Source organism: Rhizobium glycinendophyticum, from assembly GCF_006443685.1.
Classification (GTDB): domain Bacteria; phylum Pseudomonadota; class Alphaproteobacteria; order Rhizobiales; family Rhizobiaceae; genus Allorhizobium; species Allorhizobium glycinendophyticum.
On the sequence record NZ_VFYP01000004.1, the window covers coordinates 115,344 to 170,072 of the forward strand.

The 54,729-nt window shown below is 60.8% G+C and carries 56 protein-coding genes and 1 pseudogene (1 of these 57 cut by a window edge); 22 read left to right on the forward strand and 35 right to left on the reverse strand.

Annotated features, from left to right (window positions below; translation table 11 throughout):
* Window positions 1-122: 122 nt before the first annotated feature.
* On the reverse strand, window positions 123-1,022 hold the full coding sequence (locus FJQ55_RS19635; protein WP_140831166.1) for an NmrA family NAD(P)-binding protein: 900 nt from the start codon (window positions 1,020-1,022) through the stop codon (window positions 123-125).
* Between the two features lie 214 nt (window positions 1,023-1,236).
* Between FJQ55_RS19635 and FJQ55_RS19640 the strand changes: the two genes are divergently transcribed.
* Window positions 1,237-1,626, forward strand: coding sequence for a winged helix-turn-helix transcriptional regulator (locus FJQ55_RS19640; RefSeq protein ID WP_425467564.1), 390 nt, complete (start codon window positions 1,237-1,239; stop codon window positions 1,624-1,626).
* Window positions 1,627-1,735: 109 nt separating this feature from the next.
* A complete protein-coding gene (locus tag FJQ55_RS19645; RefSeq protein ID WP_208758234.1) occupies window positions 1,736-3,028 on the forward strand; it encodes a TadE/TadG family type IV pilus assembly protein in 1,293 nt (430 codons plus the stop codon).
* 37 nt (window positions 3,029-3,065) lie between these two features.
* On the opposite strand, the gene FJQ55_RS19650 is transcribed toward FJQ55_RS19645, so the two are convergent.
* Window positions 3,066-4,181 carry a PAS domain-containing protein gene (locus FJQ55_RS19650; protein ID WP_140831170.1) on the reverse strand — a complete coding sequence of 372 codons (1,116 nt, stop codon included), beginning with the start codon at window positions 4,179-4,181 and terminating at the stop codon, window positions 3,066-3,068.
* A 269-nt stretch (window positions 4,182-4,450) separates the two neighbouring features.
* Here FJQ55_RS19650 and FJQ55_RS23455 point away from each other — a divergent pair, with 269 nt between their 5' ends.
* On the forward strand, window positions 4,451-4,606 hold the full coding sequence (locus FJQ55_RS23455; RefSeq protein WP_167507765.1) for a hypothetical protein: 156 nt from the start codon (window positions 4,451-4,453) through the stop codon (window positions 4,604-4,606).
* A gap of 12 nt (window positions 4,607-4,618) precedes the next feature.
* On the opposite strand, the gene FJQ55_RS19655 is transcribed toward FJQ55_RS23455, so the two are convergent.
* The 5 genes and pseudogenes from FJQ55_RS19655 to FJQ55_RS19675 all read right to left on the reverse strand — a co-directional run bounded on the left by FJQ55_RS19655 (window position 4,619) and on the right by FJQ55_RS19675 (window position 8,913).
* Window positions 4,619-5,539: a sugar kinase gene (locus FJQ55_RS19655; RefSeq protein ID WP_140831172.1), complete on the reverse strand. Its 921-nt coding sequence runs from the start codon at window positions 5,537-5,539 to the stop codon at window positions 4,619-4,621.
* Between the two features lie 182 nt (window positions 5,540-5,721).
* On the reverse strand, window positions 5,722-7,254 hold the full coding sequence (locus FJQ55_RS19660) for an aromatic amino acid ammonia-lyase (RefSeq protein WP_140831173.1): 1,533 nt from the start codon (window positions 7,252-7,254) through the stop codon (window positions 5,722-5,724).
* Window positions 7,255-7,385: 131 nt separating this feature from the next.
* Entirely contained in the window at window positions 7,386-7,790 is a 405-nt protein-coding gene (locus FJQ55_RS19665; protein WP_140831175.1) for a type II toxin-antitoxin system VapC family toxin, read from the reverse strand.
* Window positions 7,787-8,024 (reverse strand): annotated as a pseudogene (locus FJQ55_RS19670) (AbrB/MazE/SpoVT family DNA-binding domain-containing protein). The gene FJQ55_RS19665 and the pseudogene FJQ55_RS19670 overlap by 4 nt, the downstream one beginning before the upstream one ends.
* 85 nt (window positions 8,025-8,109) lie before the next feature.
* On the reverse strand, window positions 8,110-8,913 hold the full coding sequence (locus FJQ55_RS19675; RefSeq protein ID WP_140831177.1) for a class I SAM-dependent methyltransferase: 804 nt from the start codon (window positions 8,911-8,913) through the stop codon (window positions 8,110-8,112).
* Window positions 8,914-9,038: 125 nt separating this feature from the next.
* On the opposite strand from FJQ55_RS19675, the gene FJQ55_RS19680 reads away from it, so the two are divergent.
* The 4 genes from FJQ55_RS19680 to FJQ55_RS19695 all read left to right on the forward strand — a co-directional run bounded on the left by FJQ55_RS19680 (window position 9,039) and on the right by FJQ55_RS19695 (window position 13,190).
* Window positions 9,039-10,169 carry an ABC transporter substrate-binding protein gene (locus tag FJQ55_RS19680; RefSeq protein WP_140831396.1) on the forward strand — a complete coding sequence of 377 codons (1,131 nt, stop codon included), beginning with the start codon at window positions 9,039-9,041 and terminating at the stop codon, window positions 10,167-10,169.
* Between the two features lie 71 nt (window positions 10,170-10,240).
* Window positions 10,241-11,305, forward strand: coding sequence for a FecCD family ABC transporter permease (locus tag FJQ55_RS19685; protein WP_140831179.1), 1,065 nt, complete (start codon window positions 10,241-10,243; stop codon window positions 11,303-11,305).
* Entirely contained in the window at window positions 11,299-12,051 is a 753-nt protein-coding gene (locus FJQ55_RS19690) for an ABC transporter ATP-binding protein (protein WP_140831181.1), read from the forward strand. The genes FJQ55_RS19685 and FJQ55_RS19690 overlap by 7 nt, the downstream gene beginning before the upstream one ends.
* Window positions 12,052-12,215: 164 nt before the next feature.
* On the forward strand, window positions 12,216-13,190 hold the full coding sequence (locus tag FJQ55_RS19695; protein WP_140831183.1) for an OmpA family protein: 975 nt from the start codon (window positions 12,216-12,218) through the stop codon (window positions 13,188-13,190).
* Window positions 13,191-13,198: 8 nt separating this feature from the next.
* Here FJQ55_RS19695 and FJQ55_RS19700 read toward each other — a convergent pair whose 3' ends face one another.
* Both FJQ55_RS19700 and FJQ55_RS19705 read right to left on the reverse strand, forming a co-directional pair.
* Window positions 13,199-13,828 (reverse strand): YitT family protein, encoded by a 630-nt coding sequence (locus FJQ55_RS19700; protein WP_140831185.1) that lies wholly within the window; start codon window positions 13,826-13,828, stop codon window positions 13,199-13,201.
* A gap of 4 nt (window positions 13,829-13,832) precedes the next feature.
* Window positions 13,833-15,005 carry an amino acid aminotransferase gene (locus tag FJQ55_RS19705; protein WP_140831187.1) on the reverse strand — a complete coding sequence of 391 codons (1,173 nt, stop codon included), beginning with the start codon at window positions 15,003-15,005 and terminating at the stop codon, window positions 13,833-13,835.
* Window positions 15,006-15,164: 159 nt separating this feature from the next.
* Between FJQ55_RS19705 and FJQ55_RS19710 the strand changes: the two genes are divergently transcribed.
* Window positions 15,165-15,638 (forward strand): Lrp/AsnC family transcriptional regulator, encoded by a 474-nt coding sequence (locus tag FJQ55_RS19710; protein ID WP_140831189.1) that lies wholly within the window; start codon window positions 15,165-15,167, stop codon window positions 15,636-15,638.
* 54 nt (window positions 15,639-15,692) lie between these two features.
* On the opposite strand, the gene FJQ55_RS19715 is transcribed toward FJQ55_RS19710, so the two are convergent.
* The 6 genes from FJQ55_RS19715 to FJQ55_RS19740 form a co-directional block, all read right to left on the reverse strand.
* Window positions 15,693-16,550, reverse strand: a complete 858-nt coding sequence (locus tag FJQ55_RS19715; RefSeq protein WP_140831192.1) for a dipeptide ABC transporter ATP-binding protein — start codon at window positions 16,548-16,550, stop codon at window positions 15,693-15,695.
* Window positions 16,547-17,395, reverse strand: coding sequence for an ABC transporter ATP-binding protein (locus FJQ55_RS19720; RefSeq protein ID WP_140831194.1), 849 nt, complete (start codon window positions 17,393-17,395; stop codon window positions 16,547-16,549). The genes FJQ55_RS19715 and FJQ55_RS19720 overlap by 4 nt, the downstream gene beginning before the upstream one ends.
* A 1-nt stretch (window position 17,396) precedes the next feature.
* A complete protein-coding gene (locus FJQ55_RS19725; protein WP_140831196.1) occupies window positions 17,397-18,305 on the reverse strand; it encodes an ABC transporter permease subunit in 909 nt (302 codons plus the stop codon).
* 14 nt (window positions 18,306-18,319) lie between these two features.
* Window positions 18,320-19,324: an ABC transporter permease subunit gene (locus tag FJQ55_RS19730; protein ID WP_140831199.1), complete on the reverse strand. Its 1,005-nt coding sequence runs from the start codon at window positions 19,322-19,324 to the stop codon at window positions 18,320-18,322.
* 173 nt (window positions 19,325-19,497) lie between these two features.
* The gene (locus FJQ55_RS19735; RefSeq protein ID WP_140831201.1) at window positions 19,498-21,096 is read right to left on the reverse strand and encodes an ABC transporter substrate-binding protein; all 1,599 of its coding nucleotides are present in this window, start codon (window positions 21,094-21,096) and stop codon (window positions 19,498-19,500) included.
* A 92-nt stretch (window positions 21,097-21,188) separates the two neighbouring features.
* Window positions 21,189-21,377, reverse strand: a complete 189-nt coding sequence (locus FJQ55_RS19740) for a hypothetical protein (RefSeq protein WP_140831203.1) — start codon at window positions 21,375-21,377, stop codon at window positions 21,189-21,191.
* Window positions 21,378-21,720: 343 nt separating this feature from the next.
* Between FJQ55_RS19740 and FJQ55_RS19745 the strand changes: the two genes are divergently transcribed.
* A complete protein-coding gene (locus tag FJQ55_RS19745) occupies window positions 21,721-21,909 on the forward strand; it encodes a hypothetical protein (protein WP_140831206.1) in 189 nt (62 codons plus the stop codon).
* A 71-nt stretch (window positions 21,910-21,980) separates the two neighbouring features.
* Here the strand turns inward: FJQ55_RS19745 and FJQ55_RS19750 are convergent, their stop codons facing one another.
* Entirely contained in the window at window positions 21,981-22,736 is a 756-nt protein-coding gene (locus FJQ55_RS19750) for a DeoR/GlpR family DNA-binding transcription regulator (RefSeq protein WP_140831208.1), read from the reverse strand.
* Between the two features lie 442 nt (window positions 22,737-23,178).
* On the opposite strand from FJQ55_RS19750, the gene FJQ55_RS19755 reads away from it, so the two are divergent.
* Both FJQ55_RS19755 and FJQ55_RS19760 read left to right on the forward strand, forming a co-directional pair.
* Window positions 23,179-24,087: a choline kinase family protein gene (locus FJQ55_RS19755; RefSeq protein WP_140831210.1), complete on the forward strand. Its 909-nt coding sequence runs from the start codon at window positions 23,179-23,181 to the stop codon at window positions 24,085-24,087.
* Complete coding sequence (locus FJQ55_RS19760) at window positions 24,084-26,525, forward strand: GcvT family protein (RefSeq protein WP_140831212.1); 2,442 nt, start codon at window positions 24,084-24,086, stop codon at window positions 26,523-26,525. The genes FJQ55_RS19755 and FJQ55_RS19760 overlap by 4 nt, the downstream gene beginning before the upstream one ends.
* A gap of 431 nt (window positions 26,526-26,956) precedes the next feature.
* Here the strand turns inward: FJQ55_RS19760 and FJQ55_RS19765 are convergent, their stop codons facing one another.
* Window positions 26,957-27,217: a WGR domain-containing protein gene (locus tag FJQ55_RS19765; protein WP_140831214.1), complete on the reverse strand. Its 261-nt coding sequence runs from the start codon at window positions 27,215-27,217 to the stop codon at window positions 26,957-26,959.
* Between the two features lie 267 nt (window positions 27,218-27,484).
* Between FJQ55_RS19765 and FJQ55_RS19770 the strand changes: the two genes are divergently transcribed.
* Together FJQ55_RS19770 and FJQ55_RS19775 are read left to right on the forward strand one after the other, a co-directional pair.
* Complete coding sequence (locus FJQ55_RS19770; RefSeq protein ID WP_140831216.1) at window positions 27,485-28,300, forward strand: SDR family oxidoreductase; 816 nt, start codon at window positions 27,485-27,487, stop codon at window positions 28,298-28,300.
* Between the two features lie 464 nt (window positions 28,301-28,764).
* Window positions 28,765-29,898: an RHE_PE00001 family protein gene (locus FJQ55_RS19775; RefSeq protein WP_140831218.1), complete on the forward strand. Its 1,134-nt coding sequence runs from the start codon at window positions 28,765-28,767 to the stop codon at window positions 29,896-29,898.
* A 42-nt stretch (window positions 29,899-29,940) separates the two neighbouring features.
* Here FJQ55_RS19775 and FJQ55_RS19780 read toward each other — a convergent pair whose 3' ends face one another.
* Together FJQ55_RS19780 and FJQ55_RS19785 are read right to left on the reverse strand one after the other, a co-directional pair.
* On the reverse strand, window positions 29,941-30,444 hold the full coding sequence (locus FJQ55_RS19780; RefSeq protein WP_425467561.1) for an RES family NAD+ phosphorylase: 504 nt from the start codon (window positions 30,442-30,444) through the stop codon (window positions 29,941-29,943).
* Between the two features lies 1 nt (window position 30,445).
* Complete coding sequence (locus FJQ55_RS19785) at window positions 30,446-30,796, reverse strand: antitoxin Xre/MbcA/ParS toxin-binding domain-containing protein (protein WP_140831221.1); 351 nt, start codon at window positions 30,794-30,796, stop codon at window positions 30,446-30,448.
* A 317-nt stretch (window positions 30,797-31,113) separates the two neighbouring features.
* Here FJQ55_RS19785 and FJQ55_RS19790 point away from each other — a divergent pair, with 317 nt between their 5' ends.
* The 3 genes from FJQ55_RS19790 (at window position 31,114) to sdhD (ending at window position 32,815) form a co-directional block, all read left to right on the forward strand.
* Window positions 31,114-31,938, forward strand: coding sequence for a manganese catalase family protein (locus FJQ55_RS19790; RefSeq protein ID WP_140831222.1), 825 nt, complete (start codon window positions 31,114-31,116; stop codon window positions 31,936-31,938).
* 9 nt (window positions 31,939-31,947) lie between these two features.
* Complete coding sequence (locus FJQ55_RS19795) at window positions 31,948-32,346, forward strand: HIRAN domain-containing protein (protein WP_140831223.1); 399 nt, start codon at window positions 31,948-31,950, stop codon at window positions 32,344-32,346.
* Between the two features lie 85 nt (window positions 32,347-32,431).
* The gene (gene sdhD, locus FJQ55_RS19800; RefSeq protein ID WP_161597006.1) at window positions 32,432-32,815 is read left to right on the forward strand and encodes a succinate dehydrogenase, hydrophobic membrane anchor protein; all 384 of its coding nucleotides are present in this window, start codon (window positions 32,432-32,434) and stop codon (window positions 32,813-32,815) included.
* Window positions 32,816-32,820: 5 nt separating this feature from the next.
* On the opposite strand, the gene FJQ55_RS19805 is transcribed toward sdhD, so the two are convergent.
* Window positions 32,821-34,002 (reverse strand): LysR family transcriptional regulator, encoded by a 1,182-nt coding sequence (locus FJQ55_RS19805; protein WP_140831225.1) that lies wholly within the window; start codon window positions 34,000-34,002, stop codon window positions 32,821-32,823.
* 130 nt (window positions 34,003-34,132) lie between these two features.
* Here FJQ55_RS19805 and FJQ55_RS19810 point away from each other — a divergent pair, with 130 nt between their 5' ends.
* The 5 genes from FJQ55_RS19810 (at window position 34,133) to FJQ55_RS19830 (ending at window position 40,828) form a co-directional block, all read left to right on the forward strand.
* A complete protein-coding gene (locus tag FJQ55_RS19810; protein ID WP_140831226.1) occupies window positions 34,133-35,515 on the forward strand; it encodes a dihydroorotase in 1,383 nt (460 codons plus the stop codon).
* Window positions 35,512-36,795: a Zn-dependent hydrolase gene (locus tag FJQ55_RS19815; protein ID WP_140831227.1), complete on the forward strand. Its 1,284-nt coding sequence runs from the start codon at window positions 35,512-35,514 to the stop codon at window positions 36,793-36,795. Before FJQ55_RS19810 ends, FJQ55_RS19815 begins: the two co-directional genes overlap by 4 nt.
* Window positions 36,776-37,867 carry a DUF917 domain-containing protein gene (locus FJQ55_RS19820; RefSeq protein WP_140831229.1) on the forward strand — a complete coding sequence of 364 codons (1,092 nt, stop codon included), beginning with the start codon at window positions 36,776-36,778 and terminating at the stop codon, window positions 37,865-37,867. Before FJQ55_RS19815 ends, FJQ55_RS19820 begins: the two co-directional genes overlap by 20 nt.
* A gap of 23 nt (window positions 37,868-37,890) precedes the next feature.
* Window positions 37,891-39,561 carry a urocanate hydratase gene (locus FJQ55_RS19825; protein WP_140831231.1) on the forward strand — a complete coding sequence of 557 codons (1,671 nt, stop codon included), beginning with the start codon at window positions 37,891-37,893 and terminating at the stop codon, window positions 39,559-39,561.
* 106 nt (window positions 39,562-39,667) lie between these two features.
* On the forward strand, window positions 39,668-40,828 hold the full coding sequence (locus FJQ55_RS19830) for an HPP family protein (RefSeq protein WP_140831233.1): 1,161 nt from the start codon (window positions 39,668-39,670) through the stop codon (window positions 40,826-40,828).
* A 24-nt stretch (window positions 40,829-40,852) separates the two neighbouring features.
* On the opposite strand, the gene phnN is transcribed toward FJQ55_RS19830, so the two are convergent.
* The 14 genes from phnN to phnG form a co-directional block, all read right to left on the reverse strand.
* On the reverse strand, window positions 40,853-41,446 hold the full coding sequence (phnN, locus tag FJQ55_RS19835; protein WP_140831235.1) for a phosphonate metabolism protein/1,5-bisphosphokinase (PRPP-forming) PhnN: 594 nt from the start codon (window positions 41,444-41,446) through the stop codon (window positions 40,853-40,855).
* The gene (locus FJQ55_RS19840; protein ID WP_140831237.1) at window positions 41,446-42,582 is read right to left on the reverse strand and encodes an alpha-D-ribose 1-methylphosphonate 5-triphosphate diphosphatase; all 1,137 of its coding nucleotides are present in this window, start codon (window positions 42,580-42,582) and stop codon (window positions 41,446-41,448) included. The genes phnN and FJQ55_RS19840 overlap by 1 nt, the downstream gene beginning before the upstream one ends.
* Window positions 42,575-43,288, reverse strand: a complete 714-nt coding sequence (locus tag FJQ55_RS19845) for a DUF1045 domain-containing protein (protein WP_140831239.1) — start codon at window positions 43,286-43,288, stop codon at window positions 42,575-42,577. The genes FJQ55_RS19840 and FJQ55_RS19845 overlap by 8 nt, the downstream gene beginning before the upstream one ends.
* A gap of 51 nt (window positions 43,289-43,339) precedes the next feature.
* The gene (phnE, locus tag FJQ55_RS19850; protein WP_140831241.1) at window positions 43,340-44,854 is read right to left on the reverse strand and encodes a phosphonate ABC transporter, permease protein PhnE; all 1,515 of its coding nucleotides are present in this window, start codon (window positions 44,852-44,854) and stop codon (window positions 43,340-43,342) included.
* Window positions 44,855-44,864: 10 nt separating this feature from the next.
* The gene (gene phnE, locus FJQ55_RS19855; RefSeq protein ID WP_140831243.1) at window positions 44,865-45,824 is read right to left on the reverse strand and encodes a phosphonate ABC transporter, permease protein PhnE; all 960 of its coding nucleotides are present in this window, start codon (window positions 45,822-45,824) and stop codon (window positions 44,865-44,867) included.
* Between the two features lie 81 nt (window positions 45,825-45,905).
* Window positions 45,906-46,811: a phosphonate ABC transporter substrate-binding protein gene (phnD, locus tag FJQ55_RS19860; protein ID WP_140831245.1), complete on the reverse strand. Its 906-nt coding sequence runs from the start codon at window positions 46,809-46,811 to the stop codon at window positions 45,906-45,908.
* 79 nt (window positions 46,812-46,890) lie between these two features.
* Complete coding sequence (gene phnC, locus FJQ55_RS19865) at window positions 46,891-47,751, reverse strand: phosphonate ABC transporter ATP-binding protein (RefSeq protein WP_140831247.1); 861 nt, start codon at window positions 47,749-47,751, stop codon at window positions 46,891-46,893.
* A 124-nt stretch (window positions 47,752-47,875) separates the two neighbouring features.
* A complete protein-coding gene (locus FJQ55_RS19870; protein WP_140831249.1) occupies window positions 47,876-48,490 on the reverse strand; it encodes a DapH/DapD/GlmU-related protein in 615 nt (204 codons plus the stop codon).
* Window positions 48,487-49,194, reverse strand: coding sequence for a phosphonate C-P lyase system protein PhnL (phnL, locus tag FJQ55_RS19875; protein ID WP_140831251.1), 708 nt, complete (start codon window positions 49,192-49,194; stop codon window positions 48,487-48,489). The genes FJQ55_RS19870 and phnL overlap by 4 nt, the downstream gene beginning before the upstream one ends.
* Window positions 49,195-49,205: 11 nt before the next feature.
* Entirely contained in the window at window positions 49,206-49,982 is a 777-nt protein-coding gene (gene phnK / locus FJQ55_RS19880; protein WP_140831253.1) for a phosphonate C-P lyase system protein PhnK, read from the reverse strand.
* Window positions 49,979-50,881, reverse strand: a complete 903-nt coding sequence (locus FJQ55_RS19885; RefSeq protein ID WP_140831255.1) for an alpha-D-ribose 1-methylphosphonate 5-phosphate C-P-lyase PhnJ — start codon at window positions 50,879-50,881, stop codon at window positions 49,979-49,981. Before FJQ55_RS19885 ends, phnK begins: the two co-directional genes overlap by 4 nt.
* Window positions 50,878-51,984 carry a carbon-phosphorus lyase complex subunit gene (locus FJQ55_RS19890; protein WP_140831257.1) on the reverse strand — a complete coding sequence of 369 codons (1,107 nt, stop codon included), beginning with the start codon at window positions 51,982-51,984 and terminating at the stop codon, window positions 50,878-50,880. The genes FJQ55_RS19885 and FJQ55_RS19890 overlap by 4 nt, the downstream gene beginning before the upstream one ends.
* A 3-nt stretch (window positions 51,985-51,987) precedes the next feature.
* Entirely contained in the window at window positions 51,988-52,596 is a 609-nt protein-coding gene (gene phnH / locus FJQ55_RS19895; RefSeq protein ID WP_140831259.1) for a phosphonate C-P lyase system protein PhnH, read from the reverse strand.
* Window positions 52,596-53,066 (reverse strand): phosphonate C-P lyase system protein PhnG, encoded by a 471-nt coding sequence (phnG, locus tag FJQ55_RS19900; RefSeq protein ID WP_140831260.1) that lies wholly within the window; start codon window positions 53,064-53,066, stop codon window positions 52,596-52,598. Before phnG ends, phnH begins: the two co-directional genes overlap by 1 nt.
* Window positions 53,067-53,165: 99 nt before the next feature.
* On the opposite strand from phnG, the gene phnF reads away from it, so the two are divergent.
* Window positions 53,166-53,888 (forward strand): phosphonate metabolism transcriptional regulator PhnF, encoded by a 723-nt coding sequence (gene phnF / locus FJQ55_RS19905; protein WP_246085208.1) that lies wholly within the window; start codon window positions 53,166-53,168, stop codon window positions 53,886-53,888.
* 32 nt (window positions 53,889-53,920) lie between these two features.
* On the opposite strand, the gene FJQ55_RS19910 is transcribed toward phnF, so the two are convergent.
* Window positions 53,921-54,729: the 3' portion of an SMP-30/gluconolactonase/LRE family protein gene (locus FJQ55_RS19910; protein ID WP_140831262.1), read on the reverse strand. It continues 79 nt past the right edge of the window; 809 of the gene's 888 nt are visible here — the last part of the coding sequence; the start codon falls outside the window, past its right edge; its stop codon occupies window positions 53,921-53,923.

Genomic DNA, 54,729 nt, shown 5'->3' on the forward strand with positions numbered 1-54,729 from the left:
CGAGGCCTCGCAAGAGGGCCACCCGGGCGGGGGCGCCCAGGTGGCTTGCTCGGATACTCCCAAGTGACGGCAACCACGTGGCGGACGTGGAGGTCTGGTAGCCTGGGACGTCTCGCGAACCCTTACTTCACCAAAGCGTTGAACGCTGCCGCCTGGCTGTCGACCCAGGCTTCGAAGCCCTGCGGCTCCAGTCCGGTCAAGGTCTTGTAATCGGCTGTGACCTTCGCAAGTCCACCGACCCCGATCATCGTGTCAACCGATGCAAAGACCCGTGCGAGCGGTTCCGGCAGTCCGGCACCAACCATGCCCTGGACCAAGCCTTCGAGCGGCACTTCAACGACGGAGATCTTCTTGCCGGCAGCGGCACCGATCAGAGCAGCAATGTCGGCATGGCTGTACGCCTTCGTGCCCGTCAGCGTATAGACCGTTTTGCCCTCGGTCGGCGCGACCAGGGCTGCGGCAACAGCGCGACCGATGTCGTCGCGCAGGATATGGGCAATCCCACCGCCAGCGGCAGCCGAATACCAGTGGCCGGATGCCAATGCAGACGATGCCGAGAGGAAGACGTTTTCGAAGTACCAGTTGTTGCGCAGGATCGTCCAAGCGGGAATGGTGCTGGCCTTGATCGCCGCTTCCGTTCCCTCGTGGTCAGGCGCAAAGAGCAGTGGAGAATTGGCTGGCTCCGGCATCGATGTGTAGAGGAGATGCTGGACACCTGCCTTTTCGGCTGCCGCGATCGCAGCCTTGTGCTGGATGAGGCGGTGACCCGGGCGGTCGAGCGCGTCGGTGCTGATGATCAGGACCCGCCCGGCTTCGGCAAACGCCTTCTCCATCGAAGCGGCGTCGTCGAAATCAACAACCCGGGTCTGGATGCCCTTGGCTACCCATTCCGACAGGGTTTCCGGTTTGCGGCTGCCAGCGATGATGTCGCCGGGCGCCACTTGATAGGTCTCCGTCAGGTGGCGAAGAACGCTTTGACCGAGCTTACCGGAGGCGCCGGTCACGAGATATTTTGCAGTCATGGGCTATTTACCTTTGCGAGGATCGCACTTCGAGAATAGGACAACCTTGAAAACAGTGCTGGTCTGTTTTTCAGAGTTAGGTTAGATTGCAGATCGAGAAATTGCCGTAAAGTAGGCAGTTTTTTAGAACCAGGTCGGACGGAGAATACCAATGACGGCGCATGTGAGACTGAACCCGGATTTCGACCTGGCGATCGAGGCGGTCAAAACACTGATGGCGCAACCGAAGGACGGTCCGTTCGATCCGAGCAACTGCCCCGTGCGGGACGTGCTGTCGCATATCGGCGACAAATGGGCATCTTTGATCCTGCAGGTGCTCGGCGTGCGGCGTCACCGCTTCGGCGAACTGCGCCGCGCCATTCCGGATATATCGCAGGCCATGTTGACCAGCACCTTGCGCAGCCTGCAGCGGGACGGGCTCGTGCATCGGGAGGTCTTCCCGACCCAGCCACCCAGCGTCGAGTACAGCCTGACCGAGCTGGGGCAGTCGCTTTTGGGACCGGTTGCCGCTCTCGTCCTCTGGTCCCTTGAGCATCACGGCCGTATCCAGCAGTCCCGACTGGTCTATGATGGCGAAAACCCACCTGCCCGGAAGTTGCGTTAGCACCACCTCGGATGGCCCACGGGTCGGTATTGCAAGCATCTTGTAAACCATTCCCATGAACCGTTCTTATATGAAAACTGGATTATATGCGTCCCACTAGGAGGCAATTATGATCCGTGATTTCTTACAGGACCGGCGCGGCAATTTTGGCATGATGACCGCTCTTTTGATGGTACCGCTGATCGGCGTTGCCGGTTTCGCGCTCGACGTCAGCGACGCGCTGCTTGCACGCAACTCGCTGCAAGCCTCGGCTGACGCAGCAGCCCTTGCAGCCGTCGCACAAAACTCGATCGGCGTCTCCCAGGCCATGTTGATGACAAGCGACGGTCAGGTCGCGGCCGCCATGGCCGATGCCAAAAAGGTCTTCCTCGGGCAGGCAGGAAATTCCACGGATTACACGTTGCTCAGCGCGGATGTCGATGTGGTCAAGGCAGGCAGCCAGCTGAAGGCCGTCTTCTCCTACAAGGCGGAAGTGCCGACCACGTTGTCGCGCATTCTCGGCAAGAGCAAGATGACGGTGTCTGGCGTTGCCGAGGCAATATTCCAAACCGAAACGTTTCGCGATTTCTATCTGCTGCTCGACAACACACCCTCGATGGGCGTAGGTGCGACGTCAGCCGATGTCAGCAAGATGGTCGCGAACACCAGCGACAAATGCGCGTTCGCTTGTCATATCGTCAAGGACGGCGTTGAAGACAAGAACAGCTATTACAACCTCGCCAAGAAGCTGGGGGTCACCATCCGCATCGACGTTGTCGCCTCGGCAACTTCGGCCTTGATGGACACCGCGAAGTCGAGCCGCAGGAGCTCCAATCAATATCGGATGGCCGTCTATACATTCGGCGAGAAGGCCGAAGATACCAAGCTACTTGAGGTATCGTCGCTGACCAGCGACCTCGATTCCGTCAAAACGAAGGCCGCCAAGATCGGCCTGATGTCGATCCCCTACCAGGGATATGACAACGACCAGCAGACGGATTTCGATCGGGCGCTGTCCAATGTCGGCAAACTGATGGGCACGGCAGGCACAGGCTCCTCGGCATCAAATCCGGAGAAAGTGGTCTTCTTCGTCTCCGACGGTGTGGGCGACGCCTACAAGCCGACCACCTGCACCAAGAAACTCAACGGCGGGCGATGCCAGGAGCCGATCGATGTCACGCAATGCACGGCACTGAAGGCGAAGGGCTATCGGATCGCGGTGCTCTATACAACATACCTGCCGCTTCCAACCAACGACTGGTACAACAACTGGATCAAGCCCTTCCAGAGCGAAATCCCGACGCGGATGGCAGCCTGCGCCTCCCCCGGTCTTTATTTCGAGGTCAGTCCGAGTCAGGGCATTTCGGAAGCGATGTCCGCCATGTTCCTGAAGATTGTCAACACACCGCGCCTGTCAGGCTGAAGTTGTTGGATATTCTGATCACGTTGCCGAACATGCTTCAGGAATTGCCTGACGGGTCCGCGCGCCGAAAGCTCACAGCATTTCCCCCGCTGAAGCACAGACCGTGATCCTCGAAGGCTTTGCGGATCGCGCTCATCGAAGCGGGCCGTGTCGCGCGTTCGCCCTCGGCCTCGATACGGCGGATCGACGAGACGGAGATCCCCGAGAGGTCGGACAAGTCGCCCAGGGTCCATTGCAGCATGGCGCGGCCGGCCCTGATCTGCATCGGTGTCAGATCATAGCCATCATCGGTGTCCCGGCCGCCCCGCGTGTTGAGGTCGTCATGCAACATGATGATCCCGAGCCATTCATGCGAGCGTCCGCCCTTCTTGATGATCGGGACGGCACGGGCGTGGAACCACTGGTATTCTCCGGTGACGCACCGCAAACGATGATTGACCATGTAAGGGGTGAGCGTGCGCACCGACTGGTTCCAAGCGGTCGCGACCCGCTGACGGTCATCCGGATGAACGGCATCGATCCAATTGCCTCGCGCGACATGGACCTCCAGTTGTCCAGTCAGCGCCGTCCAGCCGTGGGAATAGATGGGACTGCCATCTGCCGTCGCACGCCATTCCATGGTCGCCAGAGAGTTGACCAATGCACGATAACGTCCGAGCGTATCCTCAATCGTCTCGCGGCTTTCGTGTTGGGCGGTGACATCGATCACAATGCCGATCGATCGGGAAGGCTGCTGCGCATCATCGAGCACGACCTCCGACCGGAAGTCTATCCAGCGCACTGTTCGGTCGGCGCGCACGATGCGAAAGCGGCGCTCGACGGGAACTCCACTTCGGATCATCAGCCATATGTTTTCCGCCTGGGCCCGGTCTTCGGGATGCGCGAAATCGGCAATCTCCGCGATACGGAAATGCGCTCCAGCCTCCAGGCCCAGGAGCCTCAACAACCCAGCACTTGGACAGCAGGTGACACCCGTGCTGTCACAGGACCAGAAGCCCACAGTTCCGCGATCTTCCGCAAGCTTCAGGTACTGAATTACTACCGCTTCCCGCGACTGACCGCCCTCATCTCCACGATCGGAGCCATCGATTTGTCTCTCGATGACGGATTCGGATGCGATTTCGGACAGCACTTCGAGCGGACTGGCATTCATGGTTCACTTCCCTGTCCTGAGGACTAAGGATATCTGCAGGATTTTCGGGTAAAACGCTAGCGCGGCCCAATTGTGACGGCAAGTCCCTTGCCACCCGGTTGGGACGGCATGAGATCCAAGGCCGGCGCTCCCTTTCCACTGAGGGTCCGCCTATGGCCGGTGCGGACCGCTCGTGGTGCGATCAGACACTTGCCGCAGAACGAACGGCATGGCAGGACTGCGACGGTGGCGCAAGCCGCCGACGCAATACCGATCAAAAAGAGATTTTCATGTCGAACGTCATCAAGTTCGAGCGCCCGCCGGAGCCCAAGGCGCCGAAGCCGAAGAAGACGCTGTCTCCTGCCCGCCGCAAAGCTCTGATCTTTGCCGGCATCGCTGTCGCCTTCGTCGCGACCTGGGGCTATTTCACCCTCTTTGGCAGTTGACCTTCAAGGCACTCATTCGCCTTGCAACTCGAGCGCCTGACGAACGAGGGCGCCGCGGGCACCAATGACCTTTCGAGCGAGCGCTGCGCCCGCTGCTGCCGCGTCCGCCATAGAGGCGCCGACAAGTTCGGCGGCAAGATAACCCGCGTTGAAGCTGTCGCCTGCAGCTGTCGTATCGACGACTATCTGGGCGGACGGCACAGAAACTGTGTCCAGGCGCCCCATGGCGTCTGCAATTGTAACGTCACCAGGCCCGTTTTTCACCACCACCCGCGACGTGCCCTGATCGCGATAGCGCGCTACGGTATCGGCGGGACTGGCATCGCCGAAATGCGCAGCCTCATCGTCGAAAGAGGGAAGGCAAAGGCTGCTCAAAGCAGCGGCCCGATGGATCCAGCCACGCATGCTGTCGGCATTATCCCAGAGCCGCGGGCGCAGATTTGGGTCGAACACCACCTGTCCGCCCCGCCCGGCAAACTGCGACAGGATTTCCAGAAGGGCCACGCGATCTCCGGCGGGAAGGATTGCAAGAGTGATGCCCGACCAATAGGCAACATCAGCATCCTGCAATGCTGCAGCGACTGCGGCGGGATCGCTGGCGAGCCGCCGCGCGGCACTGTCGTTGCGCCAGTAGGTAAAGCTTCGTTCACCGTCCCTGAGGCTGATATGGTAGAGACCGATCGTCTTTTCAGCGAGACGCCGGATGTGCTGCGTGCCAATTCGTTCGGTGGCAAGGAAATCGACGAGGCGCTGTGAAAGCGTATCGGTACCGACGGCCGTCAGATAGTCGATCTGCCAGTCACTCCCGAGCATCCCCCTCAGGTACCAGGCCGTGTTGAGCGTATCGCCGGCAAAACCCATGGAAAGCAGCCCCGGGGTCCCCGTCTCCGAGAGCTCGCCCATGCATTCGCCAATTGCGACGATCCGTCCCATGTCTTCCTCCTCATTCTAGTCTGTCCCGTGCATACTGCGCAGCTACCGGGCCGTCGACTGGAAATCGCCCGCGTCAAACGAGATGACGGAGAGAGGAGCAGTTTGAAACGACCCAAGAGCAGAGATTGATTGATGAGCCGCTCCCGTTGACCTCTGGCCTGCGCGTCGCAAAGTTGCGGTTTTCAAGCGATGGGCGAAAGAGCAAAGAAGCTGTCGAACCCTTCAAGGGGCGCTTCGGCGACAATCCGCGCCAGGGTCCCCTGCGCGGCAAGATCCTCTTCCAGCGCCTCCACTTCCGACGAGAGCGGCCGATCGGAGCGATAGAAGGCGGAATGAGCTCGCGTGACCTCCTGCAGCATGCGGGCTATGCCCTCCGGGCGGTCGCCGAGAATATCATTGCCTTGCGCTGCAAACATCGCCTCGAGCGCTGCCATGCGCTTTAGAGCCTCCACCTGTCGTTCGAAGCGTTCCACGATCAGCGGCAAGAAGGCCGCCTCATCTTCGATACCGCCTGCAACGACCAGCGACTGGGGAGACAGTGCAGCGGTCATTGAGGTTACGCGCATGTAGAGATCGCCGACCAGCTTCAGCGCTGGCCCGAAACCGGTTGCAACGGCGCCGCCGGGCACGAGATTGACTGGCAGGTCGCGCCGTCCGCCATTTGCGAGCAGGACACAGCGGTTGAACACATTGCGCGCGACATGAGCGATTACCAGTTGGCCTGCCTGCATGGCGATGGCGACTTCAAGTGGCAGTGACCCGCCTGAGGTCAGCACCTCGCCCTCCACCACGACGGGATTGTCATCACTCCGGCCGGTCGCCTTCAGGATAACGGCTCCGATGCGCGAGATTTCAGCGACGGCGACGCCGAAGATCTGCGGCAACATGCGCAGGCTCAGCGGATCCTGCACATGCGAAGCGTCGTTCCACTGCCAGTCTGCCGATGTTTCGGTCAGCCAGCGGCCTATCTTGGACTGCGTCGTGCAGCCCACGGTGACGGCGGAACGCCAAGGCGCGCGGGCCGCCCCGAGTGTTGCGGACGACATCAGTGCGGTCGCCATCAGCACGCGCAGCACCCGGGCGGCATCGCGCACCGCAACGGCGCTTGCCGCGTAACCGACACCATTGACGGACAGGGACGCAAGTGCGTCGCGGGGCGCAAGCTTGATCGGCACCATACCGAGTTCGGCAAATACGTCAGCCGTCTTGCGGCGCAGCCCCCGGTAATAGACCTCGCCGACGCCGGTCAACACCGAGCCGATCTGGCCCATCAAGCCGATATCGGCGCAACCGATCGAGCCGGTGCGGCGCACGACCGGGATGACATCCCGTGCCAGCAACGCCGCAAAAGCCTCAACCAGTTGCGGCGAACAGCCGGAATAGCCTGTCAGCGCTGTATTGATGCGGATGGCGATGGCCTTGCGAACGGTCGGGATCGGGAATGGCGCGCCAGTACCGAAATGGTGGGCGTGGACGAGGCCGAGATTGAACTGCCCCAGTTCGTCGTCGCTCCAGTCGGTATCCTTCATCGCGCCGACGCCGGTATTGGCACCGTATATGGTTTCACCCCGGGTAATGGCCGCCTCGAGACCGCGCCGACCTTCGCGGACGCGGGCCATTCCTTCCGGGCTCATGGCAACGGCTACGGCACCGCTGCCTATGGCATCGAGAGCGGCAAAATCGAGAGGCTTCGCATCGAGAAGGACGGTTGTCACAGGATCTCCAGCAGGAAGGGGTAGCGCGACAGGAAGGGCTTTGCCGCATTATGCTACAGGGACCTTGCGTCGCGCAGACGGCAGAAATCGCAGGTTCCAGGTCTACCTGCGACGGAGAGACACCAGGTCAACTAGGGGTCGGGCGCAATCACATGCAAGTTAGGGAAATAGCTTCGATAGCGCCCGACATCCCGGGTGAGAAGGGAAAGACCTTCGACGGCGGCAGGCGCGCCAATACAGAAATCCGGAAGTACGCTGCCGCGCTGACCGCCAGCACTGCGGTATTGCGCGAACACCTTGGCGGCTAGAAACAGCGCGGACTTCGGCATGCGGACATGGGTAAGCTCAGCCTCGGCAACGAAAGCGTCAAGCTGTTCTATCCGGGCGTAACGGGCTGCAAGTTCAGCATAGACGACATCGTTGATAAGAACGGGACGATCAATGGCAGTGTTTTCAAGCTGCGCAACCGACCAATGGGCCCAAACCGGGTCATCGGTCACAACGTCGAGAAGAACATTGGTATCGACAAGAATCACGCCTCATCGCCTCGAGTGAGCGCCATGATCTCGTCAGTGGAAAGACCTTTGCCCGCATGACCCCGCAAGCGTTCGAAGAGGCTCTTCGTGGGCTGTGCATCAGCTCGCGTCAGGACCACGCTGCCGTCCGTCCCGCGGCGGAATTCGACTTCACTGCCGGGGACGATACCAAGGAGGTCCCGGACGGACTTCGGGATCGTAACCTGCCCCCTTGGATGTGACTGTGCTTGCCATGGCCGCCATCGGTAATACTAGATGGCAACAAGGTATTACTTCATGGGGGATTCCGCAAGACAACGCATATGCTCTTCACCATAGGTCACTTCTCCGCGCAAATGGCATACCGATGCTGGGTCGCGCGCTCGAGGCCCTTCAGCAGCGAAAAATTCTTCCGTTGCGTGCGATGAATGGCCGACATGTTGGCGTCGATCGTCACCTTGGTGAACCCCGCCTCTCTCAGCAGAGATGCAACCACGTCTGCACGGGCGCCCTTGGAGAAATAGACTGCCTGGAGGATCCGGTTGTGCGTCTCCGCCATGTCTGCATTCGGCGCACCATGAAGGGCATCTTTCGCGAGACCGAGCTTCGCGGCCAGCCGTGTCAGGCGCTTCAGAAGCTGCGTGACCAGGGAGGTGTTGACGAAGTCGCCATCAACGATGAGGACTTTGCCACCGGGCTTCAGGACACGGTGCCATTCGCGGAAACAGGCGAGCGGATCGACCAGGGTCCAAACCAGGTGGCGGTTGGTGATCACGTCATAGGACGCATCCGGCTCCATGGTTCGCTCGGCATCCCCCATCAGGAAACGGATCTTTCTCCCGCGTTTGGCAGCCTTCGCCCGGGCCCGTTCCAGCATCGGCTCCGACCAGTCGAGCCCGGTGACAAGGAAGCCGAGATCGTCCAGCAGATGCGAGACGACCGCCGTGCCGCAGGCAAGGTCGAGCGCCGCTTTGCCCTGCCCATCGCCCAGATGTTTCCGGAAGAGCGTATGCCAGGCGGCACGCTCTTCTTCCGAAAAGATCTCATGACCAGGCTGGGTATCAAAGGTCTCGGCACGCGCAGACCAGTAGGCCTTGATCTCGTCGCGCAAATCATGGTTGGAGACAGAGCTAAGTCCTTGCATAGTATGGTGTCTTTCAGTTGGGCCATAGTTGTTGGAACACTTCTAAAAGAAATTTCTTGACTGCGAAAGTCATAAAAACATAGATCACGACACAATCGCAAACAGGAGACGTGACTGTGTTCAAGATGGAGAAGGTGGCCTCCGCCGCCGCGATTTCGCTCGCCCTTTTTTCTAGCGTGGCAATCGCTGGCGAGACCGTGAAGATCAAGGATATTACCGGCCGTGAAGTCGAGGTGACAGTGCCGGTAGAGCGCGTCATTCTAGGCGAGGGCCGGCAGATTTATTTCACAGCAGCGCTTGATACCGATAAGCCCTTCGGCCGTGTCGTCGGCTGGCGTGACGACTTCAAGAAGGCCGATCTGGACGGCTACAACATCTACCTCCAAAAGTTCCCGGAGATGGAAAAGATCCCGACCTTCGGCGGCATGAAGGACGGCACCTTCGACATCGAACAGGCCGTGGCACTGAAGCCCGACGTGATCATCATGAACACGGAAGCAAAATCCGCCACGGAAGAAAGCGGCTATATCGAGAAGCTGGCCGCCGTCGGCATTCCGCTCGTCTATATCGACTTCCGCGAAAAGCCGATGGAGCACACCGACGATTCCATGCGCATCATCGGCAAGCTGTTCGGCAAGGAAGAGCGCGCCGAGGAGTTCGTGAAATTCCATGACGAACAGATCGCCCGCGTCACGGATGTTCTCGCCAAGCAGGCCGACCTCAAGAAGCCTGTGGTCTTCATGGAGCGCGCCGGCGGCTATTCCGACGATTGCTGCATGTCCTTCGGCAACGAGAATTTTGGCAAAATGGTCGAACTCGCCGGCGGCATCAATATGGCCAAGGACTTCATTCCCGGCACATTCGGAAACGTCAATCCGGAACAGATCATCGCCTCCAATCCGGATCAGGTCATCGTGACAGGCTCGAACTGGGAACTCTACGTTCCGGGCGGCAAGTGGGTCGGTGTCGGCCCGGGTGCCGACCAGACCGAAGCAACCCGCAAACTTGCCGACCTGATGACACGTCCCGCCTTCACCGACATCAAGGCCGTCAAGGATGGCAATGTGCACGCGATCTGGCACCAGTTCTACAACAGCCCCTACCAGTTCGTTGCCGTCCAGCAGATCGCCAAGTGGCTGCATCCTGACCTGTTCAAGGATCTCGACGCCGACCGGACGTTCCAGGAACTGCATACGCGCTTCCTGCCGGTCGACTACAAGCCGGGCTACTTCGCCTCGCTGAAGACCGGATCCTGAAATTTCTCCGGGCCGGCGGCTGACCGTCGGCCCATTGCCTCGGCAAGACAATTTTTTGCAGGACCGAAACCATGGCCTCGACAATCGAAACGGCCCTTCCCGCTTCAGGGGATATCTACCGCAGCCTGACCGCGAGGCGCCTAGCGATCCTGATCGGGCTTAGCCTCTGTCTTCTTGTGTCGATCGCGGTCGACATGGCCTACGGACCTGCTCGCTACAGCCTCTCCGACGTCATCTCGACCATCTGGAACCCGGCCGGGGCTGGCAACCAGCTGCGGGTCGTTATCTGGGACATCCGCATGCCGATCGCCCTGATGGCGGTGACCGTCGGCGCTTGTCTGTCGCTTGCGGGCGCGCAGATGCAGACAATTCTCGCCAATCCGCTGGCAAGCCCCTTCACACTTGGCATTTCGGCGGCCGCCGGTTTCGGCGCAGCGCTCGGCCTTGTGGCCGGCGTCGCGGTCTTTCCGGCCGCTGTGCAATACATGGTGCCGGCCAATGCCTTCCTGATGGCCATGCTCGCCTCGTTGTTCATCTACAGCGTCTCGACACTGCGGGGCGTCACGGTGGAGACGATCGTGCTGCTTGGTATTGCGCTCGTCTTCACCTTCAACGCGCTTTTGTCGCTGCTGGAATATCTGGCCTCCGAACAGGCGCTTGCGGCGGTCGTCTTCTGGACCATGGGCTCGCTCACCAAGGCTACATGGGCCAAGGTCGCGGTAACCTTCGGTGTGCTCGTCGTCTGCGTTCCCCTCTTCGCCCGCCGCGCCTGGGCATTAACGGCGCTTCGGCTCGGCGATGACAAGGCCGCCTCGTTCGGCGTCAACGTGAAGGGCCTGCGGCTCGAAACCATGATGCTGGTCAGCCTGCTCGCAGCCATTCCGGTGTCCTTCGTCGGCACGATCGGTTTTGTCGGTCTGGTCGGCCCGCATATCGCCCGAATGCTTGTCGGCGAGGACCAACGGTTCTTCCTTCCGGGCTCGGTGATCTGCGGCGCACTCCTCTTGTCGGTTACCTCAGTGGTTTCAAAGATGCTGATCCCTGGTGCCATTTTGCCGATCGGTGTGATCACGGCCTTGGTCGGTGTTCCCTTCTTCTTCTCGCTTATCTTCACCAACAGGAGGCGCGCATGGTAGCCCTCAGGTTAGAGGCCGTCGGCGCCCAGTATGGACGCCATCGCATCTTTTCCGATATCACGACCTCCGACATTTCCGGCGGTGCACTCACTGCCGTGATCGGCCCCAATGCAGCGGGAAAATCCACGCTGTTCAAGCGGATAGCCAGCCTTTTGAAGGGCGACGGGGTCGTGCATGTGAGCGGCGAGGAAAGTCTGCGGCCGATCTGTTACATGCCGCAGGATACCGGCGCCAATGCGGTCTTGACCGTCTATGAGAGCGTGCTTCTGGCGTCCAAGCAGGGTTCCGGCTGGAAGGTCGCCGACAATGAACTCCTTGAAATCGACCGCATCCTGAAGGCCCTGAAGATCACCGATCTCGCTTTCCGCGACCTCGGTGAACTCTCGGGCGGCCAGCGCCAGCTGGTGGCGATCGCCCAGGCTCTGGTGCGCAAGCCGGAGATCCTGTTGATGGACGAGCCTACTTCGGCGCTCGATCTCTTCCGGCAGATCGAAGTGCTGCAATTCATGCACAGCCTCGCCCGAGAGACCGGCATTGCCGTGCTGATCGCGTTGCATGATCTCAACCATGCGATGCGCTACTGCGAGCACGTGCTGGTCGTCGCAGATGGCCGCCTCGTTGTGAACGGCCCAACGCTGGAAGTTATCACGCCGGCCCTACTGCGCGATGTCTACCGCGTCGAAGCGCGGGTCGAAACCTGCACCCATGGCAGACCCATGGTGGTCGTCGATGCGGCCCTGGGGTGATCGGAGAGAAGTGAACCGAACCGGCGCACCGACGATGTGCCTCCGAGTCGCGCCAGCGTGAGCTGCATCACACTGCACCCAATCGACTTGTCTTGCTTTGTGGACAGCCAGTTAAACTGCGTTATAAATTCCGTGCAGCAATTTAGACTCCACGGAGCCAAGTCATGCTGAATCGTATTTTGATTTGCATTTCATCAATTCTGCTCGCCGTGACGGCGACACTTGCCAAAGACATTCCCGGCGGCGAAGACTATGCCCTGGTCGGCCGCTACGAGGGGTCCGTCATGACCCTGTACAAAGTCAGTGATTATGAAGAGCAACGCATCCTGACCAAACCGATCAGGTCGGCCGACCGTCGGGAAACGGGAAAGCGCGTCAACGACAAGAACAGTATTTCGGTCGCAGGCAAGTCAATCCGCATCCGTTACGAGGGGCCCGCCGGTCGCTCGCCTCTTGAGGTCGCACGCAACTTCCAGAGCGAGATAAAGGCAAAGGGCTTCGAGATCCTGTTCGAGTGCAAGGGCGCGGACTGCTCCGATCTCGGCGGCTCAGAGCTCTATTTCGCTTTGCATGACGAGAGCCCGCTGGGCAATGGCGACATTCATTCCAACCCGAGCACGCAGATGTTTACCGCCGCCAGGCTTGCCCGACCGGAAGGCGATGTATACGCCACCATCTATGTCAGCGATTTCAAAAAGGCACCCGAGGTTCTCGTCGACGTGGTCGAGACGGCACCTATGGACACCGACAAGATCGTTTTCGTCGACGCGACGCAGATGCAGAAGGACATCAGCGCATACGGTCGCGTCGCGCTTTACGGCATCCTCTTCGATTTCGACGAGGCAAAGATACGGCCGGACTCCCAGCCGACGCTAGACGAAATAGGCAAATTCCTTTCTGCTAACCGCAAGATCAAGGTGATCGTTTCGGGCCACACGGATTGGAAGGGCAGCTTCGACTATAATGTTGATCTCTCCATGCGTCGTGCGCAGGCCGTGGTCCAGGCGCTCACGAGCATGGGGATCGAACCGTCGCGGCTACGCGCCTTTGGCGCCGGTCCGGCAGCCCCCGTCGCCAGCAATGCAAGCGAGGCCGGGCGGGCGAAGAACCGCCGTGTCGAGCTGGTCGAGGCCCAATAACGCAACGGTCAGCTCAAGCCCATGTAGCGCCCGGGCTTGTGGTTGATCGCGAGGATAAGGTTGGCGATTGCAGCGCCCAGCACCGAGAGGGCAAGCCGGTCGGCGGGAAGAATGAAATAGGCCGCAGCGAGGATGCTTAGATCGACAGCAAGCTGAAAGTAGCCGGCCCTCAGCCCAATTTTTTCCTGGAGATACATGGCAAGGATGTTGATCCCCCCTAGCCCCGTGCGGTGACGGAAGAGCATCAGCAAGCCTGTGCCGATAAGTCCACCACCGATGACCGTCGCATAGAGCGGATCAAGATGGGAAAAGTCGATCCACTGGCCATTGAGCTTCGATAGAATGGCGACGAGCGCGACCGCGGTAAAGGTTCTGAACGTGAAGGCCCAGCCCATCCTTTTGACCGCGAGGATGTAGAAGGGCAGATTAACGACGAAAAAGATCGGGCCAAAGCCCCAGCCGCTCGTGTAGGACAAGAGGAGCGCCAGACCGGCGCTGGATCCGACCGTCAGCATGGTCTTGGTGTAAACAAGCGTGCCCAGTGACACGAACATGGTGCCCGAGATCATCGCGAGCACGTCCTCGTAAAGGCGATGGCGCTCGGCCGTCGCCTCGATGGTTGCGGTCGTCGTGGTCATGGACTTATCCGAGAAGCGGCTTGAGGACAGCAGCAACGCGTTCAATGTCCGCGCCCTTCAGGCCGGCGATATTGATGCGCCCTGACGTCGGCATGTAAATTCCGTGCTCTTTGCGCAGTGTGAGAACATCGCTCTCCTTCAGCGGCAGAAGCGAGAACATGCCCTGCTGTTCTGCGATCTGCGGTGCGAGCTGCCAGCCGTCGGCTAGTGCATTCGACAGCTGCTGGCGAAGGCCCTGCAGGCGGTCGCGCATCGAATTCAGCTCGTCCATCCAGTCCTTGCGCAAAATGTCGGAGGATAGGACGGTGCGCACGACTGCGGCACCGTGATCAGGCGGCATCGAATAGCTGGTCCGCGCCATGGTGACCAGGTTCGAGCGTGCAGTGTCGGCTGCGGCTTGCGTGTCGGCCACGGCGAAAATTGCGCCCGTACGCTCGCGGTAGATGCCGAAGGATTTCGAGCAGGAGACGGCGACCAAGGCTTCGGGAGCGGCTGTGATCAGCGAGCGCAGCCCGGCCACATCTTCCTCGATCCCGGCGCCAAAACCCTGATAGGCGGAATCGATTAGCGGGATCAGTCGCCGTTCAGAAATCACGGCCGCGAGCTCTTCCCATTGCCCGGGGGTAAATCCCGCACCCGTCGGGTTGTGGCAGCTGGCATGGATCAGAACCGCATCGCCCCGCTGGGCGCCGGAGAGCGCCTTCATCACGCTGGCGAATCGCACATCCTGGGTCGGCACATCGAAATAGGTATGAGTTTCGACGTTAAGCCCGGTGGCGCCGAAAATGCCGGCATGGTTTGGCCAGCTTGGCAGGCCGAGATGCAAACGCCCGGTGCCTGCGCGCGCGATCAGGTCGGAAGCAAGACGAAGCGCACCGGAGCCGCCGGGGGTCTGGACGCCGGCTGCAAACTTCCCACTTTGGGTCCCGCCAACCAGCTCCCAGAGCAGATCGAGGAAAACCCGGTCGCCTTCCGGCGCAACATAGGACTTGCTCGACTGCGTCTCCAGCAGCAGCTTTTCTGCCGCCTTCACCGAGCGCAGAACCGGCGTATTGCCCAGATCGTCCCGGTAGACGCCGACGCCAAGGTCGATCTTATCGGTGCGGCTGTCGGCATTGTAGAGCCCAATCAGGGCGAGCAGAGGATCGTTCGGCTGGGAGGCAAGCTTGTCGAACATGATGAACCTTGGTGTCGTGTGATGAAGCTAGATCAATAGCAAGTTTCGCGCGCAAAGTCTCTGCGCATTTACCGAAGCGAGATCGACCTACTTCTAGTTTATTGCTCCAATGTCAGAATATGCGATAGCTTATTGCGCATATTCGGGGATAGAGATGAAATGACCGAAGCCGAGCCTCTTCACCTTGACAGGATTGATCGCAAGATCATCGCCTGCCTGCTGCAAGACGCAGACTTGAGCAATGCCGAACTTGCAGAGGGGGTCGGATTGACTGCCGCCCCTCTTTCACGGCGGCTGGCCCGCCTTTACACGGCTGGCGTGATCCGTCAGGCAGTCGTCATCAACCCGGCCCGGGTTGGCCTCGGTCTGCAAGCCTATGTCGAGATCACGCTCGACCGCACGACGCCGCAGGTCGGGGAGCGCTTCCTCGATCATGTCGGCAAATTGGCAGAAGTCGTCGAAATCCATGCTGTCGCCGGAGATTTCGACTTTCTCCTGAAGATCTCGGTCCGCGATATGGCCGATTTTAAGCGCTTGATCTGGCAGGAGTTCGATCGCCTGGCAGAAATCAAGACGATCCGCTCCACCATGGTTTTCGACAGCCCGAAGATCTCCTACGGCTATCTGCCGTAATGAGAAAGGGCGCCAGCGGCGCCCCTCCCCTGCACTCTTCTTGGTCGCTCGGCGTCAGCCGGCAACAGCCGCGATTTTGCCGCGCTTTGCCATGCGCGCCCGGATCGATTCGACGTCCGCCTTCGGCGTCGCTGCAAACAGCGTGCGCGTATAGGCATGCTGCGGATCAGAGAACACCGCATCGCGCGTGCCGTATTCGACCGCCTCGCCGTAATACATCACCATCACCTCGTCGGCGATGTAGCGCACCACCGAGAGGTCATGGCTGATGAAAACATAGGTCAGGCCGAATTCCTCCTGCAGGTCGGCGAGCAGGTTCAGGACCTGGGCCTGGACCGAGAGGTCGAGAGCCGAGACCGGCTCATCGAGCACCAGCAGCTTCGGATTAAGCATCAGGGCGCGTGCGATCGCGATGCGCTGGCGCTGGCCGCCAGAGAACATGTGCGGGTAGCGGTTGTAGTGCTCAGGACCGAGACCGACCTTGATCAGCATCTCGGTCGCCCGCTCGCGGCGCTCGGCATCGCTCATCTTGGTGTTGATCAGCAGCGGTTCACCGAGCACGTCACCGATCTTCTGGCGCGGATTGAGCGACCCATAGGGGTTCTGGAAGACGATCTGCACCTTCTGGCGCATATCGGCTGTCAGATGGCCAGGACGGGTGTCGACTTTCTGACCATCGATCAGGAGTTCGCCGGCGGTCGGCTCGTCGATGAAGGTCAGGATGCGCGCGAGCGTGGACTTGCCGCAACCGCTCTCACCGACGATGGCGAGCGTCTTGCCCTTGTCGAGCTTGAAGGAGACGCCCTTCACGGCATGGACGATCTTGTCCTGCTTGAAGAGGCCCTGCGGCACGCTGTAGTCACGCTTGATGTTGCGGATCTCGAGCATGGGGGTCTGTGTGGCGGTGCTCATGCGGCCCCTCCTGTTTCAGCGGCAGCCAGGAAGTCGGAGACGGTGGTCAACCGGTCACCGGTGGCGTTCTCCGGCAGTGCCGAAAGGAGCGCGCGGGTATAGGGGTTCTTCGGGTTCTCGAAGAGCGAGAGCACGTCTGCCTCCTCCATCTTACGGCCCTTGTATTGCACGATGACGCGGTCGGCAGTTTCTGCCACGACACCCATGTCATGCGTGATCATGATGAGCCCCATGCCGGTCTCGGCCTGGAGCTTCATCAGAAGGTCGAGGATCTGCTTCTGGATCGTGACGTCGAGCGCAGTCGTCGGCTCGTCCGCGATCAGGAGCTTTGGATTGCAGGCGATCGCGATCGCAATCATCACACGCTGGCACTGACCGCCCGACATCTGATGCGGGAAGTGATTGAGCCGCTCGGCCGGATCGGGCAAGCCGACCAACTTGAACAACTCAATCGCGCGCGCCCGGCGCTCAGCCTTGCCGAGACCTAGATGCAGCTTAAGTACTTCCTCGATCTGGAAACCGACGGTGAAGCAGGGATTGAGGCTCGCCACCGGCTCCTGGAAGATCATCGCCACATCTTTGCCGATCAGCTTGCGCCGCTCGCCGGCCGAAATCTTGCTGATGTCGCGCCCCTGGAAGAGCATGTGGTCGGCGGTGATCTTCGCCGTCCAGGGCAAGAGCCCCATGACGGCGAGCATGGCCACGGATTTGCCCGAACCGCTCTCGCCGACGATGGCGAGCACTTCACCCGGTTCGATCGACAGCGAGATCCCGTCGACCGCCTTGAACCAGCCGGTCGACGTCTGAAATTCGACGGTCAAATTCTGGATATCGAGAAGCGCCATGTCAGGACCTCTTCAGCTTGGGGTCAAGCGCGTCGCGCAGACCGTCGCCCATCAGGTTGATGGCAAGAACGGTGATGAGGATTGCGAGACCCGGAAAGGTGACAACCCACCAGGCGCGCAAGATGAATTCGCGTGCTTCGGCGAGCATGGTGCCCCATTCGGGCGCCGGCGGCTGGGCACCCATTCCAAGGAAGCCAAGTGCCGCAGCATCCAGGATCGCATTGGAGAAGGAAAGCGTCGCCTGGACGATCAGCGGCGCCATGCAGTTCGGCAGGATCGTCTTGAACATCAGGCGAAGGGGCCCTGCCCCCGCAAGCCGCGCTGCCGTGACGTAGTCCCGTGACTTCTCCGACATGACGGCAGCACGTGTCAGGCGCACGAAATGCGGCTGCAGCGTCAGCGCAATTGCGATCATGCCATTGGTCAGGCCTGGGCCGAGGATGGCCACGAGAACCAGCGCAAGCAAAAGCGAGGGGAAAGCCAGGATGATGTCCATCAGGCGCATGATGGCCGTATCGAGCCAACCCCCGTAGTAGCCGGCGATGACACCGATCGCGATGCCCGTCGTCAACGACAGCGTCGTCACAAAGACACCGATGAACAACGAATATTGCGAACCGTAAATCAGGCGCGAAAGGATGTCGCGGCCGACGGGATCGGTGCCGAGCGGGTAGCTCCAGTTGCCGCCTTCCAGCCAGGCCGGCGGCAGGAGCACCACGTCGCGATACTGCTCGAAGGGCGAATGAGGTGCGATGACGCCGGCAAACACGGCGATGAACACGAGGGCGACGAACACCACAAGGCCGATGACGGCGCCGCGGTTTTCGGAGAAATAGAACCAGAACTCGGCCAGCATCTGGCGGCGCATCTGAGCGCTCGAAACCGGCTGGCTGGATGTTGTCTCTGCCATGGGATTTTATCCTTCTAGTGGCGGATGCGCGGGTTGATCAGGCCGTAGAGCAGGTCGACGATCAGGTTCACGACCATGATGATGCCGGCGATCAGGAGCAGGCCTCCCTGGATGACCGGATAGTCACGGCGGAACACGCTGTCGACCATCCACTTGCCGATGCCCGGCCAGGAGAAGATCGTCTCGGTCAGGATGGCACCGGCGAGCATGACGCCGATCTGCAGGCCGATCGTGGTGATGACCGGGATCATGGCGTTGCGCAGTGCATGCAGGCTGACCACGCGGAAAGGCGACAGGCCCTTGGCACGCGCCGTGCGGATATAGTCCTCCGAAAGCACCTCCAGCATGGCAGATCGCGTCTGGCGCGCGATGACGGCAAGCGGAATGGTGGCGAGCACGATCGACGGCAGGATAAGATGGCTGACGGCAGAGGCAAACGCCCCCTTCTCACCAGACAGCAGGCTATCGATCAGCATGAAGCCGGTCACCTGCGGGAAGAAGAACATCAGCGAAATGCGTCCCGAAACCGGCGTCCATTGCAGGATGCCGGAAAAGAGGATGATCAAGAGCAGACCCCACCAGAAGATCGGCATCGAGTAGCCGACAAGGGCAATTCCCATCATCGTCTGGTCGAAGGCAGAGCCACGCTTGATGGCAGCAATGATCCCGGCGGGAACGCCGATCGCCACGGCAATCAGGATGGCGCAGAAGGACAACTCCACAGTCGCGGGGAAGAGCGCGAAGAACTGGTCGATGATGGGGCTCTTCGAGACGATGGACGTCCCGAAGTCACCGGTCAGAACGCCGCCCAGATAATCGAAATACTGGACCACGATCGGCCGGTCGAGGCCAAGATGCGCGCTGATTTCCGCGTGACGCTCCGGCGACATGACCCGTTCGCCGGAGAGAAGCGCAACGGGGTCGCCCGGCAGCAACCGGATGAAGGCGAAGGCAATGATCGAGACGCCGACGAAGGTCGGGATCAGGACGGCAAGCCGGCGCAGGAGAAAGCCAAACATGGATGGACCTGTTGTTTTTTTTGTGAAGGTCTAAGTCCCGGTGCCCAGGGCAATCCGGGGTCTGCTCGCAAGGCCACGACGGATCTCTAACCGATGCGCGGCCGCACTGGCGGCAGCTTCAACGACAATCGCCGCGGACGCAACGGCCCGCGGCGAAAGATTGTTCGATCCGATTACTCGGCGATGTCGACGTTTTCGAAGGTGAAGTCACCGAGCGGGCTCTGGACGAAGCCGGAGACTTCCTTGCGCATCGGAACAACCGAGAGCGAGTGGTCGATGGTAGCCCAAGGCGCCTCGCGCTTGAAGACGGTCTGAGCTTCCTCGTAGAGCTTCGTGCGCTCGGCCTGGTCAGACGTGACCTTGGCCTTTTTCACCAGCGCGTTAAACTCTTCGTTGCACCACTGAGCGCGGTTGTTGCCGCCCACGGCTTCGCAGCCGAGCAGGGTGTCGAGGAAGTTATCCGGGTCGCCGTTGTCACCGGTCCAGCCGAGCATGACGGCGCCATCACGATCCTTGGCCTTCGAACGGTCGAGATACTCGGCCCACTCGTAGGAAACGATCTCGACCTTCACACCGATCTTGGCGAAGTCGTCCTGCATGATTTCAGCCGCACGACGGGCGTTCAGCATGTAGGGACGCGAAACCGGCATCGCCCAGATCTTCATCGAGAGATCCTTGACGCCGGCTGCTTCGAGTTCCTTCTTGGCAGCGTCGAGGTCGTAGGCGTCGTCCTGCGTGGCTTCGTTGTAAGACCACATGGTCGGCGGGATCGGGTTCTTGGCCGGCGTTGCCATGCCCTGGAAGACGGCGTCAACGATGGCAGCCTTGTTGATCGCCTTGTTCAGCGCCTTGCGCACTTCCGGCTTGTCGAACGGTGCCTGGGTCGTGTTGTAGGCGAGGTAGGCGACGTTGAGGCCTTCCTGTTCCATCACGGTAAGCGACGGGTCCGACTTCATGGCTTCAACGTCGGCAGCGTTCGGGAACGGCATCAGGTGGCATTCGCCAGCCTTCAGCTTCTGATAACGAACGGCAGCATCGGTGGTGATGGCGAAGACCAGATCGTCGATTTTCGGGGCACCGCCCCAGTAGTCGGCGTTCTTCTTGTAGCGGATGACGGCGTCCTGCTGGTAGCCGACGAAGATGAACGGACCCGTGCCGACCGGCATCTGGTTCAGCTGTTCCTTCTTGCCTTCAGCTTCGAGCTTGTCGGCATATTCCTTCGACAGGATCGAGGCGAAGGGCATGGCGAGGTTGGCGATGAACGGCGCTTCCGGACGGTTCAGGACGAACTTCACGGTCAGGTCATCGACCTTCTCGATCGACTTGATCAGTTCGGGGAAACCCATGCCGGCGGCATATTCCCAGGAGGTGCCAGCAACATACTGGTTCCACGGATGGTCAGCCTTAATCTGGCGTTCCAGCGAGAAGATGACGTCGTCGGCATTGAGGTCACGCGACGGCGTGAAGAATTCCGTGGTGTGGAACTTGACGCCGGGACGCAGCTTGAAGGTGTATTCCGTACCGTCGGCATTGACTTCGTAGCTCTCGGCGAGGCCGGCTTCAGCTTCCGTCGTGCCAGGCTTGAACTCCATCAGGCGGCTGTAGACCGGGTGAGCAGAAGCGTCGAAGGTCGTGCCGGCGGTGTACATGCCCGGATCGAATCCCTCAGGCGAACCTTCCGAGCAATAGACGAAGGTCTTGGCGCTGGCAGCGCCCGAGAGGAAAGTGGCCGCAAGCAGGGCTGCGGCAGCAAAGGCAAATTTGGTTTTCATCAGCAGTCTCCCAAAGGCGAAGACGGAGACCCGCCTCGCCGGTTCTTTTGGTTCCGCGGCACGTGGATCGCGCCCGTGTTTTTTCGCTCTGGTCAAGGACCAGAGCCGGCGATTGATCGCAAGGCTGGGAAAGTCGCAAAATGACAACCGCCATCCCCGTCCATCAGATCACTAATGAAGTGTCTTATCGGCTTGAGAAATGTTGTAAAGAGAAATTCTGCCGCATTTGCACTGCAATCTGGTCCAGATTTCGGCAAAATGTCTGCGATACGCACGATCATTCGGCGCTCACGCCCCTTAATTTCAAAAAGCCGTCAAATCGCATGCGCCCCATAGCTGCGCCATTTAGGCCGCTTTTCCCATGCGAGCGTCGCAATGAGAAAGGCCGACCGGCAATCACGGTCCCGGCAGATCGTGATAACTTCTCCGCCCCCCTGGTTGTCTGCCAGTTTACCGTATCCTGTTCCAGCTCTGGCCATCACCAAGGTAGTTCGCTCTGGCGCATCGTGGCCGGGAACCGGTTGGTCGACCGTCGGTTGGGATGATGCGCCATTGATGCGCTTTTCATCATATCACGCAGTTCAGACTGCGGCGGCGCTAGCGCTTACAACCGAAGGAGACCGCATGACCAGAAAGAAAGAACTGTCCGCCATTATCGGCGCGCTGATAGTGGTCGTGGTTGGCGTCGGCGCCTTCTATTTTGTCTCAACCCGTTTCGAGACAGCACCGAACCCCTCAGTATCGAACAAGGAAGGCCGGAATGAACAACCCGCCGGACCCGCAAATCCGGCGGCATTGCCGGGCAATCAGTAAACGAGAGCTGCAGAACTTCATATTGTCACGTCGCGCAGGCGTTTCGGATGATATCGACGGCTCAAGTCCATCTATGCAACGACCAAACTGCTGCCGGCCGACTTGATTTGTTCGCCGATCTCCAGAGGCGGCTCTCTGTCGGTTACGACTTCATCCACCGCTTCGAACCCACAGACGCGCACCAAGCCCTGGCGCCCGAACTTCGAGTGGTCGGTCACCACCAGCCTCCGCCGCCCGCGAGTCAAAACCGTACGGGCAAATTCCGCCTCTTCAAGATCATAATCCATCATGCCCTCCGCATCGACGGCGCCGGTGGAAATGATTGCATGGGTCACGGAAAAGCGGCTGATGAAATCAATGGCGGTCGTGCCGAAGGCAGCCCCGTTGTCGCTGCGCAATTCACCGCCTGCCATATAGACCCTGTTGTCGTTCAGGGTCGCCAGAGTGCGGGCGATGTCGGACGAGTTGGTCACGACGGTCAGCCGGCGATGACCGGTCAGTTCCCGTGCCAGAAAGCTTGTCGTGGTGCCTGTATCCATCATAATCGAGTCGCCGTCGCGTATCGTCGCGGCAACGATCGCCGCAATACGCCGCTTCGCCTCGCTGTTTTCCCGCATCCGGCGCTCGAATGGCGCCTCCGCGACCGTTGAGGCAAGGCTGATCGCGCCATGGGTCTTCACAAGGTTGCCACTGCCGGCCAGCAGCTTGATGTCGCGCCTGATGGTCTCGAGCGACACGTTAAGCTTGCGCGCAAGAACTGAAAGGGCAACTGTTCCTTCGTGCTCCAGCACCCGCAGGATCTCTCGCTGTCTCTTTGAAGTGGGCATTATCTTCCCTCTGTCCGGCAATCGCCCCGGTTCGTCATGCCCCAGTTTCTCCTCGAATACCACACAATCGGTCATGAAATCACAAAAAACCACAAAGCGAGATTGACAAATCCGCTAGCTTGGCCCGAGACTGAAGACCTACACACGCTCGTCATCAGATACGAAAAGTACGGGGAACGACGACCGGGTGCCTTGCCTGTTCTGTGGATTTTCAACGGGCTCTACTGGGAGAACTCGAATGCTTCAGCTCGACTGCAGGCCAGGGACAGTTGCCTCCGCATGTCTGATCACCGCCTGCCTCTTTGCTGCGCCTCATTCGGCGCAGCTGACCTCAGATACAACCAAGCTGGCGCCTCATGACTAAACCGCCCAGCCCCCTTCAACGCCATCATCGCGACCGGTTCAAATCAGCGGGTGCGGCGCGCGTAGCGGAGCCGATGGCGTGACCCACTTTCCCACGACCCCCAAATGCGAAGATCGCATCGCAGCCCTCCCCTGCTGGAATGGTCCCATCGAGATCTCGGTACTGAAGGGGGGGCTCAGCAACGAAAGCTTCCTGGTCGCCGATGCATCCGGCCGCCATGTCGTGCGGTTCGGCACCGACTATCCCTTCCATCAGGTGGACCGGTCTCGCGAACTGATGACGGCGCGTGCCGCGCACGAGGCGGGCTTTGCACCGAAAGTGGAATATGCCGAGCCGGGGATCATGGTGTCGAGCTTCCTCAACGCGAGGACGTTCGCCGCTTCAGATGTTGTGGCGGAGCGCGAACGGATCGCACGACTGCTCAGGCGCTTCCACAAGGAGATGCCGCGTCACGTCACGGGCGCTGGCTTCATGTTCTGGCCCTTCCACGTGGTGCGTGATTATGCCCGCACGCTTGAGGCCGGGGGCAGCCGGATGATTCCCGAACTTGCGCGCTACATGGAGATTGCCGAGCAGCTGGAAGCGGCACAGACCTCGCTTCCGATCGTCTTTGCTCATAACGACCTGCTTCCCTCCAACATTCTCGATGATGGCGAGAAGCTCTGGCTGATCGATTTCGAATATGCAGGGTTTTCGACGGCGATGTTCGATCTTGCCGGTGCAACATCCAATGCCGGCCTGACACCCGAGCAGTCGGAGGAGTTTCTCGTAGCCTATTTCGGCGACTCGCCCTCGCCCGATATCCGCCGCTCCCTCGCCGCCATGCAGTGCGCCTCTCTCCTGCGCGAAGCCATGTGGAGCATGACGTCTGAACTCTACCTCAATGCACCGGGCGCCGACTATGTCGGCTACACCGCCGAAAATCTCTTGCGCCTGCAAGAGGCGCTCGACCACTACAACTCAGTCTACGGGAAACATGAGTCATGACCCTGCCTTCACACGCCCAGATCGTCGTTATCGGCGGTGGCATTATCGGTTGCTCCACCGCTTATCACCTGGCGAAAGACCACAAGGCAGACGTCCTGCTCCTTGAGCAGGGCACTCTCACATCGGGCTCCACCTGGCACGCGGCGGGGCTTGTTGGTCAGCTCCGCTCTTCGGCCTCGATCACGCGCGTGTTGAAATATTCGGTTGAGCTCTACAAGGGGCTGGAAGCAGAAACCGGACTGGCAACCGGCTGGAAAATGACCGGCTGCCTGCGACTTGCCACCAACCCGGATCGCTGGACCGAGTTCAAGCGCCTCGCCACCACGGCGGGCAGTTTCGGCATGGAGATGCATCTGGTCTCCCCTGAAGAGGTGAAGCGGATGTGGCCTCTGATGAATGTCGACGATCTTGTCGGCGCAAGCTGGCTGCCAACGGACGGGCAGGCGAGTCCCTCCGACATTACCCAATCGCTCGCCAAGGGCGCGCGTATGCACGGCGCGAAGATCGTCGAAAATGTACGGGTCACGGGCTTCGAGATGAAGGACGGTCGAATCACGTCGGTGAAGACGGACCAAGGCGATGTCGTCTGCGAGAAGGTGGTCAACTGCGCCGGACAGTGGGCGCGCCAGGTTGGTGATATGGCCGGCATCAATGTGCCGCTGCAGCCGGTCAAACACCAGTACATCATCACCGAAAGGATCGACGGGCTTTCAACCGATGCTCCGACCATCCGGGATCCCGACCGGCGTACCTATTACAAGGAAGAGGTGGGCGGACTCGTCATGGGCGGATACGAGCCCAATCCGCAGCCCTGGCTCACCGGGGACCTGCCCAACGATTGGGGCTTCCGCCTGTTCGACGACGACTTCGACCATTTCGAACAGCATATGATCCAGGCCATTGAACGCGTTCCGGCTCTTGAGAAAGTTGGCGTCAAGCAGATGATTAACGGCCCTGAGAGCTTCACGCCGGATGGCAATTTCATTCTTGGTGTGGCGCCGGAATGCAGGAACATGTTCGTAGGCGCCGGCTTCAATGCCTTCGGCATCGCCTCGGGTGGTGGCGCGGGCTGGGTGCTGGCGCAATGGGTGGTTGAAGGCGAGGCTCCACTTGACCTCTGGGTTGTTGATATCCGTCGTTTCGCTGACATGCACCGTGACCGCCAGTGGGTCTGCGATCGAACGCTCGAGGCCTATGGCAAACATTATACCATTGCCTTTCCGCACGAAGAATATGAAAGCGGCCGCCCTCGCCTCATCTCACCGCTTTACGACCGCCTCAAAACCTCCGGCGCCGTCTTCGGCTCCAAACTGGGCTGGGAGCGCCCCAACTGGTTTGCGAGGCCAGGCATCGAGCCGAAGGACATTTATTCCATGGGACGGCAGAACTGGTTCAAACCGGTTGGTGACGAACATCGGCATGTGCGCGAGGCGGTCGGCGTCTTCGACCAGTCGTCCTTCGCGAAATTTGAATTGAGGGGTCCGGATGCCCTGAAGGCACTGGACTGGATCTGCGCCAACGAAGTCTCGAAACCCGTCGGTGTCCTCACCTATACACAGCTCCTCAACACACGGGGCGGGATCGAAGCCGATGTAACTGTTGCCCGCATAGCGGATGACCGGTTTTACATCGTCACCGGTACCGGCTTTCGCACCCATGATTTCGGCTGGATAAGAGACCACATCCCCGAGGGCCTCGACTGCACCCTCTCCGATATTACCGAAGAATGGGGAACGCTTTCGCTGATGGGCCCCAAGGCGCGCGCAGTCCTTGAAGCTATCACCCCCGCCGATGTCTCGAACGCCGGATTCCCTTTTGGCCACGTGCGCGAGATCACCATCGGCAGTGTCACTGTGCGGGCGTTGCGCGTTACTTATGTGGGCGAACTGGGCTGGGAGTTGCACGTCCCTATTTCCGCTCTTGCCGAGGTCTATGACGTGCTGATGGCGGCAGGCTACGCCCATGACATTCGCCCGATCGGCTACCGCGCACTGGAATCGCTCCGGCTTGAAAAAGGCTACCGTGCCTGGAGCTCCGATATCACCCCCAATGATACGCCGATCGAAGCAGGTCTCGGGTGGGCGGTCAAACTCAGGAAGGACACAGATTTCCTTGGGCGGCGGGCGCTCGAAAATGCGGTCGGCCAACCCCTGAAAAAGCGCCTGATGGGATTCACTGTCGATGATCCCTCGATCGTCTTGGCCGGCCGAGAGACCATCCTTCGAGACGGCGAGCCAGTCGGCTACCTAACCAGCGGCGGTTATGGATACACGCTCGGGAAAAACATCGGCTACGGTTATGTCCGCAACGCGGAAGGCGTCGGCGACGACTATCTGAAGAACGGGACATATGAGCTTGTGGTAGCGGCGGAAAAGACGCCAGCCAGCCTTCATTTCGGACCGATGCTCGACCCGTCCATGGCGCGGATCAAGGCATGAGATATAGCCAGCACTTTGGGAGCAGGGCGTCCCCCATTTCTCCCGATCATCGGCGGCAGTGCCATTCGCGCTGCCGGGTCACGTCCTGTCTGGTCCAAGAATAGCCACGAGGGCGCCGGCTGGCGTCCTCAATCTCGATCCTTCGAGACCGACAAGGCGCCCTCCCCGTGACGCTGTCGAGCGGCAGCGTCCGCGAATGAAAAGCCGATTGGCAGCTGACACCGTCTATGCCCGATCACACCTTTCCGCGTTGGCCACTGCCGTGTTGGAACTCTGTGGCTCGCAGCAGGGGAAGGTTGGCTACCGGTTCGGCACTGGTGTTGACAGCTGTCAACATCAAGGGAGCAGATGGCTGAAGGCAGGCCCTCGGATCGCGAGACCATTCGCGGTGCGGAGACCCGCCGCCGAGAAAACCAATCCGCCCTCCGCGCCTACAAAAGGTTCGCGTCTGTATCCCGGTAGCCGCGCCGACGCTTAACATGACATAGCCGGGCGGCCATGACCGGGGCATCTTCCACCCGCTCGACCAACTGCGTTCGGCTTTGGCCATGGGTGCCAATGCGCCCCCAATGGCGCCTCACGATGGTCTCGCCAAACAGGGTCTCCTCGATCGTCACGAGATAGAAGCGGGCCATATTCTTCGCGGGGTCGATACGGTGCAGGTGGATCGCATCAAATGTTCTCACTGTCATGAAACGATTCTCGGCCGCCACGATCCGGCGGTCCAACGACTAATTGGAATCGATTGGCCTTCTCCGATTCAAAATAGTGATGACTTCTTTCGTCGATCAGCTCTCGCTGGCAGCTGTTGACAGCTGTCAACAGCTCAAAGGCAGGGGCGCTCGAGCCGAAAGGGGCTTGCTTCCTCGACAAAGACGGAGATCATGTCGCCGCATCCTGCCAGGCGAGGACGCTTGAGAAACTCATCCGGCGACACAAGGCAGAACACGAGGAGCATCATGGGAAGAATGGATGGTAAGATTGCAGTCGTGACCGGCGGCACGCAGGGGCTTGGTGCCGAAGTTGCGCGGCTCTTCGCGGAACGCGGTGCGGCGGGATTGGTAATCTGCGGACGCAGTGTCGAAAAGGGGCAGGGGAGGGCAAGAGACATTGGCGCACGCTACGGATGCCCGGTCGAATTTGTGTCAGCCGATCTGGAGCAGGTATCAGATTGTCGCCGGGTGATCGCTGCGGCAAAGACGCGGTTCGGACGGATCGACGCCTTGGTAAATGTTGCCGCCATCACGGACCGTGGCACCATTTTGGACACTGACCCCGACTTGTTCGACCGGATGTTTGCCATCAATACCCGCGCACCATTTTTCCTGATGCAGGACACGATCCGGCTGATGATCGAGACAGAAACCGAGGGCACGATCGTCAACATCTCCTCCATGTCTGCCATGGCAGGCCAACCGTTTATTGCAGCCTATTGCGCGTCCAAGGGTGCGGTCGACACCCTCACCCGTAACACCGCCTTTGCGCTCCTCAAGAACCGCATTCGGGTCAATGCCCTCAACATCGGCTGGATGGCGAGCGACGGCGAGGACCGCATCCAGCGGGTGCATCATGGCGCAGACTCCGACTGGCTGGAAAAGGCTGCCGCCCGCCAGCCCTTCGGGCGACTTGTGGATCCGGCCGAAGTGGCGCGCGCCTGCGCCTATCTTTCGTCGAACGAATCCGGCCTGATGACCGGCGCCACTATCAACTTTGATCAATCGATCTGGGGAGCCTATGAAGACAGTCCGCATCCCAGGGCCGCGATGGCGCTCTGAACGGCGCGGGCTTGAAAAGCGCCTTGGCCTTTTTTACGTCTGGGGAGAGGGGCCAAGACCCGGCAATGCCGTTCGCCTCCTCTCCTCCTCACAAGCAGGGTTGAGCCGGGGTCGTGAAGAAAACAAGGATCTAACCTGCCTATAGCCCTGCCTCACCATGGACACGCAACGAGGGCGGAGGCAGGTATGGGTCCGGTCCACCTGCGCCCAGAAAGCGCTTGCAGAGAAGGAGCAGAGGCCCTGCCGGTTAGACGGAGCACCAAGCTGTGGATCGTATGAAAAGGACACCGTCCGACTGAAGGAAGTACTTTCTTAGACTACTCCTCCGCGATACAATCGAAGCATCTCCTGCAAGCGGGTCCGGACCGCGCAAATCACAACACGCCCTTATGCGGCACCGCAGGTTGAACACCCGGTAGCGAACCTTAAAGCCTTGCTAGCTTTCGTTTAATGATTCGTTTACCATCAATTCAATGTCTTACGATCTGGCGAAATTGCCATTGCAACGCCTATTGCGCCCCCTTGTGGAGACCGGGGCTGCACTGGCGCGCCTCGATGAGCGGGTATCGCGATCACCTGTCAGTGATGGCTGGATCGCGCGAATGCATTTTGCCGATGCCTGTGCATCCCTGTGGATCGACGGGGAGCTGGTACATCTCGAAGATCTCGTTCTCCATTCCACCGGCCACGATGTACGGGCGCCCAGTCACGAACTGACCATCGCCCGCGACGTTCTCAAATGCCGCAGAAGGATTGCTGGCCAGCCAGCCGATTGGGCATTGCAGCCTGAGGGGCTGCGCGCGTTGCGGGGGCAGGGCAGTATGGCACCGGAAACAAAGAGCAGCGCCGCAAGGCGAGACCCGACAGACATCGCGAGAGATGAAGAGTGGGGGCGTCCCACAGTCGCAGATCAGACCGATACGCTTGCGGCCGAGCTGGCCGCAATGGACACATTGCTCGCCCGGTCGAGCGCAACGATTGAAAATGCAACTACGGTGAAAGGCGTAACATCGCCCGACAAGGACCCGCTTCTCTACGACCAGGACTGGGATGAAGATGCCCGGCTCGACGAATGGCGCGGCGTTCTGCGTCAGATTGAAGATCTGCCGGCGCTGCTCCAGGCGGTGATTGCTCTTGATGCCTGGAACGATATTGCCGTCCTGCAACATGCTCCTTGGCTGGGGCGGCTGCTGGCAGCCTCGCTGCTTCGCCGAGCGGGTGTGACGACATCGGCCCACCTCGCCGCCATCAATGTCGGCCTGAAGACGATACCCGTCGATCGCCGCCGCCATGGCCATCGAGATATTCGCCTCCTCGCTGTCCTGCAGGCCTTTCAGGCTGGCGCGGACATTGGGTTGAAGGAGCACGACCGGCTCGCACTCGCCCGCCAGATGATGGAGCGCAAACTTTCGGGTCGCCGCGCTTCGTCCAGGCTTCCAGACCTCATCGATCTCGTCATTGCACAACCAATCATATCGGGCGGCATGATTGCCGAGGCCCTCGGCGTCACACCCCAGGCGGCTCGGCGGATCGTGACGGAACTTGGTCTGCGAGAGGTGACAGGGCGGGGACGGTTTCGCGCCTGGGGCATCATGTGAGCGGGCTCACAGGCACCTTGTCGCCAGGAAGCCTCGCGGCGCTCAGAGCGAGAGGCGCTTTTCGTCGTCGATCAGCGTCAGCCGGGCCGGCGGGACCTCACTCCATGTCCAAAGCACCAGGTTGAGATCAGTTGCCGTCGCTCCTGGCGCAAAGCTCCTTACCAACAGTCCGTGAAAACCTGCCGCAGCCAAGCGCCGTGAAAAGGCCTGAGTGGCGGCCTCGCCTATACTGTGCATCTGATCGCGCCAGGCGGGATCCGCGAGAGCCGAAGCGTCCATCCCTTCAACCTTTAGCGCCGCTTCATCCCGGCAGTCGAACACACGCTCTATGTCTGCGTCATACGACACCAGCGTTGTGGGTTGCAGACTTCCGGCCTGGTTTGCCTCGCGCAGCGCCGTCATTACCGAAAGGGAAGTGTAGAGTGCCTGTGTGCCCTTTCGATTGAAGCGGCCGCCATAAAGTTCCGCACCACGCCCTGACATGGGCGATCGGGCATAGATCGGGTTCAGCGCCCTATAGAGCGCCCCCTGAAATCGGATCGCCATGTCAGGCGTGCACGCCGGCGTCGACCGCGTCGATGTAATCGAGAACCTCTTCGGCGCGCCCGTCCCGAACGAGTTGCATCGCCGTCATGCCGGAAAATCCCGGAAGGGGTTCCGAGCGATACCAAGCATAGGCGACGAGAGCCGAGCCGAAGCGCGGTTCCAACTTGTTGACGATTTCCGTCATTTCCCGCAGGCGGCGCTGGGTCTTGTCCGAGCGGATCCGATCCTTGCGCTGGATAGCGTCCTTGCCGAGCCCGGCGGTTCGGGCGATCTCCTCGCTCGTCGTGCGCAGGACCTCCGCGATTTTGCGCGGCGAAAACAGTCCCTGGTCAGCATATTGCGCAAGTCCCACGTCTTCGGCTCCCGATCCTAATACGGACATTCTGACGCAATATAGCGTCAGTTCAAGTGTCATACAAGTTCCGATGACAGGACGAGGGGCAGAAGAGGCGTCGAGGCTGCACCGGGATCAGGGGAGGGTAGGGTCGCGAAAAGCCGGGCGCTTTTAGGATGCTACTCGTTTTTCCCGGAACCATCCGGGACACGCCTTGTTCGAAGCCATGCCCAGCCGAGAGCATGGCAGGAGGTCCGGACATGAAACTGCAGTCGATTTTTTGAAGACAGCAGGTCTGCGGCGCTTCCAGAGGCACCCAACCAAGGAGCAGCCTGATGTTTTATACCGATAACATTCTCCAGTTTCCCGTTCGTGTCGAACGCCCCGACCCCCTCTTTGCCCGCGCCCTGCAGCAGGCCATCGGCGGTGTCGAAGGCGAAATCCGCGTGGCCATGCAATACTTCTTCCAGGCTTGCGGTGCACGCGGCAATCCGAAATTCCGTGACCTCCTCATGAACACCGCCGCTGAAGAGCTCGGGCATATCGAGATGCTGGCGACGGCGGTTGCCCTCAATCTGGAAGGCGCACCTTTGAAGCTTCGCGAAGAAGCGGCTGCCGACCCTGTGGGCGGTGCCGTGCTCGGCGGCATCAACCTGAAGAACCTTCTGTCTGCAGGTCTCTCGGCCATGCCGGTTGATTCTGACGGTGTGCCCTTCGACATGTCCCACATATATGCCAGCGGCAACATTGCGGCGGACATGACCGCTAACGTGGCGGCTGAGTCAACCGGTCGCGTCCTTGCCGTGCGGCTTTACAACATGACCAATGACCCCGGCATGAAGGAGATGTTGTCCTACCTGATTGCCCGCGACACCATGCACCAGAACCAGTGGTTGGCCGCTCTGGAAGAGCTTGGCGGAGCGCAGGATGTATTCCCGATCCCCAACAGCTTCCCGCAGGAAGAGGAAAACCGCGAGTTCAGCTACGCCTTCCTGGGTTTCCAGAACGATGGCAGTGAGCCCGTTCAGGGCCGTTGGTCGGAGGGCCAATCGATCGATGGCAATGATACCTTCACCTCTCGTGCGATGAAGCCGATGGGCGAAAAACCCAATCTCGGTCGAGCCAAGCCCAGTAGCGGCGCCCAAGCCGAACAGCTCTAGGAGGCTCAGATGAACCGAAGAGCTTTCGTCATGGCAACCGGCGGCGCGATGGCCGCCGGTGCGGCTGGCACAATGGGGCTGGCCGCCGAAAAAAACAAAGGTCCAAGCCCCCTGCGGCTGGGACCATCATACGTTACCAACAGGGAGCAGTTTGCCGAGATCCCTGATCTCGCTCCTGGCCACAGACTTTCGCTGCGCCGTCGGCCAGACCGGCGCTTTGACCCGGAAAGTGTCGAAGTGGTGAGTGAAAGCGGTGCCGCGATCGGGTTCCTGCCGCCCGCTTCGTCGGCAATGCTGGCAACCATGATGGATGAAGGGGGTTCGGCTTTTGCGCTCGTCGGGGACCATCCCAGGCAAGGTCAGCCGTTGGCAGTGGACGTATATTTCATCTTGCCCGCGCATGCTTGAACGATATCCACGGTGTCAGGGTGCCAGCATGGTGCCCTGGTACCACCCATATAGCACCACGACACATCGCGACGAGGAGAAGCGCATGCGCACGGCATTGGGACGGGTCCTGGGACTAGGATCATCGAAGACCGGCACGGAAGATTTCATCAAGGACAAGCTTCGGGCCGTGGCCCTGTTGATCCTGACCCCCTATGTGGTCGGACTTGCCCTCTGGCTCTTCGGCCGTCCGCTAGGCGAAATTCGCGCCGCTCTTGCTTCACCTCTCGTGTCGATCCCCATCGGCATTTTCATCGCCGTCAGCATCCTGCACATGCAACTCGGGATGAAGACCATTATCGAGGACTATGTGCATCACGGCGTGAGCAAACACGCGCTGCTCTTTCTCAATTCGGCCTTCTGCATGGTTCTCGGAGCCGCAACCCTGTTCGCGCTGTTGAAGCTGGCGCTCGGCCTCGGGACGCCGTAACCCGATCATCGCACTTCCGTCCAAAGTGTCTTCATCACCATCTCGGCCAGGCGCCGCCCGGAAAAGGTCGGCGGCCAGGCGAGGGTGAGCTTCAGGTCATAGGCCGGGTCCAAGGCGATCGCCGATAGCGGTTCCTCGACGTCGGCGAAGGACGCCTCCGGTAGCACGGCGAGAAAGCCGTGTTGAAGAACGAGGTTGACCAGGATCGGCAGAGAATCGATCTCCACCAGCGTCATCGCCTCCCGCTCGGGCTCCGTCATCAGCCCTTCTAAAAGATCGGAGAAGCGCTGACGCAGCCCACTGCGCTTGCTCGGCACGGCAATTGGCAGTCGTTGCAACAGGCTCCGCAGACTTTGCGCACTGTCGCTCATCAAGGCCGGATGCCCGACGACTGCGAGCCGAAGGCTTGCGACGACCTTTTGCTCCAGATGCGCGGGCACGAGGTCGGTGTCGAGCAAGGCAAGGTCGAACTGCCCGGTCTGCAGTCCGGCGAGCAGATCCTCGGCCGTTGTGCTGGAGATAAAGAGCGGCGTCTTCGGCCGCTCCGATAGCCAGCGGGCGGCAAGGGCCGCGAGTTGGCGCGCCGTCTCACTCTCATGTCCGAGCGGGATGATGGTGCCGAGTCGGAAGGTCGAGATGGTACGGCGAAACGCGTTGTCGGCCTGTCCGGTCATGCTCTGCCAAGTGGTCTCCAACATTTCGGCGAGCACCATGAGTGCACGACCGGCCGATGTTGGCTGCGTGCCACGGCCGCTGCGCTCGAGGAGGGGCTGGCCGACCATTGCTTCGAGACCCGCGATCTGCCGCGACAGTTGCGGCTGGCCCGTCTGCAGACTTTGTGCCGCTCGCCGGATGCTGCCGGACCGCACGACCTCGCAAAACCGCCGCAAAGCGAGAAGGCTTATGGTGTTGGCCGGTTTGGAGCCCGGTCCGGCAGGCGCAAAGAGGCCATGCACTCTCAGACAGATGTCGGCTGCTTGCTCAAGTTCCGATCGCAGGCGCTGCGCCTCGAGTGTGGGAGCACTTCGCGAGGGCGCCTTGATGATCAAAGGCGTGGCGAGCGCCTTTTCCAGACGGGAAAGAGCGACAGATACGCTGGCAACGGGACGTCCTAGCGCACGCGCAGCCTGACGCAGTCCGCCTGTCGTCAAAACCGTGTGGCCGGCGATCAGCGTGAATGTATCCATTCAGGCCCTCAGAAGACTGGGACACGGCTATCCGCATCCCCTGTTCAACATATGGGATATCCCGCTCCGACGATAAAACAATACACTTTCATCCCTCACGACACGCAGGGCGGTAGCAAGGGAGAAGGTCATGACGGACTTTGATCTGGTTCTCAAGGGAACCCTTGTTCTCCCGGAGCGCATCGTGCCGGCCGGCTACATCGCGGTACGCGACGAGTTCATCGCAGAAATTGGCGTCGGAACAGCCCCTGCGGGTCGCGAGCGGCATGATCTCGGCGATGCACTGATTCTGCCAGGCGCGATCGATGCGCAGGTCCATTCTCTCAGTCAGAAGGACCAGGAAGATTTCATCTGGTCCACGCGGTCTGCGGCAGCAGGGGGTGTAACCACGATCGTCGACATGCCCTATGACGAGGGGGATCTGATCTGCTCGGCTGCGGCCGTGAAGCGAAAGGTGGCCCATGCTTCGTCCCAGGCTCGGGTTGATTTTGCGCTTTACGGCACCATAGACCCCGAAGAGGGGCCGGCGCGGATCCTCGAACAGGTCGAAGCCGGTGTCGCAGCGTTTAAATTCTCCACATTCGGGACCGATCCGAAACGCTTCCCCCGCATCCCGGCGGCCCTGCTGCAAGCCTGTTTTGCAACGATCGCCCCCACGGGTTTGACGGCAGGCGTTCACAATGAGGATGACGAGTTCGTGCGAGCCGCTATCGAGGCGGTGAAGGCTGCTGGCATCACCGATTACCGCGCCCACGGCTTGTCGCGTCCGCCCCTCACCGAACTCCTCGCCATGCACCAGATCTATGAGACGGGCGTCGCAACCGGCTGTCCTGCGCATGTCGTGCACTGCTCGCTCGGTCGAGGCTACGAGATCGCCGCCGGCTATCGCGCGCAAGGCCATGCGGCAACCGTCGAGGCCTGCATCCATTATCTCGTTCTCGACGAGGAAAATGACGTGCGGCGGCTTGGCGGCAAGGCCAAGATCAATCCGCCGATCCGGGCGCGCGCTGAAGTCGAAAAACTCTGGCGCCATGTCGCGGCCGGCAATGTCACCCTTGTCTCAACCGACCATGTCAGTTGGTCGGAGCAGCGCAAGACCAACCCGGACATGCTCGCCAATTCCTCGGGCGTACCGGGCCTTGAGGTCATGCTGCCGCTCTTCGTCAAGGGCGCGCTGGACCGCGGCATTCCACTCACCTGGGCCGCCCGGCTGATGGCGCACAACCCCGCCCGGCATTTCCGTCTCAATCACATCAAGGGTGCACTCGAAGCGGGCAAACATGCCGATATCGCCGTGATGACCCCGAGCAACCATGTCTATGACGCATCTGCGAGCGGCCACAACGTCGTCGGCTGGTCGCCCTACAATGGCATGACGCTGCCTTACCGGGTGGCGGCCACGTACTTGCGCGGCCAGCTTGCCTTCGACGGAAGCCAGGTTCTGGCCGAACCCGGCACCGGACAATTCATGCGCCCCCAGGCAAGGCTTGCTCTTCAGGGGCTATCCGAATGAGGCGAAATCTTCTTGTCGATGCCGAGCGCATCGCAGCCGACATCGACGCACTTGCCGCGATCACGGAACCGGGCCGGCCCTATACCAGGCGGGCCTTCACGCCGCTTTTCCTCGAAGGGCGTGCCTATCTGGAAAAGCGCTTCAAAAGCGCCGGCCTCGAAACCCGCATCGATGAGAACGGTAATCTGATTGGCCGGCGCCCCGGAAACGGGTCTGGTCGCGGCGTGCTGATGCTCGGATCCCACTCCGATACCGTGCCGGAAGGCGGACGCTTCGACGGCATTGCCGGCGTGATTGCAGCGCTTGAGGTGGCGCGAAGCCTTGCCGACCAGGGCATTACCCTCAACCACGATTTGGAGATCGTCGATTTCCTCGCCGAGGAGGTCTCGATCTTCGGTGTTTCCTGCATCGGCAGCCGGGGCATGGCTAATATGCGACCGCCCGAATGGCTGGAGCGACGGGCGGGAGACCTCACGCTTGAAGAAGGTCTTGGGATGGTAGGCGGCAGTCCACACGCCTCAGGCGCCCGAAACGATATCCGCGCCTTCCTGGAACTGCATATCGAACAGGGCCCGGTACTCGAAGCGGACCATCTCGACATCGGCGTGGTGACCGCCATTGCCGGCATCACACGGATCGAGATCATAGTTACAGGTCGTGCCGATCATGCCGGCACGACGCCGATGACACGACGCTTGGACGCACTGACAGCCGCAGCCCGCCTGGTGATTGCGATCCACCATCTGGGTCAGGAGCTTGCCGCAACGGCCGGCCACTTTGCTGCGACCGTCGGCGAATTCGAGATGGAACCGAACGCCGCCAATGTCGTGCCGTCGAGGGTTCGCATGCTTCTCGACGTGAGGGCAGAACATCGCCGGGATCTGGACCAATTCCGCACACTGCTTGGCCAAGCCGTCGAAGTCGTAGGCCAGGAGACGGGTGTTACCATTGCCGCACCAAAGGTAATTTCCGACAATCCTGCCACGCCCATGCATGGAGAGGTGATTGAGGCCCTTGAGGCAGGATGCCAGGCGACGGGTGCAAGCCATCGCCGCATGGCGTCTGGTGCAGGCCACGACGCCGCCTTCATGGCTAGGATCAGCAAGGCCGGGATGATTTTCATCGCCTGCGCGGGAGGGCGCAGTCATACACCGGAGGAATGGGCGGAAAATGCCGACCTCACGCTTGGCGCGGCCGTTCTGCGGGACGCCGTGTGCCGACTGGATGACCAGCTCGCCACCACAATCAAGGAGACCGATCATGGGACGCATACTGACTGAGAAAGATGTCGAGGCTGCTGTCAAGGGCGGTTCCGTCTATGCTGCGGGCGGCGGCGGCTGGGCCGATCACGGTCGCATGCTCGGCTATGCCGCGGTCAGTATCGGCAGGCCGGAACTGGTCTCGATCGAAGAGCTTGGCGATGACGACTGGGTCGCAACAGCCGCCGCGATCGGCGCCCCAGCCTCGACCACTCCCTGGGAAATGCAAGGAGTGGACTATGTCAAGGCGGTGCAACTGTTGCAGGAGGCGCTGGGCGAGCAGGTCTCCGGCCTGATCGTCGGCCAGAATGGCAAGTCCTCGACACTAAACGGCTGGCTACCATCAGCAATCCTTGGCACCAAGGTGGTAGATGCCGTCGGCGACATCCGCGCCCATCCGACCGGCGATATGGGCGCAATCGGCATGGCGGGATCGCCTGAGCAGATGATCCAGACGGCAGTCGGCGGCAACCGGTCGGAAAACCGCTATATTGAGCTGGTCGTGCGCGGTGCCACTGCCAAGGTTTCGCCGATCCTGCGCACTGCTGCCGACCAGTCCGGCGGTTTCATCGCCTCGTGCCGCAACCCCTTGCGCGCTTCCTATGTCAGGCGAAACGCAGCGCTTGGCGGCATCTCGCTCGCCCTGTCGCTCGGCGAAGCGATTATCGCGGCCGAAGCCAAAGGGGCAAGTGCTGTCATCGACGCGATCGTCAAGGCGACGTCGGGTGCGATTCTCAAGGAAGGGGTCGTGACCAGAAAATCCGTCGTCTATACGAAGGAAGCCTTCGATGTTGGCACGGTCACTGTCGGATCCGACGACACGGCGATGACGCTTCACATCATGAACGAATATATGGCCGTCGACGATGCCGCGGGCACACGTCTCGCCACTTTCCCCGATGTCATCACGACGCTTTCGACCGAAGGCGAGCCGCTCAGCGTGGGGCAGTTGCGCGAGGGCATGCCGATCTTCATCCTGCATGTGCCGAAGACCGTGATCCCGCTCTCTGCGGGCGTGAAAGATCCCGCCGTCTATCCGCCCGTCGAAAAGGCGCTCGGCATCCGGATTGCCGATTACGCACTCGCCGACTGACTGAACGCCGAAGGAGTGTACCCATGCCGAAACCCAATCCGCGCCATCCCGGCTTCCCCATTCCCGGCGGTCTAGACCTTAGAGCAAAGGGCTGGCGGCAGGAGGCGCTTCTAAGGCTCCTCGAAAACGTGCTGTCCGTCGGCGAAGATCCGGATCGGCTAATCGTCTATGCGGCTCTCGGCAAGGCGGCGCGCAACTGGCCCGCTCACGCAAAGATCGTCGAGACGTTGCTGTCGATGGACGAGGACCAGACGCTGATCATCCAGTCCGGCAAACCGGTCGGCCTTTTGAGAACCCATGCCAAGGCGCCATTGGTCATCATGGCCAATTGCAACATCGTCGGCCAATGGGCAAAGGCCGAAGTCTTTTACGATCTGGAGAAGAAGGGGCTGATCTGCTGGGGTGGACTGACCGCCGGTGCCTGGCAGTATATCGGCTCGCAGGGCGTCATCCAGGGCACCTATGAGATCTTTATGCGGATCGCCGAACGGCGCTTCGGGGGATCGCTCGCCGGCCGCTTTATCCTGACGGCGGGCTTGGGCGGCATGGGCGGTGCCCAACCCCTTGCCGGCCGTATGGCCGGAGCTGCAATTCTTGTCGTCGATATTGATGCGGAACGGGCCGAGAAACGCCGCGCAATCGGCTTTCTCGATGTGGTCGCTTCCGATCTCGATGCAGCCCTTCGGCTGATTGACGAAGCAGTTTCCGAAAAGCGGGCCATTTCCGTCGGCCTCGTCGGCAATGCCGCCGACATCTATCCGAAAATAGAGGCACGCGGCATTGTACCCGACATCGTGACCGACCAGACCTCGGCGCATGATCTGGTCTATGGCTATGTGCCGAAGGGCATGAGCCTCGAAGAGGTTCGACGCCTGCGCGAGGAGGGGCCGGCCCAACTGATGGCGGCCAGCCGCGCCTCGATCGCCGATCATGTTCGCGCCATGCTGGCGTTTCAGAAAAAGGGTTCGGAAGTCTTCGACAACGGCAACCTGATCCGCACCCAGGCGCGCGAAGGTGGTGTGGCAAACGCCTTCGACATCCCGATCTTTACAGAGGCCTATCTCAGGCCGCTGTTCTGCAGGGCGATCGGACCTTTCCGCTGGATGGCACTGTCGGGCGAAGAAAGCGATATCGCCCGCATTGATGATCTGGTCCTGGAGCTTTTCCCTGACAATCACATCGTCACCAACTGGATTTCGCTGGCGCGCCAATACGTGCCCTTCGAGGGCCTGCCCGCGCGCATTGCCTGGCTTGGTCACGGCGAGCGCACGCGACTTGCGGTCGCCGTCAATGACCTGGTCGCCTCGGGCGCACTGAAAGGCCCCGTCGCGTTCTCGCGTGATCACCTTGATGCGGGGGCCATGGCCCATCCCAACATCATGACCGAAAACATGAAGGACGGATCGGACGCCATCGCCGACTGGCCACTGATCAATGCCATGACGCTCTGCGCCTCCATGGCCGATCTGGTCGTCATTCATTCCGGAGGCGGCGGTTATGCCGGCTACATGACCAGCGCCGGCGTCACCATCGTCGCGGACGGAACCGAAGCGGGGGCAGAACGCCTTTCGCATGCGCTCACCAACGACACCTCGCTCGGAATCATTCGTTACGCGGATGCCGGTTACGAGGCGGCCGTCGAAGCAGCAGAGGCGGGTGGAGTAGGTTACCTGCCTCTCGGCGGAACCTTATGAGGAGGCAGGACGAAGATTTCCGTTCCAAGCGCTATTTTGCAAGGAATTTCCTGCCTATTTCTGCGGCAATAGGCTAACAGAGAGGCACCTCCACGTTGGAATTGCCATGTCTTTGCTTCAACGCCTGCGGCCAGGGCTGGTCCGCACCAGTCTGCGCGAAAGGCTTCGTGTCTCGACCGGTGCCTTGACCGGCATCTGCCTGACCGGTTTTGTCAGTTCGCTCGCACTCGGCAGCACGGCCAGCGTTCCGATGATCGTCGCGCCGATGGGCGCGTCTGCCGTGCTTCTGTTTGCGGCGCCTGCAAGCCCGCTTGCCCAGCCTTGGTCGATCATTGGCGGCAACATGGTTGCGGCACTGATTGGCGTCACCTGTGCGATGCTGATCCCGAATGTGCTGATCGCAGCCGGGATCGCGATTGCGCTCGCGATCGCCGCCATGCTTGTGTTCAACTGCCTGCATCCGCCGAGCGGCGCTGTCGCCCTGACCGCCGTTCTGGGCGGGCCGGCCGTTCACGATGCAGGCTATTGGTTTGCACTGTCGCCAATCGCGCTCAATTCGGTCATCCTGCTTTCAGTCGCCCTTCTCTTCAACAATGTCACCGGTCGCCGCTATCCGCACCTGGCACCGGCAGCCGGCCAGCCGTCTCAGAAGACCTCTGATCCCTTGCCGGGCCATCGCATTGGTCCCGGAGAAAGCGACATTGCCGCCGCGATCCAGGATTTCGATGAGGTCGTGCCGGTCAGCCCCGACGATCTCGACCTCCTGTTTCATAAGGCTCAGATCCGCGCTTTCGAGCGCCAGGCCGGTGGTGTCACCTGCGCCGATGTCATGTCGCGCGATGTGCTCTCAGTCCAGACCGGCGCCAGCCTCAAGACGGTGTGGCGTATCTTCATGACACGGCACATCAAGGCCCTGCCGGTGACCGACGACAAGGGGCATCTCGTTGGTATCGTCTCCCTGGATGACTTTCTGGAAAACTCGGTGCTGTCGGGTGAGGGCACGCTGCGCCTCGGCTTCGGCCACACGCTGATCGCATCGCTGCGCAGACAGTCGCTTCCGCGACGGGTGGAGGAGATCATGCGCCGCAAGGTGCAGTCGGCCTTGCCGAAGACCGCGATCAGCGCCCTGGTGTCTCCGATGGTCGACCAGGGCATAGACCAAATGCCGGTGGTCGATGGCGAGAACCGACTAATCGGCATCATCAGCCAATCCGATCTCTTGGGCGCCCTCTTTCAGTCAAAGCTTGATAGCGTCGCTGCCTTCTAGCAAGGCGACGAGTAGCTGGGAAACTCAGGCGACAGCGCTCTGCAACTCCCGCAACAGCGAGACCAGCTTCTCGACGCCCTCTTCAAGGGGCCCGCTGTTGTCGATGGTGACGACCTTGAAGCTTTCCGGCAGCGGCTCGACCGCGCGGGTGAGCCTCGCCTCAATTTCCTCCCGGCTTTCGCGGCCACGTGCGGCAAGACGGGCCGCCAGGACTTCCGGCTTAGCCGTCACGCTGACGACAAGCAAATGCGGAAAGGCCTGTTGAAACCAGCCGAGTGCAGAGCGTGAACCGTTGACGACGACGATCCGTCCGGCGGCGAGGTCGTCCAGGACTGTTGCCGGCACACCGTATTTCAGTCCGTGAGCATCCCAGCTGACGGCGAAGGCACCGGAGGATTGCAGCCGATCGAAATCCTGCTCTGAGACCGGCATATGATTTTCGCCGGCTTCGTCGGCGGGCCGCGTGATCAGGCGTCGCGCAAAGGTCACGGCGGTAGAACCGCTCAGCGCTGCCCTTGCTGCACCGATCAGGCTGTCTTTGCCCACACCACTCGGACCGACGACAGCCACCAGAAGGCCCGTCTTCGTCGGGACGGGGGTCGAAAGGGTGCCATCCATCACGCCACCCGTCGTCCCTGACGCCAAACGGCTTTGACAACGGGGACACCTTGCGAGCGGCGGACATGCACGAGATCAGCGCGCAGGCCTGGCGCGATCCGTCCCCGGTCGAGAAGTCCGACGGTGCGGGCAGGCGTGGACGTCACCATGGCAAGGGCTGACGGCAGGTCGATGCCGTCGATGTCATCAGCAAGGACAAAGGCGGCATGCAGCAGGCTGAGAGGCACATAGTCTGAGGAGAGCACGTCAAGCACGCCGAGCTTAGCCAGATCCCGTGCGGCAATATTGCCGGAATGGGATTTGCCGCGGACCACGTTTGGCGCGCCCATCAGCACGCTCATGCCGGCCTTGTGCGAGGCTTGGGCCGCCTCCAGGCTCGTGGGAAACTCGGCGAGTTTTACGCCGTGTCCCTTCGCTTCTTCGACATGCGCGAGCGTCGCATCGTCATGGCTTGCGACCGTGATGCCACGCTCCGCACAGATGCGGGCGAGCGTGTCGCGATGGATACCGGAGTATTTCGCCGAAAGTGCGAGCCGGCTTTCGACGAAGCGGTCGAAGGCCGCATCGCTCAGACCACGCTTGTTCTTATAATAGAGCGTATACTGGTCCATCGTCTGGAACTGGCGCTGGCCCGGGGAATGATCCATCAGCGAGACGAGCCGCACATGCGGGTCGGTCTCAAAGTCCGCGAAGTGATCGAGCACGTTGTCGGAGGCAACCTCGCAGCGCAGGTGGATCAGATGATCGGCGCGCAGACGGTCATCCTTTTCAGCGGCCTGAATGGCATCAGCCATGTCGCGCATCTCGCCCTTGTCGAAACCGCCATCTTCATCCGAGCCCATGCGCAGGCAGTCGAAAACAGTGGTGATCCCCGAGGTTACCACCTGGGCATCATGCGCTTGAATGGCGGAGGTCTTGTCCCAGCGCACGCCCGGGCGAGGCGAATAATGCGCCTCGAGATGGTCGGTGTGCAACTCGACCAGGCCGGGAATGAGATAGTCGCCGCCCAGATCTTCGCCGACCCCACTCACGCCTTCATCGATCGCTTCGATCCGGCCATCGCGAACCACCACACTGCCGTGAAGAACACGGTCCTCCAGAGCGATGCGTGCATTGGAGAGGATTAAGTCAGCCATGATGATAACCATTGGTTGGGGCAGGGGAGAGCGGATGCCGGGAATGGACAAGGAAGGGGGCGCCGCGTTCAGGCTCGATGAAGACGGCAAGAGAATCGATCAGAAGTGGCCTATGGGTGAAGGGTGCGAACCGGTTTTCGAGCAGTTGCGCCATCAGATCGGCGCGCTCCGCAGGCACCGGGCCGGTCAACGTCATGTGGAAGCGGAACTCGTCGAACACATGCGGATAGCCCCAGGTCAGGAGGTTATGCCGCTGTCGCTCTGCAAGGCTGTCTGGGTTGCGGCGAGCGATATCGGCCTGTGATAGTGGCGCCCTGAGGGGTTCAAAGGCCTCGACGACGGCGGCGGCGAATTCCTGTAGTGGAGGGCAGAGATCAGCCGGCACAAGCGCAAAGAAGGGGCCAAGCTGTCCGACCACGACCGAAGGGATGGCGAACGCCGTGTGATCTTCGCAGAAGGCCGAGACGGCAGCCAGAAGCTCGGCCTCGGAACAGCCGTCCTTCAGCGAAAACGGTGCCTTAAGCGTTGCATGAAAGCCGTAACGGCGCGGATCTTCGGTGAGCGCTAAGACTTCGTCGGATCGGATACCTGGATGATCTTCACAAGACAGGGCAGCGCCTGAGAATGCATCTCTGCCCAACCAGGCAGAGGCTGCGCGAGTCAGGGGATTATCTTCGGCGGGCGTGAAGTACAGGGCGTAACGCAAGGTCGTACCTTCAAGATGCAGGGGACGAGCGCAGCAATGCGCCCGCACCGGTCAGTGGCGGCTTTTTCCCATAAGACGGGACCGCAAGCTATTGGAAATGGCGTCGAAGATGAAAACGACGAGAAGGATCAGCACCACCATATAGGCGACGTTCTCCCAATCAGAGTTTGTGCGCATGGCTTCCCAGAGCTTCAGACCGATACCGCCTGCACCGACGGCGCCGATGATCGTGGCCGAACGGGTATTGCTTTCCCAGAAATAAAGCGCCTGTGAGGCAAAGACGGGAAGGACCTGCGGCAGCACCCCAAAACGCTGGACGGCGACCGGTGAGGCTCCTACGGACTTGACACCCTCGCGCTGCCGGTCGTCGATGTTCTCCAGTGCCTCGGAGTAGAGCTTGCCGAGCGTGCCCGTGTCGGTGAAGAAGATCGCGGAGATGCCAGCGAGCGGGCCGGGGCCGAAGGCGCGGGTGAAGAACAAGGCCCAGATCAGCATGTCGACGGAGCGCAGGAAGTCGAAGAAGCGCTTGGTCAGCTGGTTCATCGGACGGTTGCGGCTGATGTTGCGCGCAGCGATGAAGGACAGCGGGAAAGCGACGAGCATGGCGAGCAGCGTGCCCATGAAGGCCATGACGATCGTCTGCAGGAGCTTTGTCCAGACGTCAAGGTGCTGCCAGGAGGCGTTGTACAGAACGTTGTTCCAGGCGAGCGCAAGATTGCTCATCTTGGGGTCGATGCGCTCTTCCGAGGTAATCTTGTGCAGCACCTGCAAAGGCGTCAGATCGAAGAAGGGCGAGTCCGTATCAAAGACGAAATTTTCCCAGCCGAGGAAGCGATTGCGCACGCGAACCCGTTCGGCAGTAACATCGATCCAGCCGGCCATTCCGAAATAGGCGATAACCCGGCCACCTTCTGTTCGCTGCTCGATCCAGTCCGGACGTATTCCTTCGAGGGTGACGCTATTGGTCACGTGATCGAGCGTGAGTGATACTGTCTCGCTGCCACGAGTTAGCACGAGATTGGTGCCGTCGAGATCGATACTCGCTGCACTGCCGAGCGTGACATGGGCCCTGGTAATGACTTCTTCCGTCACCGTCTTCGGAGCGGCCGGAGCTGCTTGCGTTGCAGCGTCTGCCTGCGGTGTGGCCGGTGCAAGGAAGCTGAAGGATGATTTGGGCGCCGCGGGGGTTGTCGACTGGGCCGCAGGTGCCGCATCCCTCAGGGTGCGGGTCACCGTTTCCTTCCTGGCGTCAATCCAGTCAGGCTTCGGATTGTGCCCGATCGGATCAAAACGCGGATAGGTGATCTGCATCGTACCGTCAGGCGCGATCTGGAATTCTGGCCGGATTTCATAGGACACCCAGTCAGCCAGATAATTGCCGGCGAGGCCCCAGTTCGCCTGGCTGATCGTCTTGCCGACGGCAAAGAACCACCAGCAGAAGACGAAGTAGAGCGCCAGAATGGCGATGGAGAACGGGATACGATATCGCTGCCAGAGACTGCGCTCCAGCACCTGCGGATAGCGCTCGGCCAGACGGCTGAGTTCGGCGGCGTTGGTCATGGACATCGTCATATCCTCACGAAACCGACTGGAAGGCCTGCTCGCCGACGAGCTTGCGGCGGAGCGAAGCGGAGAACTGGTCGACCGCAATGACGGTCGTCAGCAGCAGGAGAACGATGGCGAGCGTCTTGGCCTCGTGACCCTGGCTGATCGACAGACGCAGCAATTCGCCGATACCACCACCCCCGACGGCACCGATGATCGTCGAGGCTCGGACATTGATCTCGAAGCGCAGCAGGAAATAGCTCAGGAAATTCGGCATGACCTGCGGCGTGATGGCAAACCAGACGCGCTCGAACCAGTTGGCGCCGACCGCCCGCAAGCCCTCGTCGGGGCGCATGTCGGCATTCTCGATCACTTCGTAGAACAATTTGCCGAGCGCGCCGATCGTATGGATCGAGACGGCGATGATCGCGGGGATTGCCCCGAGCGAAAGGATTGCCAGGAAGAAGCCAGCAAGCACCACTTCGGGGAAAGCGCGCAACACTTCCATGACGCGGCGCACGGGCCAGCGGACCCAGACGACCGGCATCATGTTGCGCGCGGCAAGAAAGGCAAAGCAGAACCCAAAGATGACGCCGATCACGGTCGAGAGCAGCGCAATATTGATGGTTTCGAGCATCTTGTAGAAGTATTCGGGGATGTAGAAGCTCTGGGTAATGTAAAGCCTGCCCTCGGGGTAATTGTATTTGAGGCTGCCATCATCATAAGGGGAAGGCAGATCGAACATGGCACGCCAGATTTCCCAGCCATCGCGCGGCACGAGCTCGCCGATGAAGTCGAAGAGATAAGGCAGACGATCGAAGAATTTTCCGGAATTCGTTTCATTGGCAAACCAGACGGAGCCGGTCACGGCCAGAAACAGGATGAGGAGACCGAGCCCGGTGTAGAGCCGTCGCTTGGCGGTCAATTCCTGCCAGTGGCGCTCAACGGCAGCGCCCCCCTCGCTCAACGGCTGCAATGTCGACAGTAGCATCGACGATCCCTTTCGGACTGACGTTCAAGAAAGAACCGCCGGTCGATGAGAACCGGCGGCTCCTTAAATTGGCGCTTAAAATCAGCCGCCGATGGTCGACTTGCGGGCGTCGATGATCGGCTTGTAGAAGTCGACGTTGACTTCGGTGAAGCCCTTGAACTCGCCACCTTGGACAGCCGAGAAGCAAGCCGGATCAGAGGTCGGCAGATCCATCATGAACTTCTTGAACTTGGCCTTCATGTCCTCGTTCATCGAGGTGCGGACGACGACCGGGCCGTTCGGGATCAGCGGAGACTTCCAGAGTTCGACGAGGTCATCCATGTTCAGAATGCCCTTATCGACCATCTTGCGCAGGTTGCCGGAGGTGTAGCCGTCCTTGAACTCGCCAACGCCGGAACCGAAGGTCGTACCGGCATCGAAGGTGCCCTTGAGCACTTCGAGAACGAGATTTTCATGGCCACCGCCGAAACCGGTTTCAGCGACATATTCCTTCACCGGAGCGCCGAGCGCTTCCGGCAGCGTGACCGAAGGAACGAGATAGCCGGAGGTGGAGTCCGGATCAGCAAAGCCGAGCTTCTTGCCCTTGATGTCGGTAACCTTGGTCATGCCCGAATCCTTGCGGGCAACCATGATCGAGTAGTAGCCCATCGAGCCGTCGGTCTGGACGGTGGTCAGGATCGGCTGGACGGCATCGGCATTGGCGAGATAGATCTTGGCAAAGCCGGACGCGCCGAGTTCGGCATAGTCGAGCGTGCCGCCGAGCAGGCCCTGGATGACGCCGTCATAATCGGCGGCCGGGAACAGCGAAACCTTTTCAACGCCGATGGCAGCCGGCAGCTTGTCGACCATGCACTGGAAGTTGCGCAGACGGTCGGCTTCGTTTTCTCCGCCGAGGATGCCGATGCGGAATTCCTTCAAGTCTTCGGCATGAGCGGCACCGGCGAGAGCGCCGAGAGCCACGGCGGCAAGCAGGGTCTTCTTCAACATGAGCTTATCTCCTGTTTCCTGGGATCATTGAATTGTTTGAATGCACACCCGTAACGCCGGGCTTGGCGATCTTCGTGGCTCAGGCCTCGGCAGCTGCCAGCGGGCGAAGGCCAGGGGATGGGATTTTGCGCGCAGCGTCATTGTCCTGATGCGCAATGTTGATGCTCGTCGAGGTCATGGTCTCATCGATGCCGGCGCCGTGGCGATCGGCGCCATAAATCTCGTGCACGGCGTCCGCTGTCAGCTCCGAGGGCGCGCCATCGAAAACCACCCGACCGCGGGCCATGCCGATGATGCGCTCGCAGTAATTGCGCGCGGTATCGAGGGTATGGAGATTGGTGATGACCGTGATGCCTTCGCGTTCGTTGATGTCGCGCAGCGCATCCATGACGATCTTGGCATTGAGCGGATCGAGCGAGGCGATCGGCTCGTCAGCCAGCACCATTTTCGGCGACTGCATCAGCGCACGGGCAATCGCCACGCGCTGCTGCTGGCCACCGGACAACGTGCCGGCCGCCTGGAGCGCCGTCTGCTCGATGCCGAGACGCTCCAAAGCCGCGATCGCCATCAGCCGCTCTTCGCGCGAGAAGATGTTGAGCATGGACAACGCCGTCGAGCGGTGATTGAGGCGACCCAGAAGAACGTTCGTGAGAACGTCGAGACGGGGCACCAGATTGAACTGCTGGAAGATCATCGCGCAGTCGCGCTGCCAGTTGCGGAGTGCTGCACCGCGCAGGGTGGAGATTTCGACGTCGCCGAAACGGATGGAACCAGAGGTCGGATCGACCAGGCGGTTGATCATGCGCAGGAGAGTCGACTTCCCGGCACCGGAGCGCCCGATGACGCCGACCATCTGACCCGTCGGGATCTCGATGCTGACAGAATCAACGGCCTTCTGGCTGCCGAACTGGCGGGTTAGGTTGTCCAACCGAAACTGCATTGTGGGTCCTTCGCCGTCACTCATTGCGGTGCTGGTTTATCCACTAGCGCTTCATCGTGAAGCGCGAATGTCAGATTTGTGTAGGATTTATTAAACTATGCAAGCATTTGGAAAATAACGATTATCATGCATATTTTCCAAGAAACTGTTCGGCATCAAGATTGCGAAAATCCTCCAGTGCCGCAAACAGCCGGTCGTGATCCCAGTCCCACCAGGCAAGGGTCTGCATACGATCAGCGACGGCTTTGGGAAAACGTTCGCGTATGAACTTGGCCGGTACGCCGCCCACAATCGTGTAGGGGGCGACATCCCTTGAGACCACCGCGCCGGCGCCGATCACGGCTCCATCTCCAACGGTCACGCCTGGAAGCACCGTCGCGCCATGACCGATCCAGACATCATGTCCGATGGTGACGCGGTTTTCCCGGCGCCAGGCGAAGAAGTCCTGATCATCTTCAGCGCCATCAAAATAGCTTGCGGCGCGGTAGGTGAAGTGGTGGAGCGTCGCGCGCCACATCGGATGATTGGTCGCATTGATGCGGGCCGCCGCAGCGATATTGGCAAACTTGCCAATCGTCGCACACCAGGCCGCGCCATCACGTTCGATATAGGAATAGTCACCCATCTCCACCTCGTCGAGGCGGCATCGTTCGCCCACCTCTGTGTAGCGGCCGAGGGCGGAATTGCTGACGGTGGCGCCGGGATGAATCAGCGGTTCGAGCCCAAGTTTCTTGCTCATGCGGCGACCTTTCGCGGCGAGAACTGTGTGACGTCGAGGATGCGGTCGGCAACGGCCTCGCGCACTTCCTCGTCGTGGAAGATGCCGAGGAGGGCGACACCTTCTTTCTTCTTGGCACGTATCATGTCCACCACGACAGAACGGTTGGCCGCATCGAGCGACGCGGTCGGCTCGTCGAGCAGCAGGATCGCATGATCGGTAATGAAGCCGCGGGCGATGTTGACGCGCTGCTGTTCGCCGCCGGAAAAGGTGGAGGGCGGCAATTGCCAGAGATCGTGCGGCAGGTTGAGCCGGGCGAGGAGCTCGGCCGCACGGGCGCGAGCGTCTTCCGTGGCAATGCCACGTGCAACGAGCGGTTCGGCAACGACGTCCAGGGTCGAGACACGCGGGACAGTGCGCAGGAACTGGCTGACATAACCGAGTGCTGAGCGCCGGACCTCGAGCACGGCGCGCGGATCGGCAGAGGCGATATCGACGATTCGTCCATCCCTGTTGATCAGGATCTGGCCGGAATCGACGGCGTAGTTGCCGTAGAGCATCTTCAGGATCGAGCTCTTGCCGATACCCGAGGGACCGCCGAGCACGACGCATTCGCCGGCTGCGATCGAGAAGGACACGTTCGAAACGACCGGCAGACGAAGGCCGCCGCGCAGATGCATGGTGAAGCTCTTCGAGACTTCGGAGACGATGAGAGGCGTTGCCATTGATAGCTCCGTCAGACCTGCAGGATCGAGGATACGAGCAGCTGGGTATAGGGTTCGCGGGGATCGTCGAGAACACGGTCGGTGAGGCCGTGTTCGATGACATGACCGTCCTTCATCACCATCATGCGATGAGACAGAAGCCGGGCGACGGCGAGGTCGTGGGTGACGACGATGGCCGAAAGGCCGAGGTCGTTGACGAGGCCGCGGACGAGATCGAGGAGACGCGCCTGGACCGAGACATCGAGGCCGCCGGTAGGTTCATCCATGAAGACCAGACGCGGGCCCGTGACGAGATTGCGGGCGATCTGCAGGCGCTGGCGCATGCCGCCGGAGAAGGCGCGCGGCTGGTCGTCGATGCGATCGGTGGAGATTTCCACGCGCTCCAGCCATTCGCTCGCCGTCTGGCGGATCTTTCCGTAATGCCGGTCCCCGATCGCCATCAGGCGCTCGCCGACATTGGCTCCGGCCGAGACTGTCATGCGCAGGCCATCGGCCGGGTTCTGGTGCACGAACCCCCAGTCGGTGCGCATGAGGAAGCGACGTTCGGCCTCGCCCATATGGTAGAGTTCGCGGTACTGGCCGTCGCGCATGTGGTAGTCGACGCTGCCGGTCGTCGGCATCAGCCGGGTGGACAGGCAGTTGAGAAGCGTCGTCTTGCCCGAGCCGCTTTCGCCGACAATGGCGAGCACTTCGCCGGGCCAGAGATCGAAGGAGACGTCTGAGCAGCCGATGCGACTGCCGTAGAACTTGGAGAGGTTCCGAACTTTCAGAAGCGGCTGGTCGCTCATTCTGCGGCCTCCTTGTTCTGGGCGAGCCTTTCGCCGACATGGCCTTCGGCCTGGCGCGTCTCGCAGTGGTCGGTATCCGAGCAGACGAACATCCGCCCACCCTTGTCGTCGAGCACCACTTCGTCGAGATAAACGTGTGTGGCGCCGCAGAGCGCGCAGGGCTTATCGAAGGTCTGGATCTCGAAGGGGTGATCCTCGAAGTCGAGGCTGACGACGTCGGTATAGGGCGGGACCGCATAGATGCGCTTTTCACGGCCGGCGCCGAAGAGCTGCAGGGCTTCCGACATGTGCATCTTCGGATTGTCGAACTTCGGGGTCGGGGAGGGGTCCATCACATAACGGCCCTCGACCTTGACCGGATAGGCATAGGTCGTGGCGATGCGGCCGTGTTTGGCGATATCCTCGTAGAGCTTCACATGCATGAGGCCGTATTCCTCCAGCGCATGCATCTTGCGCGTCTCGGTCTCGCGCGGCTCGAGGAAGCGCAAGGGTTCGGGGATCGGCACCTGGTAGACCAGAACCTGACCTTCCCTCAGCTTCTCCTCCGGAATGCGGTGGCGCGTCTGGATGATCGTCGCTTCGTTGGTCTTCGTGGACACCGCAACCTCGGCGACCTTCTGGAAGAAGGCGCGGATCGACACGGCATTGGTCGTGTCGTCGGCGCCCTGGTCGATCACCTTCAGCGTGTCCTCAGGTCCGATGATCGAGGCGGTCACCTGCACGCCGCCAGTGCCCCAGCCATAAGGCATGGGCATCTCACGGCTGGCGAACGGTACCTGATAACCCGGAATGGCGATCGCTTTGAGGATCGCCCGGCGGATCATGCGTTTCGTCTGTTCGTCCAGATAGGCGAAGTTGTAGGTGGCGAGTTCTGTTGTTTCGGTAGCCGGCGCGTTCATTCTGCGGCCTCCTTCAGATCGGTTTGTTCAATGCGGCTCGCCTCGTGTTTGGCCCGCATGCGGCGGACGAGATCGAGCTCAGCCTGGAAGTCGACGTAATGCGGCAGCTTGAGGTGCTCGACGAAACCGGTCGCCTGGACGTTGTCACAATGGGAGATGACGAATTCCTCGTCCTGCGCGGGCGCTACGACGTCCTCACCGAATTCCTGGGTTCTGAGCGCCCGGTCAACGAGCGACATCGACATGGCCTTGCGTTCGCTTTGGCCGAAGACGAGACCGTAACCGCGGGTGAATTGCGGCGGGGCCTTGGCCGAACCCTTGAACTGGTTGACCATCTGGCATTCCGTGACGCGGATTTCGCCGAGCGAGACACAGAAGCCCAGTTCTGGCACGTCAAACTCGATCTCGACGAGACCCATGCGGATTTCGCCGACGAATGGATGGGTGCGACCATAGCCGCGCTGGGTCGAATAACCGAGGGCCAGCAGGAAGCCCTCGTCGCCACGGGCCAGCGCCTGGAGACGCAGGTCGCGGGGCATCGGAAATTCCATCGGCTCGCGGGTGATGTCGCCGGCGACGTGATCCTCGGGCATCTCGCCGTCCGGCTCGATCAGGCCCTCGCCGTCGAGGATATCGGAGACCCGCATGACCGCCACACAGGCATCCTCGCGCAATTCCGGGGCGGCGACGTCCTGATCTTCGAGCAGGGAGGGATCGAGTAGACGGTGAGTGTAGTCGAAGGTCGGCCCGAGCAGCTGGCCGCCGGGTAGATCCTTGTAGGTGGCAGATACACGACGCTCGACACGCATGGCTCCTGTTTCGATCGGTCGCGAGGTGCCGAAACGGGGAAGGGTGGTGCGGTAGGCACGCAAGAGAAAGATCCCCTCAATCATGTCGCCCCGCGCCTGTTTCAGCGCGAGCGCTGCCAGCTTGCAGTCATAGAGCGAGGCTTCGGCCATCACCCGGTCGACCGAAAGGCCGAACTGCGCCACGATCTGGTCGATGGTAACAGAGGGGAGCTTCCGATCGCCACGACGGCGGTCGGCGAGCAGACGATGGGCGTTGGCGATGGCCTTTTCGCCACCCTTGACGGCAACATACATGGCTCAGGCCTCCATCTGGCTGATCTGGGTGGTACGGGGCAGGGCGAGGAACTCGCGGCCGGAGGCCAGCACGAGATCGACACCACGCGGGAAGAGCGCCCGGTTATCCATCCATTGACGCAGGAATGTCTCCGCCAGGCCCTTCGGCGCAATTGCGGATGTATCGCGGATGCCAGGGCCGGATAGCTGGAGGACAGGACCGCCGATCAGGCTCTGCACCTCCACAATCAGCGTCGTCGAGCGATCCGGATACTCCTGGCTGCCGAGCGCAAATTGCGCCAGCGACGGCACAATCGTGCCTGCGTCGACAAAGGCGAACTTTGCCTCGGCCTTCTCTGAGGTGAGTGGCGCGCCGGTGTGGAAGCTGATCCAGCCGGGCAAAGCAGACTTCGACAGCGCCGTGCTCAGCCAGACGGGCGTATCGTGATCGCAGAGCGTCAGAAGAATTGCGCCGGCCGCAGCGCCAAGCGGGGAGGGCGGTGCAACCTGCGGCAATGCAGACCCTATAGTTCCCGGACGCGCCATGGCGCCCATGACGGCACGGAACACCGTCTGGGCATTGAAAACGGCATCGGCAAAACCGCCGACAAGGCTCTCATTCGTATGGGTCATCAGTCTTCTCCCCTGACCATTGTGAAGAAGTCCACCTTGGTGGCGGCTGTCTCGTTGCGGGTCTGCAGCGCCTCTTCGACCACACGGTCCGCGAGCGCGGCAAAGAGACCCGCATCGAGTGCAGTGCGGGCTCTCTCCTCCTGGGCGATGGCATCGATGATGGCCGCGAGTGTCACAGCCTTGCGGTCAGTTCCCAGTCGGTAGCCATGGCCGATCCGGCCATCGGCGAGGCGAATGCTTGCACGGCTCATGGTGGCCTCGCCGAGGTTGAATGGCGCGCCGCCCCCACCGATCCGACCACGGATCATCACAAGACCCGTGTCCGGACCGCGGAGCAAGACATGGTCCGGCAGGCCGCCGTGGTCTTTGATCGCGCTCTCCATTTCATCACGCGTTGCGCGGGCGAGAAGGTCAACGATGCGCTTTCGGTCCGGCATCTTAGACGCTACAGTCTGCGGGGCTCTGTCCATGGACCATCCTCAAACACGTCTATTAATATAGACAACCATACAAGTTAGTGTATGTTTAGACGCAGCGCGTGACAAGGGTATGACAGGGGCAGGTAGACCGTGATTCAGAAACAGAAGGGCGTCTCGCTCTGGCGTCAGATCTCCGACAGAATCCGCGCGAATATTGCAGCCGGCCTTTATGATGCCTCCGGCATGCTGCCGGCTGAAACCATGCTGGCACAGGAATTCGGGGTCAACCGGCACACTGTCCGGGCAGCGCTGGCGGCTCTTGCGCAGGAAGGCATCGTCCGGGCGTCGCAAGGGCGCGGCACCATGATCGAACGCCGCGACAAGTTTGATTTTCCGATCGGGAAGCGCACGCGGTTTACTGAAGGTATCGGCGACCAAGCACGGGATCTGAAAGGTGTGCTCTTGTCGGCGCAGTTGGAGCCTGGCTCCAGCGAGGTGCGCCACCGCCTCGGCCTGGAACCCGGCGACATAGTGGTGAAGCTCGACGGCATGCGCCTCGCCGATGGACGCGCCGTATCCCGTTCAACCATGTGGTTCCCGTGCGACCGGTTCACCGGCATCGATGTCGCCTTCTCGGAGACCGGCTCGATCACGAAAGCGCTCGCCCGGTTCGGCATCGACGACTATCTGCGTGAATATACAGAAATTTCCGCCGTGCATGCGGAGCCCGAGGACGTGGCGAGTCTTGAGCTGACGCCAGGGGCCATTGTGCTCGTCACGCACGCACTCAACACCGATACGGCCGGCCGCCCCATCCAATATGCGATCACGCGTTTTCCGGCAGACAGGGTTCAGTTCACCATCCGCAGCTGACTGCTCAAAGAACGCGAGGGGCTACGCATCTCTCAACACCCTCGCCGGTTGAGCGCGATGGAATAGACGCTGGTCGAGGCGGTGATGAACAGCACGTGTTTGTGCCGCCCGCCAAAGCAGACATTCGAAACCGTCTGCGGCACGAAGATCTTGCCGAGAAGGCGGCCATCCGGGGCGATGCAGTGCACGCCGTCACCGGCCGAGGACCAGAGGTTGCCGTCCTGATCGACCCGCATACCATCGGCGCAACCAGGTGCGATCGCGTGAATTACATCGCCACCTGACAAAGACCAGTCTGACCCGACATCGAAAACACGGATATGCCGCGTATCCTGGGTGAAGATGCGGCCGGTATCGGCGACGTAAAGTCGCTTTTCGTCGGGGCTGAAGCAAAGCCCGTTCGGGCCGTTGAAGTCGGTCAGGACAGCCTTGATCGAGCCATCGGGATCGACGCGGTAGACATTGCAGGGCAGCTCCTGCTCGGACTTCGTCCCCTCGTAATCCATCGAGATGCCATAGTGGGGATCGGAGAACCAGATCGCACCATCCGAGGCGACGATGACATCGTTGGGCGAGTTTAGCCGTTTTCCCTCAAAGCTGTCCGCGATGACGGTAATCGATCCGTCGATCTCGGTGCGGGTGACGCGCCGCCCGCCATGTTCGCAGGTGACCAAGCGGCCCTGCCGGTCGCGGGTATTGCCGTTCGAGAAATTGGAAGGGGAGCGGAACACGCTCGTGCCAACGTCGGGTATCCAGCGATACATGCGGTTGTTCGGTATGTCGGAAAAGATCAAGCAGTTCAGGTCACCGAACCAGACGGGACCTTCGACCCAGTCGAAGC

Excerpts from the sequence above, each read along its gene's own strand:
- FJQ55_RS19790 (WP_140831222.1), top strand. The coding sequence starts at position 31,114 with ATGTTTTATACCGATAACATTCTCCAGTTTCCCGTTCGTGTCGAACGC.
- FJQ55_RS19675 (WP_140831177.1), bottom strand. The coding sequence starts at position 8,913 with ATGCAAGGACTTAGCTCTGTCTCCAACCATGATTTGCGCGACGAGATC.
- FJQ55_RS19725 (WP_140831196.1), bottom strand. The coding sequence starts at position 18,305 with ATGGCAGAGACAACATCCAGCCAGCCGGTTTCGAGCGCTCAGATGCGC.
- FJQ55_RS19820 (WP_140831229.1), top strand. The coding sequence starts at position 36,776 with ATGGGACGCATACTGACTGAGAAAGATGTCGAGGCTGCTGTCAAGGGC.
- FJQ55_RS19705 (WP_140831187.1), bottom strand. The coding sequence starts at position 15,005 with ATGTTCGACAAGCTTGCCTCCCAGCCGAACGATCCTCTGCTCGCCCTG.
- FJQ55_RS19815 (WP_140831227.1), top strand. The coding sequence starts at position 35,512 with ATGAGGCGAAATCTTCTTGTCGATGCCGAGCGCATCGCAGCCGACATC.
- FJQ55_RS19810 (WP_140831226.1), top strand. The coding sequence starts at position 34,133 with ATGACGGACTTTGATCTGGTTCTCAAGGGAACCCTTGTTCTCCCGGAG.
- FJQ55_RS19680 (WP_140831396.1), top strand. The coding sequence starts at position 9,039 with ATGGAGAAGGTGGCCTCCGCCGCCGCGATTTCGCTCGCCCTTTTTTCT.
- FJQ55_RS19710 (WP_140831189.1), top strand. The coding sequence starts at position 15,165 with ATGACCGAAGCCGAGCCTCTTCACCTTGACAGGATTGATCGCAAGATC.
- FJQ55_RS19825 (WP_140831231.1), top strand. The coding sequence starts at position 37,891 with ATGCCGAAACCCAATCCGCGCCATCCCGGCTTCCCCATTCCCGGCGGT.
- FJQ55_RS19805 (WP_140831225.1), bottom strand. The coding sequence starts at position 34,002 with ATGGATACATTCACGCTGATCGCCGGCCACACGGTTTTGACGACAGGC.
- phnN (WP_140831235.1), bottom strand. The coding sequence starts at position 41,446 with ATGGATGGCACCCTTTCGACCCCCGTCCCGACGAAGACGGGCCTTCTG.
- FJQ55_RS19695 (WP_140831183.1), top strand. The coding sequence starts at position 12,216 with ATGCTGAATCGTATTTTGATTTGCATTTCATCAATTCTGCTCGCCGTG.
- FJQ55_RS19700 (WP_140831185.1), bottom strand. The coding sequence starts at position 13,828 with ATGACCACGACGACCGCAACCATCGAGGCGACGGCCGAGCGCCATCGC.
- phnD (WP_140831245.1), bottom strand. The coding sequence starts at position 46,811 with ATGTTGAAGAAGACCCTGCTTGCCGCCGTGGCTCTCGGCGCTCTCGCC.
- FJQ55_RS19720 (WP_140831194.1), bottom strand. The coding sequence starts at position 17,395 with ATGGCGCTTCTCGATATCCAGAATTTGACCGTCGAATTTCAGACGTCG.
- FJQ55_RS19735 (WP_140831201.1), bottom strand. The coding sequence starts at position 21,096 with ATGAAAACCAAATTTGCCTTTGCTGCCGCAGCCCTGCTTGCGGCCACT.
- FJQ55_RS19640 (WP_425467564.1), top strand. The coding sequence starts at position 1,237 with ATGGCGCAACCGAAGGACGGTCCGTTCGATCCGAGCAACTGCCCCGTG.
- FJQ55_RS19690 (WP_140831181.1), top strand. The coding sequence starts at position 11,299 with ATGGTAGCCCTCAGGTTAGAGGCCGTCGGCGCCCAGTATGGACGCCAT.
- FJQ55_RS19870 (WP_140831249.1), bottom strand. The coding sequence starts at position 48,490 with ATGAGCAAGAAACTTGGGCTCGAACCGCTGATTCATCCCGGCGCCACC.
- FJQ55_RS19890 (WP_140831257.1), bottom strand. The coding sequence starts at position 51,984 with ATGTATGTTGCCGTCAAGGGTGGCGAAAAGGCCATCGCCAACGCCCAT.
- FJQ55_RS19750 (WP_140831208.1), bottom strand. The coding sequence starts at position 22,736 with ATGCCCACTTCAAAGAGACAGCGAGAGATCCTGCGGGTGCTGGAGCAC.
- sdhD (WP_161597006.1), top strand. The coding sequence starts at position 32,432 with ATGCGCACGGCATTGGGACGGGTCCTGGGACTAGGATCATCGAAGACC.
- FJQ55_RS19885 (WP_140831255.1), bottom strand. The coding sequence starts at position 50,881 with ATGAACGCGCCGGCTACCGAAACAACAGAACTCGCCACCTACAACTTC.
- FJQ55_RS19770 (WP_140831216.1), top strand. The coding sequence starts at position 27,485 with ATGGGAAGAATGGATGGTAAGATTGCAGTCGTGACCGGCGGCACGCAG.
- FJQ55_RS19685 (WP_140831179.1), top strand. The coding sequence starts at position 10,241 with ATGGCCTCGACAATCGAAACGGCCCTTCCCGCTTCAGGGGATATCTAC.
- FJQ55_RS19635 (WP_140831166.1), bottom strand. The coding sequence starts at position 1,022 with ATGACTGCAAAATATCTCGTGACCGGCGCCTCCGGTAAGCTCGGTCAA.
- FJQ55_RS19760 (WP_140831212.1), top strand. The coding sequence starts at position 24,084 with ATGACCCTGCCTTCACACGCCCAGATCGTCGTTATCGGCGGTGGCATT.
- phnK (WP_140831253.1), bottom strand. The coding sequence starts at position 49,982 with ATGAGCGACCAGCCGCTTCTGAAAGTTCGGAACCTCTCCAAGTTCTAC.
- FJQ55_RS23455 (WP_167507765.1), top strand. The coding sequence starts at position 4,451 with ATGTCGAACGTCATCAAGTTCGAGCGCCCGCCGGAGCCCAAGGCGCCG.
- FJQ55_RS19730 (WP_140831199.1), bottom strand. The coding sequence starts at position 19,324 with ATGTTTGGCTTTCTCCTGCGCCGGCTTGCCGTCCTGATCCCGACCTTC.
- FJQ55_RS19795 (WP_140831223.1), top strand. The coding sequence starts at position 31,948 with ATGAACCGAAGAGCTTTCGTCATGGCAACCGGCGGCGCGATGGCCGCC.
- FJQ55_RS19840 (WP_140831237.1), bottom strand. The coding sequence starts at position 42,582 with ATGGCTGACTTAATCCTCTCCAATGCACGCATCGCTCTGGAGGACCGT.
- phnH (WP_140831259.1), bottom strand. The coding sequence starts at position 52,596 with ATGACCCATACGAATGAGAGCCTTGTCGGCGGTTTTGCCGATGCCGTT.
- FJQ55_RS19650 (WP_140831170.1), bottom strand. The coding sequence starts at position 4,181 with ATGAATGCCAGTCCGCTCGAAGTGCTGTCCGAAATCGCATCCGAATCC.
- phnC (WP_140831247.1), bottom strand. The coding sequence starts at position 47,751 with ATGCAGTTTCGGTTGGACAACCTAACCCGCCAGTTCGGCAGCCAGAAG.
- FJQ55_RS19765 (WP_140831214.1), bottom strand. The coding sequence starts at position 27,217 with ATGACAGTGAGAACATTTGATGCGATCCACCTGCACCGTATCGACCCC.
- FJQ55_RS19830 (WP_140831233.1), top strand. The coding sequence starts at position 39,668 with ATGTCTTTGCTTCAACGCCTGCGGCCAGGGCTGGTCCGCACCAGTCTG.
- phnG (WP_140831260.1), bottom strand. The coding sequence starts at position 53,066 with ATGGACAGAGCCCCGCAGACTGTAGCGTCTAAGATGCCGGACCGAAAG.
- FJQ55_RS19745 (WP_140831206.1), top strand. The coding sequence starts at position 21,721 with ATGACCAGAAAGAAAGAACTGTCCGCCATTATCGGCGCGCTGATAGTG.
- phnE (WP_140831241.1), bottom strand. The coding sequence starts at position 44,854 with ATGTCCATGACCAACGCCGCCGAACTCAGCCGTCTGGCCGAGCGCTAT.
- FJQ55_RS19645 (WP_208758234.1), top strand. The coding sequence starts at position 1,736 with ATGATCCGTGATTTCTTACAGGACCGGCGCGGCAATTTTGGCATGATG.
- FJQ55_RS19655 (WP_140831172.1), bottom strand. The coding sequence starts at position 5,539 with ATGGGACGGATCGTCGCAATTGGCGAATGCATGGGCGAGCTCTCGGAG.
- FJQ55_RS19740 (WP_140831203.1), bottom strand. The coding sequence starts at position 21,377 with ATGATCGTGCGTATCGCAGACATTTTGCCGAAATCTGGACCAGATTGC.
- FJQ55_RS19715 (WP_140831192.1), bottom strand. The coding sequence starts at position 16,550 with ATGAGCACCGCCACACAGACCCCCATGCTCGAGATCCGCAACATCAAG.
- phnE (WP_140831243.1), bottom strand. The coding sequence starts at position 45,824 with ATGCTACTGTCGACATTGCAGCCGTTGAGCGAGGGGGGCGCTGCCGTT.
- phnL (WP_140831251.1), bottom strand. The coding sequence starts at position 49,194 with ATGGCAACGCCTCTCATCGTCTCCGAAGTCTCGAAGAGCTTCACCATG.
- FJQ55_RS19780 (WP_425467561.1), bottom strand. The coding sequence starts at position 30,444 with ATGGCGATCCGATTTCAGGGGGCGCTCTATAGGGCGCTGAACCCGATC.